Here is a 57671-nt window from a genome sequence, read left to right on the forward strand (position 1 = left end):
ACCAGTCACATACCTGTTATATTATTGACCGCAAAAGATTCGATTCAAGATAAAGAAGAAGGATATGAAAGTGGCGCCGACTCCTATCTCACCAAGCCATTTAGTGCAAGATTATTGCAAAGCAGAATATTAAATTTATTAGAGTCTCGAAGAAAATTGGCAGAACTGATAAACGCACAAACAAAAGGAGGATTACCGAATTATGGAACATCTGAAAAATCAGCAATTAATATCAGCAAGTTGGACGAAGAATTCCTTAATAGACTGACAGAGATTATCGAAAACAATATCGATATGGAAACACTTGATATTGCTTTCCTCAAAGAAAAAATGCATATGAGCCATTCTACTCTCTACAGAAAAATAAAAGGACTTACTGGCATTACAGCCAATGAATTTATCAGAAAAATAAGGCTTAAAAATAGTCTTAGGCTTCTCTCTTCAAACTCTTATAATGTATCTGAAGCAGCATATATGTCCGGTTTTAATGATGTTGTATATTTTAGAAGATGCTTTAAAGAAGAATACGGGGTTACCCCTTCCGAATACAAGAAAAAATTAATCTAATGAAACATTAATCTGACAGATTTATCCCTCCATTTTGATTGATTTTTCCCTCTTTCAATATATAATCCTTATGTATTTTTGTTTTTCATGCAATGAAATACGAAATAGATTATATACCAGTATGCAAAATAAAAACTATGAAGAACATTAAACTTTTGATAATTAGCCTTTCCTTTCTACTTACTTCATATGGAATATCTGCCCAAGTATCTTTCGGTAATCCCGAGAATATTAATGAAGGCTGGAAGTTTAAGCTAAATGATGTAAAGGATAGCCAATTAGCCTCATTAAATGATGAGAAATGGCAATTGGTAGATTTGCCTCACGATTGGAGTATTAAGCAACAATTAAGTCCAACTCTTGCCAGTGCTACCGGCTATTTGCCCGGAGGAGTAGGCTGGTATCGTAAAACAATAAAGATTCCATTAGAGAAACAGGTCGAAAAGGTATATCTTTATTTTGAAGGTATATATAATCGTAGCGAAGTTTTTATAAACGGGGAATCTTTGGGAAAACGTCCGAATGGATATATCTCATTTATGTATGATGCCACACCATATATTAAATATGGAGAGGATAATGTTATTGCTGTGCGTGCAGACCATAGTCAGGATGCTGATTCTCGATGGTATACAGGTTCGGGTATTTATCGCAATGTGTGGATGGTTTATGCCAATCCCATACATATAGCCCAATGGGGTGTATATGCATATCCTGAAAAAATAAAAAATGATTATCACCTGAATATAGAAGTAACTATAGATAACGGAGATAATAAAGATGTTACTCTGACTATTATTAACGAATTGTATTCCCCTGATGGAAATATAATTGCGAAAAACTCGCAAAAATTATTCGCAGGACAAAGTTCGAACAGTAAACTAGCCACCAGACTCAAAGTGAATAACCCTCAACTGTGGTCTTTAAACAATCCGAATCTCTATCAACTAAAAACTATCGTATTAAGAAACGGTAAGGAAATTGACAAAACAATAACTCCTACCGGTTTCCGCACCTATACTTTCGATGCAAATAAAGGCTTTGCCCTTAATGGCGAATGGATGAAAGTTAAAGGAGTCTGTGTTCATCACGATGCAGGCGTATTAGGTGCTGCTGTACCCCGTGAAGTATGGAAAAGAAGGTTACTAACCCTTAAAGAAATTGGTGCAAATGCAATCCGTACCAGTCATAATCCACAGGCTCCTGATCTATATCACCTTTGCGACGAATTGGGACTGCTAGTTCTTAATGAAATGTATGATGAATGGGTATTCCCAAAACGTAAATGGCTGGAAGGCTGGAATGTGGGAACACCCGGATATCAAGGCTCTTATGACATCTTCAAAGAATGGGGTGAAAAAGATTTGGCCGATCTGGTTCGCCGCGACCGTAATCACCTTTCTGTATTTGCATGGAGTATAGGCAATGAAGTGGACTATCCTAACGATCCCTACTCTCATCCGGTACTCGGAGGAGAAAAAGCCGGATTTACGCAGGCATCCTATGGTGGGTATAATCCCGATGCGCCGGATGCTATGCAACTCGGAGATATTGCAAAACGATTAGTTAAAACGGTAAAAGAGCACGACAAGTCACGCCCTGCTACTGCAGGACTGGCCGGTGTAGCCATGTCTAACGAAACAGAATATCCGGAAGCATTAGATATTGCCGGATATAATTATACGGAAAGTATGTATGATTCGGATCACAAAAGATATCCGAACCGTGTCATATATGGTAGCGAAAACAGGCACGATATAGAAGCATGGAAAGCTGTGAGAGATAAAGAGTTTATTTTCGGTCAATTTCTCTGGACAGGCATAGATTATTTAGGTGAATCGGGCAGATGGCCTTCAAGAGGGTTTTATTCCGGGTTACTGGATTTTGGAGGATTTATTAAGCCAAGAGGATATTTTCGTCAATCATTGTGGTCGGATAAGCCAATGGCATATATAGGCACATATCCGATTAATAAGGGTGATCAATGGTTATCTCAGGATGCATGGCCTATCTGGAATTATCAGGACGGACAACTTATCAAGGTCGTATGTTATACGAATGCAGCTAAAGCTAAATTATTACTGGACGGATTAGAAGTCGGGCCTATTAAAAACTACGATGACAAAACCGGAATTGTTTACTGGGATATTCCTTACAAAGCAGGAAAGCTTGAAGTAATAGGAATGGATGAAAATAATAACGAAACAAGCCGCAATGAGATTCAATCTTCAAAACAACCTTATGCACTAAAAATTATTCAGGCCGATAAAGAAATTTGTAAAAACAAAGGACTTGCACAAATAATTATCCAGGTTGTAGACGAAGATGGTATTCCGGTTATGATATCTGATAATGAGGTAACGTGTCATATTGAAGGCCCTGCAAAATTACTAGGTTTAGAAGCAAGTAATAATTCTGATATGACCGACTATACCGATAACAAACATCGTGTTTTTCATGGTCGTATTCTTGCTTACATCCAAGCTACGGGAGATAACGGAAGTGCAAAAATAAAATTCTCTTCCCCATGGTTACAGCCTGCACTAGTTTCTGTTTATATTAAATAATGCTATAAATAATGCTAATTATATATTAGTCGCTGGACTATTGTTTTTTTCATTATTCAATAATTTTTTTTTGAGAGATTCGTCTAATGTTTTTATTGTTTTAGGCTTCGGTCGTCTCTTCAGCATTTTGCTTTAGCTTTTCTCTCGGAAGATGCAAGCTGAATGAAATAAATACAGATAATAATATGTATAATGTCGTCCAAAAACTTCATAGATAAGTTTTTCAGGTAAAAATTCTAAATACGTATTGCCTAAATATTCTTATATTATAATTACTTTGAAAAAATAAATAAGAACCTTGCGGAATTAAAAATGACAGAAAAAGAAGTAAAGTTTTGTTATCTTCGCCTAATTAAAGGAAACAAATAGCTGTATTGAAAGAAAAATGGAAAAACCATTAGTAAACAAGAACTATTTATTACAGAAATTTGAAGGTAAAGGTGGCTGGACGTATGCCGAAATACCGGAAATCCCTATGGGAAAAACATCTTTTGGGATGCTTAAGGTAAAAGGTAAAATAGATAGTTATGAGTTTTCCAATGTTCGTTTGATGCCTCTTGGTAATGGTTATTTGATGTTGACTGTGAAGTCTGAAATAAGGAATAAAATAAAAAAACAGGCCGGAGATACAGTACATATCGTTCTTTATGAAGATAATACACCTACTCAAATTCCCGAAGAATTAATTCTGTGCATGAAATATGAAGATGGTATCTTCGAGAAATTTGAAAAATGCAGTGATGGTGAAAAAAAGGCTTTTATAGATTGGATATACTCAGCAAAAACAGAGCAGACAAAAGCTGACCGAATTGCTAAAACAATAATAATGATACAGAATGATGAAAAGTTTTATAAAGCGTGGTAAATAATTACGCTTTTGCTTTTCATTAACAGGAATCAAATAAGATTTACAGTTTTTTTCATTCTTTTTTTCTCAACCGGATTACTTAATAATCGCTTTAAATGTTCAATTTAGATTTTTCAAGTATATTTGCCATTTACTTGAATTATTATAATGGGCAAGGAAGTTGCTTTTGAGGACATATATGTTAAATATTATGCAAAAATGAAACGTTTTGCATTAGAATATGTTGTCTTCGAAGAAGATGCAGAAAACATTGTTCAAGATATTTTTACCGAATTGTGGGGACGCTGGGACACTTACACTACACACGCTAATCTTTTGGCTTTTCTATTTTTAATATTGAAAAATAAGTGCATAGATTTTTTAAGGCATAAACAGATTCAACAAAAGATATCGGATAAATTTAAAGAAGAATATCTTTTAACTCTACAAGCAAACTATTACGCATTGGAACATTTCGATAAAAACATGTTTTCCGAAGATGATTTATCTGAAATAATAAATAAGGCGTTGTTATCCCTGCCCGAACGATGTAGAGAAATATTCATAAAAAATAAGATTGAAGGACAAAAGCAAAAAGATATTGCTGAAGAATTAGGAATATCCGTACACACCATTGAAAATCAGATATCTATAGCATATAAGAAGCTAAGAAAAGAACTTAAAAATCTGATGCCTCTCTTCCTGTTTTTAATATCATAAAATAAAATTTTCATTTTTAGTTTAGTGGATTTCAAGAATCTATTCGTTTCCTATATATAAAATGAATTCAATATATCTAAAATATATATGGATAAACGAATTGAAAAGTACTTCAGTAATGAACTCAACATTGACGAACGCATTGAATTGATGCAGGAACTACGCATGAATGAGTCGTTACGTAAAGATTTTACGGAATATAAAAATACCCTTAGTCTTTTATCATTTATGGATTACCCTGACGATATAGCTAACGGACAAAATAGTTATGATGAATTCATTATTGACAAACAACAAAAGAAAAGAAAAAGACTTTGGTTAAACACATTAAAATATTCTGCCGCAATAGCTCTAATAATTTTATGCACATTATTTGCCAATAACTTAATTAAAGATTTTTCCGATAATCCGATAGTAGCTTATAATACAATAACTGTTCCTGCAGGTCAGCGGGTTTCAATCATATTAAGCGATGGAACCGAAGTCTGGCTGAATGCAAAATCGACTTTAACATATCCGTCTTCTTTCGAATCTAAAAACAGAGAGGTAACTCTTATGGGCGAAGCTTTTTTCAATGTCACTAAAAATGAAAAGCAGCCATTTATAGTATCGACTCCAGCATTAGATGTAAGAGTACTGGGAACGACATTTAATGTAAACACTTACAAAAATCAAGAGTCTACCTATGTTGCATTATTAGAGGGAAGTGTCGAAATCGAATTCTCTGACAGGTCTGAAAAAGTAACGTTACAGCCAAAAGAAAAAATAAGTTACGGCAACGGCATTATAAACATTGAAAAAATAACATCAGAAAATGATTATTTATGGCATAAAGGTATTTACAATTTCGAGAAAGCGCCTCTGGAAGAAATTGTAAAAAAACTGGAACTATATTACGACGTCAAAATAGAAATAAAGAATCAAAAACTTCTTGCTAAACAATATACGGGAAAATTCAGACAGGAAGACGGCCCTGCCGAGATATTAAGAATAATACAAAAAATACACAAATTTAAAATCAAAGATAAAAAAGAGACTAACCTGTTTATAATCGAATAACTAACCTTAAAAATGAATTTGCCTATGAAATGAAAAATGCCTAAAAAAATGGCAGATGCCCCACATCTGCCATTCAGAAGTTAAACAAAATCTAATTCAAAAAATTTAAGTATTTATTTAACCATTACAAAGTTATGAAAATAAAACCTTTGTTATTCACCTTGCTATGTCAAAAACATAAAAGATCTTTAAAAATTATGAAGATTTTATGCCTAATGTTACTAGTATGCTTCCAACTTGCGGCCGCTGATTCGAAAGCACAGGAAGCCATGCTGAATCTAAAGAAGAATAACCTTACATTAAAAGACCTTATACTGGAAATAGAAAATCAGACCGGTTATCTGGTTGTTTATAGTAATCAGGAAATTGACGTAAAGGAAAAAACCAAAACCAGTATAAAAAAAGGAAAAGTTAAAGACATTCTACATGAAGCATTGTCCAAAACAAATATTTATTATCTGTTTGATAATGATTACATAGTTCTAAAAACAAAACCGCTTCCTTTTAATCCCGAAACTCATGCAGAAAATATTCCTGTCCCTGAACAAGATAATAAAGAAAAGTTCAGCGGAACTATAACCGACACTAATGGTGAACCCCTGATCGGAGTGAATATTGCTCAGAAAGGAACGACGACTGGTACAATGAGTGATCCGAATGGTAAATTCTCACTGAATGTTTCGAAAGGTGCCACTGTTGTTATTTCATATGTAGGTTTCATATCTCAGGAATTTGTGGTAGAGAAAGATATGGATTTATCAATAGTGCTGGTAGAAGATATTAAAGACCTGGACGAAGTTATAGTAGTGGGTTATGGTACTCAAAGGAAAGGACTGGTAACCGGTTCGATATCTTTAACAAAGGGAGAAGATATTGTAAAGAGTCCGGCTCAGAATCTCGGACAATCATTGCAAGGCCGCATTTCGGGTGTTATAATGAATGTCAGAAGCGGAGAGCCGGGGGCAGATGGAGCATCAATAACTATCAGGGGGAAAAGTACAACAGGAAATACCGATCCTTTAATCCTGATAGATGGAATTGCTAACAGATCAGGAAACTGGGATAGAATTAACCCCAATGATATAGAGAGTGTTACAGTGCTAAAAGATGCCTCAGCTGCTATCTACGGTTCCCGTTCGGCAAACGGTGTTATTCTGATAACTACAAAACGCGGTAAAACAGGTAAGCCGACAATAGACTATTCATACAATATAGGTATCCAGAAACCGACACGACTTCCGGAAATGGCTGATGCAGCGACCTTTGCCAAGGTTGTTAACGAAATAGATATATACAACGGCGGAAAAGAAGCATATACTCCCGAGCAGATAGAACTATTCCGGAATGGCTCCGATCCTCTCCATTATCCGAATACTGACTGGGTAAAGGAAACATTAAGAAAGAGTTCGACGCAACAAAGCCACAACTTATCGATAAGAGGCGGTAGCGAAAATATTAAATATTTCATTGGTGGCGGATATTCAGATCAGGATGCTATATATAAAAACAGCAGCACCTATAATCGTACCTACAATGTCAGGTCAAACATAGATGCTAAAATCAATAAGCACCTGACCGTTTCGGTAGACCTTGCCGGAAGAATTGAAGAACAACACTATCCGGGCTATAATACAGGAAGCTTTTTCTGGATCATGCTACGTGCTTTCCCTACTACGTTGGCGCGCTATCCGAACGGATTGCCTGCGTCAGGGATGACGGACGGAAATCCTGTTACAGTGCAAACTGACGAAACCGGCTATAGAGATTATAAGAAATCTGTATTCAACAGCACATTTTCTGCTAAACTGGATTTATCATGGCTGACTCCGGGATTAACAGCCGATGCATATATGGCATATGATAAGGAAGGACTTGAGAAAAAAGAATGGTATACTCCTTTCTATTATTATGTGTGGGATGAAGCAACAGACACTTACAATAAAACAAAAAACAGTACCAGAAGCGCAGCATCTCTCAGGCAGGATTATATCCCGAGATCTACACTTACCTTGAATGCAAAAATAATGTATAACAGGACTTTCAATGCTGTACACGGAATCGATGTTATGCTCGGCTATGAACAAAGCGAACATAAAGGAAATGACTTCTGGGCTTCCCGCTCCAATTATCTGGCAACAGCTATCGACCAGATGTATGCAGGAAGTAGTAACAAACAGCATTTCGATAATGGGGGAAGTGCTTTTGAACAAGCCCGCCGGAGCTATTTTGGAAGAGTAGCATATGACTATGCCGGTAAATACATGGCTCAGTTCAATTTCAGAGAAGATGGCTCATATATCTTCCCTGCCGGGAACCGTTGGGGTTTCTTCCCCGGAGTATCAGTGGGATGGAGAATATCTGAAGAAAACTTTATAAAAGATAATCTCAAATGGATGGACAACCTTAAGTTGAAAGCATCATACGGAAAACAAGGAAATGATAATGTGGGTGCTTTCCAGTACTTACTGAAATATACATCCGGAAACAATTACGTTTTTGGAGGTACCGACGTGCAGGGTGTTTATCAGGAAGGTTTTCCTAATAAGAATATTACATGGGAAGTCGCCGATACTTACAACGCAGGTGTGGAAGGTAACTTCTGGAACGGATTACTCGGCTTCGAGTTTGAAGTATTCAAGACTAAAAGGTCAAACATTCTGAGAAGACGCAATGCATCTATTCCTGAGTATACCGGATTAATAAACCTGCCGGATGAAAATATAGGAAAAGTACAAAATAAAGGGGTGGAATTACAACTGAATCACAGAAGCAGAATAGGAAAAGTAAATTTCAATGCTTCAGGAAACTTCTTATATGCGCGCAATAAAGTAATCTACATGGATGAAACCCCTTGGGGTGAAGGATATGATTATCTGAAAGAAGAAGGTCAGCCTCTCGGTGCAGGGCTTTATTATCAGGCAATAGGCATTTTCAGAGATCAGGCGCAGATAGATGCCACTCCGCATGTAGAAGGCACAAAACCCGGTGACCTTATATTGAGAGATGTAGATAACAATGGTGAAATCAATGAATTTGACCGGGTGAGGTATGATCTGACCAGTTATCCGGAAATAATTTTCGGCCTGACATTGGGAGCCGATTGGAAAGATTTTGATATCAGCGTCCTGCTTCAGGGTCAAGCCAGAGCCAAACAAATGGTATATTCAACGGTTTCGAAGTCTGGTAATTTCCTGATGGATTCGGCTGAAGACAGATGGGCACCCGACAATCCTAATGGCTCAAAACCAAGAGCAGATGGGATTCATAATAACTATGGAAGCGATTTCTTCCTTAAAGATGCCTCCTTCCTGCGCCTGAAAAATATTGAAGTCGGATATACTTTGCCTAAAAAATGGTTTAAGAAATTGAGTGTATCCAACTGTAGGATATATTTAAGTGCATACAACCTATTTACCATTGATAAAATAAAAGTAATGGATCCGGAAAGTACCGATTCCAGAGCAATGTATTATCCGCAGCTTAAGATATTTAACACAGGTGTAAATATAACTTTCTAAAAAAAATGAATATGAAAAAAATAATATATATCAGTTTATCGTTATTATCTTTTTTGTTTTTTTCCTGTAGTGATTTTTTAGATAAGAAACCACTCGACAAAATGTCGGAAGAAGACGTATTCAATGACGAAGCATTACTGACAGCTTATGTAAATGCATGCTATAATGCCTATCCAACAGGATTTGAAGAAGCTATGATGTCTTCTGCCACAGATGAGACATATACCCGTCACGGCTATGCCAGTTCGGTTATTGTATCCAGAGGCGAGATGAACTCCGATAACATATCATCATTCGATAGTGGTCGGTTTGCAAACTTTAATTACTGGAGAAGAGCTTACGAAAATATACGTAACATCAATACTTATTTTGCAAAGATAGATGCGTCGAGCGTATCGGAGGATGTGAAATACCGACTAACCGGCGAAATGAAATTTATCCGTGCATTCATTTATTCCAATCTTATCTGGCGTTTTGGAGGGGTACCTATTGTTACACGTTCTTACACTATAGACGAAACTGATTTTAATCAGACAAGGAGTACATACGATGAGTGTGTAACCCTGATAATGGATGATCTGGATGATGCGATGAAACGTTTGCCTGAAAAATATAAAGCAGGTGATTCCAACTCGGGAAGAGCGTGTATTCATGCTTGCTTAGCGCTGAAAGCAAGAGTTCTGCTTTATGCGGCAAGCCCGATAAATAATAAAACGAATGATAAAGTAAAATGGGAAAAGGCCCGTGATGCATCATTAGCTGTAATTAATTTGCCCGACTATCAGTTAGCTACAAATTACAGGGAAATGTTTATCAAAGACAATAACGAAATTATATTCAGGAGGGAGTACACAAGAGCAAACGGACACAGAATGGATCTTTATAATTCGCCTAGCGGTTATGATGGCTGGGGTGGAAATTGTCCGCTACAAAATCTTGTCGATGATTATGAAATGAAAGCTACCGGAAAGAAACCTGCGGAAGCAGGCTCCGGTTTCGATCCCGCAAATCCTTACGATGGGCGTGACCCACGCTTTTATGCTTCTATTTTGTACAATGGTGCTATGTTCAGAGGACGTGCTGTAGAGCCATTTATCCCGCAGGGAAAAGACAGTAAGGAAGGTGCTTCTAATAACTGGAACTGTAGCATGACAGGATATTATCTGTATAAATTCCTGAATGAAGACAATTTATTGAGTGAAACAAATACACAGCCGTGGGTATTTTTCAGATTGTCGGAATTCTATTTGAATTATGCTGAAGCACAATATTATTTGGGAAACGAAGATGAATGCCGGAAAGCGATCAATAAGATCAGAGGTCGTCAAGGTGTGGAAATGCCGGAGGTTACTGAATCAGGCGCTAAGTTATTAGATAAGCTTAGAAACGAACGCAGGATAGAATTGGCTTTTGAAAATCATCGCTACTTCGATTTGCGTCGCTGGCTGATTGCCGAAACGTATGAAAATATAGATGCGAAAGGTGTAGAAATAATAAAGAATAGTGACGGATCGTTTACTTATAATCCAATTACTGTTCTGGAGAGAAATTTTTATCCGCAACATTATTTGCTACCGATACCTCGTACAGAGATTGTGAAAAGTAAAGGATCCTTGGTTCAAAACCCAGATTATAAATAACTTATTAGAATCTGGTCTACTGAAAATCCAGTAGGCCAGATTTATAAATATAATTACCATGAAATTTATTATATCAAAGCTTTTTTGTTATTTGATCACACCCCTATTGATAATTTATTCTCTTTCCGGCTGTTCCGAAAAAGACGCCCATAACCCTGATAATAGTGATTCTCCAAGAATAATTAATATCATTAATTTTATCCGCCAGACGGACTATCGTATGGAAAATTCAGATAATCTGATGTTTGATGCGGTACAAAAACAGATAAACTTATCGAACAAATACAATTTTCCTACTACATTCTTATTTCAGTACGATGCCCTTATCAATCCCAAATATCAGGAATTGATGAAGACCAAACTCAATCCCGAATCTGAGATAGGCGCATGGTGGGAGATAACCCAGCCTCATGTTGAAGCTGCAGGGATGAAATGGAGAGGGGAGCACTCATGGGTTTCTACTGCAAATATTGCTTTCACTCCCGGCTATACACAGCCCGAGAGAGAAAAACTGGTGGATGTATATATGGAAAAATTTAAAGAAATATATGGTAAATATCCTAAATCGGTCGGGTCTTGGTTTATCGATTCCCATACTTTACAATATATGTATGAAAAGTACGGGATAGTAGCCTCATGCAATTGCAAAGACCAGGTGGGTACAGACGGATATACCCTTTGGGGTGGTTACTGGAATCAGGCATACTACCCTAGTAAGAAAAACGCTTATATGCCTGCCCAGACTAAAAGTAGTCAGATACCCGTTCCTGTTTTTCGTATGCTCGGCAGTGACCCCATGTATCAGTATGATGCAGGAGTGGGTACAAATTATCAGGGAGTTATATCACTCGAACCTGTATATCATAATGCAGGTAAAAATAAAAAGTGGGTTGAATACTTTCTGGAATCTATTGTTAACGAACCATGTTTAGCTTTCAATTATGCACAGGCAGGACAGGAAAATTCATTTACATGGTCTGGTATGGGTGAAGGATTGGAAATGCAGTTCCCGATATTTGATTCGTTACGCACAGCTGGAAAAATTAAAGTAGAAACATTGGAGCAATCAGGTAAGTGGTTTAAAGAAAAATTCCCTGTAACTCCGGCGACGGCAATTACAACCCTTACCGATATACGTAACGAAGGTAATAAATCGGTATGGTACAACAGCCGTTATTATCGGGCTAATTTGTATTGGGAAAAGGAAGGGTTTTGTTTCAGAGATATTCATTTGTTTGATGAGAACTTTCAATCCGAATATTTACATACTCCGGGAACAGGAAATCAGTTCTTCTACTATACACTTCCTGTCATCGACCGGTTTTACTGGAGTACTCCTGAAAATAAGACAGGGCTACGATTTATTAATATCGATGATAATGGTAATAAGTCCGAGATTATTTTAGCTAATCCTCTTCTTACCGAACCATCGGCAAGTACCCTGAAAATAGAATCTGCAGATAAGAAAGGTCGTAAATATATAATAGAATTGAATGAAGGAAATATTACCATTTCGTCCGACAATTCTGATTCTAAATGGATGCTGGAATTGAAAGTACCTGAAGACAGATTAGATAGATTACCGTTTCTTTCTTTCGAAAAATCAAAAATCGATGCAGAATTTAGAGGATATAAGTATGAAATCAAGTGTCAAGAAGGAACAATAGAAAAAGGAAGTAATTCAGATTATGTGTTCCGATTTATACCGTCTTCAAATAACAAGTTAATCATTGACTGTTCTGCAAAATAATTAAGGACATAATATTGCCATAATGAAAAAAATAAATCTAACAGCAATTCTCTTGCTCATTATTTTTCTATATTTTACATCTCATGTTAAAGCACAGGAAAAATCCGATCAGCTTATGGGCAATCGTTTCCTGACCTTTAATACGATTATACGTGTCAACCAGATCGAAGTAAGCCGCGACAGGAATGAAGGAATGGACGAACGCGGTGCTCATACTCCTGAACGCGTCATTGCATTCCGCGAGGCTATTTCCTCAGAATATCCCGAAGCTCGAATCACCTGGGCGTTCAGCTGGCTGGCCCTGCACGACCAAACCGACAACTATAAGAAAATACGTGAACTGGTAGTCGGCTATCATCATAAGTACGGGGATGATATCACTTTCATCCCGGGGGCTTACTTCGCAAATGCATATAATTCACGTGAGCAGGTAAACAAGGATCTGCACGACGGGCTGGCAAAAGTCAGCGAGATCGTAGGTAACGGATTCCGCCCTAAAAGTGTGCTGGCTGGATTCCTTGCTGCCGAAAATCAGCAGTATCTGGCTGAAAAGGAAGGTATTCATGTTTGTCAGGGAAACATATGGAGCCAATTCTCTATCGATAATCAGGACGGCGACGGGGCTGTTTCCTACCCTTTCTATCCCTCAAAAGAGCATTTCTGTAAACCGGCGCAGGGGAAAGACGATTTTATCGACTGTGTAAACCTCGACGGATGGTCGATGGATTTCCTTGCTGCCCGCAGGGATGGTTTTGCCGGAGGTTTCAACAGCCGGATGGGGGTAGGACCTATAGAAACGATTTATGCATACGGAAAGCTTATCGGACTCACAGAAATGCTGCATACAACAGCCTTACATTATGACAGGGGTTTTGAACTGAATGGCTTTGCATGGGTTACAAACTGCTGGGAATTATCACTACCGATCGATGTTTCAGGATTGAAAGACTGGCTGAACGAGATCAAGCGGAACTGGTCGGATGTAAAGTTTATCACTCAAGGTGAATTCGGATTACTTTGGAGGGAACATTACAAGGATAATTCCTTCAATTACCGTTTCGAACAGAAAGGTTCGGGCATCGGAGGTTCGGATATCAACCTGCAGATACGCTGGTTTATGAATAAGGATTTCCGGCTGGCGTTGGTCAAAGACTGGCAGAAGAACAGGAGAAATGCCGAATATGTAATTGATTTTACCAATTACAACCTGAAAGCGGAAGAGCCCAAGGATATGACACGCAAATGGAGCCTGCTGGGCGAAATCAACCAGAAACAGTCACGCCCGCAGGACAGGCCCAAACCTATCAATCAAATATCCGCAGAAGGAATTTCGTTGATTAAAAAACATTACCCATATCTATTCTGATAGTAACCGATGTAATAATGCAGAATAAAATGAAACGAATTATCATACAAATATTAATACTAACAATTGCATTGTCTGCTTTTGCTTCGGATAAAGTACCCAAAAAGACAATTTCGTTGGCAGGAGAATGGAAGTTCGCTTTAGACGAAAAAGACATAGGCAATTCTGAAAAGTGGTATAAGAAAAGTTTTACAGAAAGAGTAACTCTACCCGGCTCGCTTCAAGAACAAGGCAAAGGGTTTGATGTAACGATGAATACACCATGGACCGGAGATACGGGGCATTCTGCAACGGACCCCAAATTTGCTAAGTATCGTGTCTCGGGTAATATTAAGGTGCCTTACTGGCTAAATCCTGATAAACATTACGTAGGTGTAGCATGGTATCAGAAATCGATTGAAATTCCGGCAGGATGGGAAAACAGACCTGTGGAAATTCAGTTTGAACGTACGCACTGGGAGACTACCCTTTACCTTGATGGCGAAAAAGTAGGGGATAAAAATGCTTTGCAGACACCTCACCGCTATGTACTCAATAGTTTGAAAAAAGGCATTCATATTATAACGTTAAGGGTTGATAACAGAGTCAACATAGATGTAGGTAAAAATGCACATAGTGTCTCGGACCATACACAGTCCAACTGGAACGGATTGATAGGAAAGATGTCGATCACAGCTAAGACTTCTATGTATATAGATGACATCCAGCTATATCCGGATATTGAAAGTAAAAGTGTGAAAATTGAAGCTACAGTAAAAGGGAGTGCAAAGAAACCGACTCTCAGATTTTATGCGACTTTTAACGGGCGCAAAGTAGGCAAAGAAATTAAACTCGCAATTAATCCGCAGACAAATAAGGCAGAGGGAGTAATGCTGTTTGGCGAAGATATTAAACTATGGTCGGAATTCACACCGAATGTCTATCAAATGCATTCGACACTCGAAACATCTGATGGCGCAGATAGTAGAAGTATCGATTTCGGGTTTCGCAATTTCAAAACGAAAGGTATGATGTTTGAGATCAACGGGCTTACTACCTTTCTTCGCGGTACTCTCGAATGTTGCATCTTTCCTTACACCGGCTATCCGGCTATGGATAAAAGGTATTGGGAAAAGATATATTCTACATGTAAAGATTATGGTCTTAATCATGTCCGCTTTCATTCATGGTGTCCGCCCAAAGCAGCATTTCAGGTTGCTGACAGTATGGGAATATACCTGATGGTAGAGTGTGGAGGATGGGCCAATATAGGAGATGGTAATCCTCAGGACGAGTGGTTCAAAGAAGAAGGTGACCGTATACTTAAAGAATATGGCAATCACCCGTCATTCTGTATGCTTGCTTATGGTAATGAACCGAATGGAAAAAATCAGGTGAAATATTTGTCTGAGCTGGTCGATTACTGGCAAAAGAAAGACAACCGCAGATTATACACAGGCGGGGCCGGTTGGCCATATGTAGAAAATGCTGACTTCAATGCATGGTACGATACCCGTATAAGTGGAGGACTTGATAATGCACTCAATACCGGACTACCGAGAACAGACTTCGACCACCGCGCGCCTCTTATGAAAGTAAAGACCCCTATGATAGGTCATGAAATCGGACAATATTGCGTATATCCTAATTTCAAGGAGATAGCTAAATATACCGGAGTATTGAAAGCCAAAAACTTTGAAATATTTCGCGAAACTCTACAGGAAAGCGGATTGGCTGACATGTCAGAAAAATTTCTGTACGCTTCCGGAAAACTTCAAGCCATCTGTTATAAAGCAGATATAGAAGCAGCATTGCGCACTCCCGGACAGGCAGGTTTTCAACTGCTCGATCTTCATGATTTTCCCGGGCAGGGATCGGCTCTTGTCGGGGTACTCGATGCCTTTTGGGACAGCAAAGGATATATCTACGGTGAAGAATACCGTACTTTCTGTAACCAGGTTGTACCGATAGTACGATTTCCCAAACTGATATTGACTAATGAAGAGACGCTCGATGCAAAGCTTCAGGTTGCATATTACGCCGAGAAGCCTATGACGAATGCCGGATTGAGCTGGAAAATAGAGACCCGTGAAGGCAAGGAAATTAAAAATGGTCGTTTTACAGCCGATCTTCCCCAAGGAGGATTGTGCGATGTGGGAGTGATTAAAGCCTCATTCCCGCAAATAGACAAGCCGACACAATTAAAGGTTACTGTTCAGGTTGATAACACTCCATATCATAATTCGTGGAATATATGGGTTTATCCGGCGAAGCAAAGCAGTATTTCTAAAATGCCTCATATCGCACATACAATGGATAATGTTACTCTTGAGAAACTTCAGAATGGAGAGAATGTACTTCTGCTTGCAAAGGGTAATATAGCTTTCCCGAAAGAGTGTGAAATTAAAGTAGCCTTCTCCCCTATTTTCTGGAATACAGCATGGAGTGGCAATCAGCCCCCGCATACGTTAGGTATATATTGCGAAGCGAATCATCCGGCTCTGAAATCATTTCCTAACGATGGATATTCAGACTATCAGTGGAGAGATTTAACGATAGGCAGCGATGCAATAGTTATGAAGGATTTTCCAAAAGAGTTCCGGCCGATCATATATTTGATTGACGACTGGTTCCAGAATAGAAAACTAGGTTTACTGTTCGAAACGAAAGTAGGAAAGGGAAAACTTCTTGTTTGTAGCTCCGATTTGGAAAGCGACCTCAATACCCGTCTCTCTGCAAAGCAGTTCAAGCAGAGCATTCTGGAGTATATGGCATCGGATTCTTTTCAACCGAAAGATGAAATTGATTTGAATGTGGTTAAGGGATTATTTAAGTGATTTAAGAATTGTTTGGTGATTTTGATTTTCATTCTAATGCAGGTGAGGCAGTCTTTTATTTAAGGCTGCCTCTGGCTAATAAGATTATTGATAAATTCTTCATAGTTCATATTTCTTTATTTTTTTGAATAGACGAGTATCGTGTACGAGTATGGTTTCACTACATATACCGAGCTTTGCGAATAGGTCAATTCTTCTTCAATAGGAGTAATTTTTTCCGGTTCTTCCGGAGTATTCACATCCGTAAGGCTACCGGAAAGAGTAATAGCTTTAGCTATCGCAATATTTTCGAATCCTTTTAATTTTAGATTTACAGGTAAAGGCTTGTCTCCGGTATTTGCCAAATGGAGTACGACCTGATTTCCGTCTTCGCTGCGAGTAGCAGTAACATCGAGATTGCCATCATTATTTCCAACAAAACTGCTTACAAGCAATGGCTGATGATAGCGGGAAGCCATCTGCTGTGCATAATAGGGCGGCATACCCCATACCTGAGATGGAGTAAAAAATATCTGACCCTGGTTCCATCCGTTATCATTTTGCTTATACGGCTCGAGTGCATTGGCAGGGCACGAAGTAAGGACAAAATCGCCCATACGGCGCACAGCATTCTGTGTAATAATATGCCCCAAAGTCCTGCGTATATTATGAGAATTCCCGTTTTCTTCAAAAATGGCACATTTCATATTGGTGTCGGGATTCCAGCTCAAAAACATTTCTTTCATTTTCTTTAACTCCCTTTCTACTCTACTGGCCGACCCGAAATCATCTACCCAAGGATGATAGTCCCAATATGCAGCTTTGCCATCTAAAGCCCGAAACACCATTTCCATATTTTCCTTCGATTCAGGTCGCCACCATGCGGAATTAATAAAAATCAGATCGGGGTCTTTTTTAGTCATAGCGTCATATAGCAGGTTAAAGCGTTCGATGTAATGCCGATACCCTTCTCTATCATCAGCAAAGAGCAATTCTTCATTCCCGATTTGTATATACTTTAATCCATATGGTTTCGGGTGACCATCCTGAGCACGTTTCCTACCCCATTGAGAAGTAACCGGACCATTGAAATATTCAATCATATCTGCCATATCTTCAGGAGTCTCTTCTATATTTACGGCAAATGAAGGAATGAAGCCCGCAGCCTCAGCATACTGCATGAACTCTACAATACCAAAACCATTCGTTGTGAACTGGTACCAGTTACCTCTGTATTGTGGACGTTTATCCGGATCACCGAGCATTTTCTTAAACCTGTATTCCGGAGAATTAATCATAGAACCGCCATAGCGCAGAAATGTCAATCCCTGATTGATAAAGGCTTGCCCGATATCATTCCTTAATGGCAACCCTTTGAACTGATCCTTACCGGTGCCTGTGAGGACTGCCTGATCTATCCATACTTTGCCCGCACCCTCAATATAAATTGCAAAGCGGACATTAGGGTCTGTTTGTGCAGAAGTCAGTTTAAAATCATGTTTCTGCCATTCTTTGCCTATACCCTTTATTTGCATCCGGGCATATTCGTGTGTACCGTTTTCATTCTGTAGTGCGACGAATACAGATTTTGCAGAACCCTTGAGATATATCCGTCCCTGAAACCGTTGTCCTTTCCGGACAGAAATACCCCAATGGTTCAATCCCTTATTAGAAACTCCAACCTTTCCTTTGCCCTTATTTTCTATAGTTTGAGATAACAATCCGTTATACGCATCACTATCAAGGGCAAATGAATATTCAGCATCCGGCGAATAAAGCGGCCGCCACATAGCGCTCACATTATATTCGCTTGTATACGAAAAATTAGGTTCGTTGGTTTTTAACCCGTCATTTATCTTCAGATTGCGGAAGCCAACATCCGTATGCGTTGCCCGTAGACCTACCTTCCCTTTCAGGAGAGGTTGACGGGTATCTTCGTATGCAAATATCAATTGTTCATTCAGGTACACCATGAACTTAGCACCGTTGAAATTCACCCGTAATTTATTCCATTCTGTAGGTTGAATATTAACGGCGGCACTTCCCAATTGCTTCCAGTCTTTCATATGTTTACCAAAGGTAAATCCCCGACCGGATGTAGATAATGAGAACTCATATCCATTAAAATTATCGAAGCCTTCACCAACTTCATCGGCATGCAGGATAAATCCTGCACTGGTACCATGTATGTTATCGAAACGGATTTCCATCTCAACCCAGCCTTTGCTGAGTTCAGCCTTGTCATATATGAGTTTTCCCAACGGGGTAGAATAGACATAAGCTGTTTCTCCGGTTACTTTCCACTGGGCATCATACATTGTAAAATCATCAAATTTGAGTACGGGAGCCCCTTCTTCGAAACTTTCTCCATACAGACGCTGATCATAGAACCCTCCGTAGACCTCATGGTTAACATCCTCCATACCCGACCCGTAAAGCAAGGGATTAATGGTATTTTCTACCTTCATGGCATCCACATCAATAATAATACTTTCTTCTTTATTCTGCGCATGCATATTCACTAAGAATCCGACAGAGATAAATGTAACCAGAAATAATTTTTTCATTTTATAAATCATAATATTTTGTCCGTGTTTGTTATTCAGATACTTTCCTGTATTCTTGTTCTACATCCGAAAATACCACCAGCTATGTTACTAGGTAAAGCTTTCAGGAATATTGTTGTCCTGATACCCGACCCGTCGTGTATAGCAAATTCTTCAATGCTAAAAATAACTCCTTTTTTCATGGTGTAGATATTAGCAATCGCAAATATACATTATCCTCAACCAACTAGTACGATCTGGTATGAATATTTTTTATGCTTTATAACACACACTGGTACGAACCTGTTGGACCCAATTATTTGGAGGCGGAAATATTTATAAATATTTTTGCATTAAAAAGAGTACATGAAAATCAAAGAGTCTAAATATAAATTGGTTGTCAATCATGTTGTAAACAAAATAAAGGACGGAGAATTAAAAAAGGGAGACTGGATACCGTCTCTCAATGAATTCCGAAAAATATACAATCTTTCCCGCGATACTGTATTTGCCGGTATAAGTGAATTGAAGTCAAGGGGAATTATTGACTCTGCCCCGGGCGTAGGGTACTATGTAACAAGCACAAAAATACCTTCCAAGAATAACATATTCTTACTGTTTAACGAATTTAATGAGTTTAAAGAAGATATTTATAACTCTTTTATTGCAGCCTTGGGAAAAAATGATTCGGTAGACCTGTATTTTCACAATTATAACAGAAAAGTATTTGAGACGTTGATAAACGATGCAAACGGAAAATATACGACGTATGTTATTATGTCGGGAAAATTTCAGGGTATCGAGCCATTATTACAATCTATAAACGGAAAGGTTCTCCTGTTAGATCACTTTCATCCCGAACTGAAGAATAAATACTCTTCAGTCGCCCAAAATTTTGAAAAAGATACATATGAAGCTCTCAACTTCGGATTATCATATATCATGAAATATAAAAGGATATTTATGGTACAGAGTGAAGAAAAAGAGCCATACGAACGTTACGACGGACTACGTCGATTTTCCGAAAAGCATGGCTTCGAACACAGATATCTTAATTCTGTAAAAAACAGGAAGATAAAGGAAGGCGACTTATTTATTGTGGTTAATGACAGAGATTTGATTGATGTAATAAAACTGGCAGATAAAGAAGGCTATACACCCGGAAAAGAATATGGTATAATTTCATATAACGATACGCCTTTAAAAGAAATATTAGTAGGTGGAATCACTACCTTGACCACTGACTTTAAGGAAATGGGGAAAACGATGGCTTTACTCATTAATAAAAAAGCGATTGAGACAATCGAGAATCCGTGGAAATTGAATATCCGCAAATCATTGTAACTTGTTAATTACGACTGCATATCAGAGCAGTATCTGTTATAAATAGTTTTTTATATCTATAAAATATTTCATGAACATAGTGCGATAAGGTACAATTATTTTTATTGAAAATAATTGTACCTTACTTTTATATACTGTTTTTATTATTACATTTGCAAATGTCTGGAAAAAAGACTAAACTCATTCCAGATATTAACACAAAATAAACAAACACACCTTAGCTATACATTATGAGCGAATATGCGACAAAAGGTGCTATCTTAATGTGCACTGGAGGGTCTGCTCCAAGCAAATTACAAGTAACAAGTAACAGTCTATTATCTGTACAGGGAAATTTGGTAGCAACTATATCAGATAAAATCTCTAATATGAATATTATGCCATTCGGGGCATGTAGCTTAAAACCATTTAGTCCGCCATGTGTTCCGGCACCTATTATGTGGACCGGTTTTTTACCTTCTGTTGAAATACCCGGAGGAAATCCGCTATTAAAGACTTCGACGATTCAGTGTGCCTGTGGCGGTATGATCCGTTTTCAAAATTCAGGACAAATGGAACCGGCAAAAGTAGTCCTTAATCCAATGACTCCACAGATCGATGCATTGAAAAGAGCAGCACAAGATGCTACCCCGTTTTGCGAAGAATGCGAAAAACTAAAAAAGCAGAAAAAACCTAAAATATTAAATATATATTGGATAGATGAGTCAGGGGAACCCCAATCCATCGATCAGTTAATACCCAAACAAGAAGTGACTCTTTGTATCGATGTAGAAGATGGTGTCGTTGGTAAAACAGTAGACTTGATAATTGAAGCCAGTGATGGCAAAAAATTTAAGGGTGGAAAAACAAAATTAGAATATAAGAGTATTCTTATTGAAGATGATAATACTGCTTATATAGACAATTTTTCAATCGAATATGAAAATAATTGAAGGTTATGGGATTACTCGATTTATTTTTTAATACTACGAACAAAAAGCCTACCTCACAGAGTAGAACTGGAGAAGGCATTCTTAAAATGACTGGAACGATTCAAGGTCAGGACGAAAAGAAAACTGTAGAGAAAAAAGTTCCTCAACCCAAAATTAAGGCTGTAAACTGGGCAACACAAACCGGAAAGAAAACAAATAAAGGAGAGTATGGCAAAGAGTTATATTTACACGTTGATACAGAATTTGCTCAAAATTCGTTTTTATCTGCTTTTATTGTTATCCATAGTGATGATTGGCCAGAAGACTATCTTTCGTTACGGCGGGTGACAAAATATGATTTATTCGGAAGAGGGGAAACAAATGAGTTTGGCATCAGTATACCTAATCCTAATGCTCCGGAGAAAACTATATTTAATCTTACACCTAATGCCGATTGGTTAAGTGATGCTGCTATTGACGAGAGTGAAATTACAGCAATTGTATACATATTTTGTTATATGAATATTTTGCCAATCGAAGATAACTCTCCTAGATTAAGAGAAATAAATGATGCTATTAAAAGGGATGATAATGCTTTTCGTAATTATAGTTCTGTAAGGGAAAACAAACCGATGATTGTCGACCAGAAAGAAACGGAAAAAATAAAAATCAGAAAAACGGTTAACGTCCCTTGGGTAAGCAGAGCTTTTGAGGAGATGCAACTTGGCGTAAGAGAGGGTACTAATAACGACGCAACAAGCCCTGTAAAATATTTAAATTATGAAGGTGTGCCTAAAACTATGCGATCAATTTCAGAAGCCACAGCATGGTGCGGCGCATTCGTAAATTATGTACTTGAGGAAACTGGTTATACCGGACAAGAGGTGAATCCTCTTGCCGTAGAAAATTGGAACGGTACTTGGCGAACATGGGGTGACGGAGTGGAAATAGATGAGCCAAGTTATGGAGCTCTTGTTACATTCGGAGATACTCACATCGGACTTGTTGTAGGAATGAGTAAAGATGAAACAGAATTATTTGTATTAGGAGGCAATCAGGCAGATGAAGTAAATGTAAGCAAGTATGCAATAAAGACCAATTTCAAATATTTTTTACCTCAGAATTACACACCCTTCAGTTTCGAAAATGATCCTGAGTTCTTAAAAGAATCGTATGAGGGAACTATAACAAACGGATCCCGTACCACATAACAAATCAAACGAATAGATGATGACAATAAATAAAATAGTTTCCTTCTTAGCATTTACCTTGATCTTTTTATCTTGCGGAGATAAGTTGAAAAGTCAAAAGAATACGGACAACGATAATATAGTTACAGTACAGGCTGATATAATAACTGTACAATCATCCGATACTATATTGACGAATGATGAAGTTATCATCTATTTTGAAACATTCAGAGGTCTCTTGACAAAAGGAGAGATCGAAAAGCTTACTGACTTAGTTCATTTTCCCGTCGAAGGAGATTATTCGTGGGAACGAACGAACGAAGATGGAAAAGTTGTTCGAGATTTTAACCCCTATCGGGGAAAAGAAGATTTGATCGAGAACTATTCAAAATTATTTGGTGAAGATTTGGTAAATGTGCTAGAAAAGGTAGATTTTCAGAAAGCTTTGGAAGAAAATTATAGTGTAACAATAAAGAAAAAGCCGAATGTTGAAATCAGTTTTAATGTTGATTTTATAAATTGGCTGGAGCCTATAGAAAAGCAGAAACCGACAATGGTAAGCTTCGGGCTAAATTTTGATGAAATAGACTGTGATATTTGTGAACACGGAGTTATATATCGGTTTCAAAAAGTTGACGGAATAATAAAACTTACAGCAATCCAATTTGTTGGATAAAAAGAAAACATCAAACTTTACATAATGTGGACAATAACAGACAAGCAACTAGAAGATATCGACAAAAAAATAAAGGCGGAAAAACAAAAATCCGTATCAAAAGGGGATCCATCTCAAAAAAAGAATGATATCAACAGCAAATCAACACTGTCAGATAAGAATGAAAATCATTTGGACTCTTACTCTCCATCTGAATGTCAATCAATAAATTCTTCACAATCCGGTACGAATGCCATTGACATCAATAGTGTTATACAACCTTGCCGTTTATATGAGGTAATATCAGTAAGTGATATGAATGCCGATAGAAATTATAAACCGTTTGAAGTTATACTCATAAATAGAACTTCAGAAAACGATGCTGAAATTGTAAATGAAATTGATGTGACAGATAAAGCCTGTACTGTCGATGTATGTAAAGAAGTAGAATTTCATGCTCGTTATGAGAAAGATGTGAACATCGAGGACAAAGATATCGACTGGAAAATTGAGGTCAATAACAGTGAGTTCGATTTTAATTCTATTAAGGAAATAATAGGAACTCCTAAAAAACTGAAAGGGAGTATTATAAACTTTATTGTCCCCAAAGAATGGGGGCAAAAAACAGTCTTCCTTATAGCTACAAACAAACAATATCCTGATAAAAAGGTACGAACAAAAATATATGTCAAAGATCATATTGTAGCGGCATTTTACAGAGTCGACACTGATAATGCCAAGGAAATTTATGTTTATGATATTTTGGATGGCGGAGGCACAAATAACCTTATTCCTATATGGCCGGTTTATCACTTTCAGGGATTATATAAAGATAAGCACCGTTTTTATCTTTCAACAAGTACAGGAAATAATGTTCATTCATATGCATATATAATCGATGAAACGGAAGATTCAGCAGAAGGATGGAATTTGAAGCACTATGGAACAAAATATTTTAGAAATAATAAATTGAAAGATTACAGTCATCCCGGAGGCCTTCAAAGCTCCAATGGTTTATTAATGGTGGGGTTTGAAAAGTACAGGACATTAGATCTCGGTACGATGGAAAGATCAATCATTGCTTTTTTCGAAACAGAAGGATATAATGAAATCAATGAAATCCGTATAATCAAAGACGAAGAATACAAAGGAAAAGAACTCCAATTTCCTCAGAATAAAGATAAAATAAAAAATGAGCTGGCTTCAGCCTCGGGCATTATTTATATTGATAATAAGTATATAGATGAAAAGCAATATGTAATAAATAAGTGGATTGCCGCTTTGAGGGGAAATGCCGGGGCAATTGATTTTTATGTAATAAAGAAAGGTTTTAAGAAATATGAAATAAATCAGATATCGAATAAATATGAAGCCGTCGGCAGCTTTCAGAATGTCCATCTGTTTCTGAACGAGAAGAATGACATATATATGATTGGCATGCAAAGTGCAAAAGGTAAATTCGATGATGGCACACAAACTAATTTTTGCTGGCTGTATAGATTAGATATTCAGTGGGAAGAAACAGATAATGATATACAGCCAAAAGATATTCAAATAATTCCCGTTTGGATAGACAAAGAAAACGGCGAATTGAAAGAAGGTGACAATTATAAAGAGATAAATAAACAGGAACTGAATAAAATCAAATTTACTACTCAGAAGCCCGCTTCCTTCGAATGGTCTTCCTGCGTCTATTTAGAAAATAAATATAGTGGCAAAGAAGGCTTTACGGGAGAATTTAAAGTATATGTGACCGGTTCTGTAGTAGAATGTGACTATGCGATTAATGAAACAGCCGCCAGAGAGGCTTACGATGATTATGTAACATCATATCAGGAAGATCAGTTTCATAGAGAAAATAATGGAGATGCCGCATCACATAATGGACATAGAGATACTTATGAAGACCAGATCTCATATGGTATACATAATGGAGATACCTCGTATGGCGGTCGTATGCTCTTGTATGAGGAGTTCAAGCAAAAAGAAGAATTCCGTTATCCTATCAATCCACGTATTTACTTCAATATATTTTCAGAAAAATCATGAATATATTTAAAAGAAAAATTATAACGAAAAATGTAGGGGAAACGATTCAATTGAAAGTTGATCTCTATACTTTCACCACAGTACCTGAAAATGTTGTGAATAATGTGAAGTGGAAAATGAAGAGTTATACAAAAAAAGATATTATTGAGAAAAAACATCGTTTATACGAAATTGCAGATAACGGAGTCGATATCGGGTCTAACTATGCGATAAGCACAGAATATAAAGTTCAGAAAACCGACGAAAACAAATACTTGAAATTCTATGCCAATATTCATATTTTTGATGTTATGGATCAATCTCAAGTTTACTTTATAGAATCACCTTACAATGGCGATATTAGTATAAAATCAGTAAAATCGGAATCGGTAAAAGTTGAACCAGGCAATTCGGTGCGCCTTACTGTGGAATTCAATACCGACAGCAAAAATCTAACGGGGGTCAAACAGGCTGTGAAATGGATGATTCGTATCGATGATAAAGATGAACGACTGGTAATAGACGATGTAGTCATTACAGGAGATGATATATCTTTCAGTATTCCGGACGAATGGCAGTGGAAAAATGTAATACTGATGCCATATTTAAAAGATTATACCCCCGCTATAAGCCATATGTTCGAAGTCGAGAATCTAACAGGGGTAGCAACAGAGTATATTTTTGAAAAGAAAGGCGAAAGATTTGTCTATGTGCATAAAAGACTTCAAAAACACGGAAATAACTTCGGTAGAGTAAAAGACACAAATATAACGTTCCGGTTTGCCGATCCGGTAAATGATCCGAAAACAATAGAGATGGAGACCCGTAACGAATATGAAACTCCCATCCGTTATTTATATTTCCCGACAGATGATCAGATATTAAATGATTTAGAACGCGCTGGAGTTAACAAACTAAAAAATCAATTAACATGGCCTGCTTATTTAAAAGACCATAGTAACGCTTCTCAGAATGAAGGTGAATTAGATTTTACAGTCACGTCGCAGATTCACGGATTTGGACTGCAGTCTGATTATCTTTATCTGAGAAAAGATCCTAAAGGTAATTATGTAGGACATAATAGAAATAACTTTGGTAATTACTTATGGGGAGCTGCCTGTAAAGCTCTGGGTGTACCTTTGGAAATTGCATTGCTTGGCGCTCATGCCAATAATGTCATCAATGATCCGTCTAACAGAGGTAAAGATTGGTTAGATAGAGAATTAGACAGTAGTGATGATCAATTCTCTATCTTTCTGGGTTGGAAATGGAGAGAAGCAAAAGGAATAAAGATAAAAGCAGAAAAGACTAAAGAATTTATCAAAAAAGCCAGTGATTTTATAAAATTTTAATCCCGAATGAAAAATACATTTTATATTATTTTCTTTTTTCTTCTTTTAATCATAAATAGTTGTTCCTCCAAACAAGGAGAAACAAAATCAAATCAACCTTTGGACATCCTTTCTATAAGGATAGACAGTCTTGACAATATTTATGATTCATTTTGGAGAAACGAAGCTCTTATATATAAATATTGGAATAAGGACAAAAAAGAAAAAGAAGAGTATGAGCCCCTGTTGTTGAGAGCTTTTAATGATAAGAAAGATACTGTCTTTTTCAAAGTAGATAATAAAAGATGGTTGCCATTAGATAGTCTTTATCTTTATCGGAAACTGAGCGAAGAAAGCACAACAAAGGGAAAAATCGAATACTGCTTTAATTTAATGTCTGAATACTCAATACATAGTATATGGAATGATAGTTTAGAAAATGCATTACATATTTCATACAACAAAAATCTATACATAAATATAAAAGACACATCACACTATCAATATAGAGAAAGATTACTGCATATTCAGTATAACTGGTGGAAAATGGAGAAAGAAAATGCGGAATAATATAAAAAACTCCTCCTGTATCCTTATGTTATAAAAACATGTTTTATAATATAAATAAAAAATAGTATTATTAAATTTATTATATCATACAGTCTATAAATGCGTTATATCTACACCAATAAATTTCATTCATAATATTTAACACTTCATTCTTAAAGATTATTTGTCAAATTAGTTTTTTATACGTTAATTTGCAGCCAAGGTACTTTTTAAGTACATAAGACAAATGAAACACACAAAAGACAAATAGAGCACAAGAGTAATATAAGGAATCAAAAGGCGAGTATAAAATAGAACACAAAGACAAATAAAGCACAAAAGACAAATTAAATGAAAATTACAAACATTTTCTCTCAAGAAGAGATATTATTGGATTTTACAGACATACACAAATGCAGGACTACTTTATCTAAAAGAGATTCATCTTTTTATAATCCTACATGCAAGAAACCATTATGCGAGCATAATGCAACATTCATGCAATTATGCGGCCGTATGGTCAAATTTTCCGAATATAAAATTAAACTTTACACAACATTACTTACTGAAGCATGTAAAAGAACATGCAAGAACATCAAATTTAACACATTCTGCACAAAAATTTCAATACCTCTTTCACACAAGGAGGAATTTTACTTGTTGTCTTCGATATATTTGTCTTCCCCTCCTTTTCTTATCCGCCACTTGTGAAAGAAACCCGGTAAGGTTAAGAGGTATTGATTTTTTTTTGTGTACAACCATACTGAATAAATAATAACCTAATAATAGACTACATGAAACAAGTAAGCTTTAGACAAATAACTTATCATAGATGTCCCTCTGCTCCATATAAAGCGTAATGAGATAGAGATAGAAATAGAGATATAAAATATAGAAGACATATATTTCTATAGGACACAACAGAGTAAAGGAAAGACAATAATAAGAGGACATAGCTGCGAATACGAAATAACTTTCTATATTTCTCAATCCAGCTGATGATAAACAAACAGAATAAGACAAAAGATATCTGAATTGTGTTCTCCTAAAGAGTTTACGGACACATTTAACTATCTGCATTCGAATAGCAATACTAAACAGACAAAAACTATGCAATTAATAGACGAAATTGATAATAGTATTGAAAGCTATTTATATAAGAAGACTTCTACATCACATAAAATATATATTGTTACCACAATAGCCATATTAGTCGTATTCATAGCTTTACCTTTTATCTATATAGATGTTTCGACACAAAGCACAGGCGTGATCCGCCCGAAAGGAGAAAGGACGGAAATCAAAGCTTCAGTATCCGAATTTATCGACTCTGTATATGTAAGAGAAGGACAATCAGTAAAAGAGGGAGATATTCTTTTAAGGCTAAGATCTTCGAATGTCGGCTATCAGATCAATTATCAGGGAAGAAGAAAAGAAGAATATGCAAACCATATAGCAGACCTTGAAGTATTGGTAACCAGAAGGGTTCCCGGCCATTTTAAGTCTTCACTATACCAACAGGAATATATGTCGTTCCGAAAAAAGGTAACCGAAGCTGAAACTTCCCTCGAAAAAGCAATGATAGACCACAACAGAAATCAGGCATTACACGAAAAAGGTGTAATCTCTACGGAAGAATTTGAAGGCTATATCCATGCACAACGGCAGGCTGAAAATACACTGGCTACGATCAGGGAAACACAATACAGTGAATGGCAGACAGCACTGAAAAATTATAAAGAACAGTTGATAGAGTCGGAAGCTAACCTACTACAGGAAGAGAAAAATCTGGATATGTATTACATAAAAAGTCCTATTAACGGAACACTGGATCTTTTCTCGGGAATATATACCGGAGGCTCTGTCCGTACAGGAGAGACTTTGGCTATTATCAGTCCTGATGCAGACCTCTATGCAGAAATACAGGTATCTACACGTGACATTGGCTATATTACCGTAGGCATGCCAATTACCGTGCAAGTAGAATCTTTCAATTACAACGAATGGGGAGTAATAGACGGAACTGTTACCGATATATCATCCGACTTTTTTCAGGATACAGAAAATAATACTACATATTATAAAGTAAGATGTAGTATGGAGAAAAATTATTTAGAACTGAAAAACGGACGAAAAGGATACCTGAAAAAGGGAATGAGTATAAGGGCCAATTTTATTCTGAACAAAAGGTCGCTGTTTGAATTGATTTACATGAAAGCCGATGAAATATTCAATCCTAAACAATACCAGTAAAAAGGCAATATTATGAAGACAAATACTAAGATACTTTGCAAATAGCAGATGAAAAAGAACACAAAAATAAAGCAACACGACATTACCGACTGCGGGGCTGCCTGTCTGGCTTCTATATCGGCTCATTACGGATTATTTTTCCCTATTGCACGTATCAGACAATATGCATCTACCGACAGGAAAGGCACCAATGCCTTAGGGCTGGCAGAGGCTGCAGAAAAGCTTAATTTCTCGGCTAAGGGTGTTAAAGCCTCAATAACTGCAGTAAAACAAAAATTAATACCATTACCGGCAATAGCACATCTCCACATAAAAGATAAAGGTTGGTATCATTATGTGGTAATCTATAAAATTACCGATAAGACCATAACCGTGATGGATCCTGCAGATGGCGAATTCCATGCATTGAGCTATGAAAAATTTGAAGAATCATGGACAGGAGTCATAATCATACTGGAACCAAAAGCTCAATTTGTAGGAGGAAATGTAGACCAAAGCCTGAGCAGAAAATTCTTATCACTACTGCTACCTCACAAATCGGTGATGACTCAGGCCGTTTTTGGTTCAGTCATATACAGTATTCTTGGGTTATCTATGGCTATTTATGTAGGCAAAATAACGGATTACGTATTAGTAGACCAGAATCTTAATCTGCTACATCTCATGGGTGTTATCATGGTTGTCATTCTCATTTTAAGGACTTTCATAGATATCATGAAAAGTGTTCTGGCTCTCAAAACCGGACAGAAAATAGATGCCGCCCTGATACTGGGATACTATAAACATCTGATACGTTTGCCTCAGAACTTTTTCGACACAATGCGCGTCGGAGAAATCATATCGAGGGTAAACGATGCCGTCAAGATCAGATATTTTATTAACAATGTTGCTCTTGATCTCGTTGTTAATGTTCTCATACTATTTTTCACTCTGTTCATCATGCTTTTCTATTCATGGAAAATGACATTGGTAACACTTATTTCAGTCCCTTTATTCTCGATTATTTATTATTTCTTTAATAAACTCAATAAAAAGTTTCACCGGAGAATAATGGAGAATATGGCAGACCTTGAATCTCAACTTGTAGAATCCCTCAATTCAATAAATACCATAAAGAGATTTGGAGTCGAAGAATTTGCGAATGCAAAAACAGAAAGTCGTTTCGTTAGACTTCTCAAAAGCACATATACCAGCGTAAATGGCAGTATCGTTGCAGACAGTTCCATTGAATTCGTTTCAACAGGTACTACGATCCTTATTCTCTGGATAGGTAGCACATATGTTATAGATCAGGAAATCACTGCCGGATTATTAATGACATTTTATGCCCTCATCGGTTATGTACTGTCCCCGATTAGTTCTTTAATTTCAGCCAATGAAGATATTCAGGGTGCTGTTATCGCAGCTGACCGTTTGTTCCAGATTATGGATCTGGAAAGAGAAGCCGATAATACACACAAAGTGCAGATAGTACCGGAAATGATCGGTGATATAAAATTCGAGAATGTCCATTTCAGGTACGGAACCAGAAAAGATCTATTTGAAGACCTTAACTTCATCATACACAAGGGTAGAACCACGGCTATAGTCGGCAAAAGCGGTTCAGGCAAAACAACTATAGCCTCGCTTATGCAAAAAATTTATCCTATAGCCGGCGGTTATATCAAAATAGGTGATATGAATATAGAACAGGTTTCGGATCACAGCCTGCGCAGAATAGTAGGTACCGTACCTCAGAAAGTAGAATTATTCGCCGGCAATATTATAGAAAATATTGCATTGGGAGAACTGGAACCCGACATGAATAAAATCATACAATTATGTAGCGACCTGGCATTGGAAAAGCTCATCGACGGACTTCCCCAAAAGTACGAAACACAAATCGGCGAACAGGGAGCATCGCTCTCCGGAGGGGAAAGGCAGAGAATGGCTATAGCCAGAGCCTTGTATAAAGATCCCGAAATCTTAATTATGGATGAAGCTACATCTTCGCTCGATTCTTTTTCTGAGAAATATGTTAAACAGGTATTGGAACGTCTAGCTAAAGAAGGAAAAACTATTATTTTGATTGCCCACCGTCTGACTACCACGAAAGATGCAGATCATATCATCGTACTCGAAGAAGGAAAAGTAAGAGAAACAGGAAATCACACAAAACTTATGGACACTAAGGGAAGCCTCTATCGGAAATTATGGGAAGAACAATTCAGTATCCTTTGATAAAATAAAGCAGCTATGTCTATACAAAAATATATCGACAGAATGAATTACCTGTACAAGCTGATAGAAAACGAATCTACAGGATCACCGGAGGAATTAGCCGCAAAGCTGAACCTATGTAAAAGACACGTATTCAATATGTTGAATGACCTAAAGGATCTGGGTGCCGAAATTAAATATAACAGGATAAAAAGGACTTATTATTTCTCAAATTGCTTTATGATGAGTATAAATATCGAGGTAGAAATACTCGATGAAATAAAGTTGATATAATCTTTAGCCTTTTTCCCAGAGTGCAATTTTATTTCACTCCCGAACCGTACATTTGTAATGAGATTAGATGAAGACAATATCATTATGTATTGTCACTTTACAAAATTATTATCATTTATTAAAATCTTAATTTTATGAAAACAAATTATGCTACAGAAGTGCGGGAATTGTCCATGCAGGAAATGAGAGAAGTTAACGGAGGTTGCTGCTTCCTTAAGTTTATTATCAAGCTTCTTAAATGCTGCAAACCAAAACCTTGCAAACCATGTAAACCTTGCAAACCTGGAGGCAACAATCCTAGCAAACCTGAAGATTAAGAAAAAAATGACCAGCTTATACTCAGGTATGAGCTGGTTTATTTAATCTGAACAGAGCCCCATTGTAACACAAACATAAGCTTACGACTTTACTAAACAAATTAAAAAATTAAGAATCGTCATAAAAGTATGATAATTGTTAATTTTTTCTTCGCTTTTTGCTTTATCTATTTGATATATTAACACATCATGAAACTCAAATTATCAGTTGTTTCTTTACTTGTTATTATAAGCATCTACTTAACACCTGCATACTCACAGATAACTATCGGAAGCAGCAATGAGCCCATAAAAGCTGCAATTCTTGATATAAAACAAAAACAACCCACTAGCGACAACGAAACCGCTACCAAAGGAGGTTTACTGATGCCCCGTGTCATTCTGGTAAATCTGAATTCACTGGCTCCACTGTTGGAAACTGCTTTAGCGAATGATAACGAGCAGAAATTGCTTCATACGGGTCTCGTTGTATACAATATCAATGGTGCACATCCAAAAGGGATGTACTACTGGACCGGAATCGAATGGAAATTGATTCTCGGAAGAGATGTCACAGGGATGGAACCGTGGAATAAAGTCGGAACCACTACCAGTTCAGAACTAAACACCGATGACTCTTATTTGAATGCCAAGGCTGTAATCAACGGAACTACCACACATAAAATTAATGGAGGAGAAGATGCAATTCTCACTGTCACCGGAGGTGATGCCAGTATAAACGGAATAACTGTTGGTAAAGGTAAAGGAAACATTGGAGACAATACTGCAGTAGGACAATATTCTTTACGGAACGCAACAGCCGGAGGAAGCAACACTGCGATCGGCAATAATTCACTTGCGCAAAAAACAACAGGTGGTACTAATACTGCTATAGGATATGGAGGATTATCTGCAGTGAACGCAGCATCTGATAATACAGCTGTGGGATTTAATGCCGGAAGCAATATCACAACAGGACAAAACAACCTTACTATAGGCTACCAGGCACTAGCACCTGTAGCGACATCATCTAGTCAAATAAATATAGGTAATGCATTATTCGGCATACAGGGTAGTACCATTGCAGATGGAAAAGTCGGTGTAGGTATCGCAACTCCAACCGCTACATTGCATGTAGACGGAAGTATGTCTCTCACAGATGCACCACTCGTTACAGGAAAAGTTCTGGTAGTAGACTCTGATGGAAAAGTAGGTATCAGGGAAACGACTCCTATACAATATATATATGTACAAAGTACTCAGCAAAAAACGTTCAACAGCACAGAACTTAATACCCTTAACAGTACATCAGATTTAGTTGTGCCATGGTTAGCATCAGATATGTTTTCCAACAATAACATCGTAGAATTCGTATCGGCAAGCAATTCGTTCAAAATAAAAAGATCTTTTGCAGCAGAAATATCGGGTTATGTGAATTACAGAACAGGAGCAGCCTATCCTTCGGCATTTTCTACCAGTGATCCTGCGACAAGTAGCTTCGACAGAGATCATGGTTCATCTCTTCTGAATCTCAAAATACAAATATCTACGGATGACGGTAATACATGGAAAGACTTATCTAATACCCGCGGTATATGGACTTATGGCGCTCTCGGCGATCAGACGCAGACAGTAGAAACTCCAGTTGTTATCAAAGACTTATATGCAGGTAACTTAATCAGGATGGTAATACAAAGACCTACTTCTTCCCAAGCTCCGCGTATGGGTATAACTCATGGCAGTACTGCGTCGATAGTATGTCCTCCTGGTATGAAATATTCGAGAGGAATCAGAATCGTCGGATTATAAATATCTCTTTGCAAAAAACAAACTGTACATAATACAAACGGTTATGAAGTTCAAAATATATATCAAACCCGCATTTATTATATTGTTTATATTATGCTCTATCCATAGCTTTTCACAGGTTACGATAGGTAATGATGAGGCTCCGGTAAAAGGTGCCCTGTTAGATATAAAAAACATAGTACCAACAGTAGGAAATACTGATCCCTCAAAAATTGAAACATCCCAAACAGGAGGTATGGTTCTGCCCAGAGTAAACCTTGAAGCATTAAATACATTATCCCCCTTTGTGACAACTCCTAATGATCCTGATGTAAAGAAGATACATACCGGTTTGGTTGTTTACAATGTTAAAGTAAATAGTTCTGCCTCGTTGGTACAAGGAATATATTGTTGGGATGGAAATAAGTGGAATTTACTTATTGCAGGTAAGGTAGCTAATAGTCCTTGGTATAAAGTCGGCACCACTAGTCCGTCCTTATATAATACAGACAATTCTTATCTTACAGCTAAAGTTGTTGTAGGTGGCACTACCGTAGACAAAATAAACGGAGGTGATGATGCAGCCCTTACCGTTAAAGGTGGGGACGCCAGCATCAACGAAATTACTATAGGCCATGGTAAGGCCAAAATAGTCTATAACACAGCTGTCGGTAAAGATGCATTAAGTAAAAATACCACGGGATCAAATAATATGGCGACCGGGCTATCTGCACTACTTGAAAACACCATAGGAAGTAATAACATAGCACTAGGTGCCTCGGCATTGTCAACATCGTCGACAACTTCAGGTAATATAGCAATAGGAGCAGATGCCGGAAGTTTGTTAACAATTGGCAATAATAACATACTACTCGGTGAAGGCATACAAAAATCCGGTGTAGAAGCAACTAAGATAAATATTGCGAATACCATATCAGGCTTACCCGGAGCAACTGTTGAGGACGGAAGAATGGGGATCGGCACAAATGACCCTAAGGCGACCTTGCATATAGCAGGAGATATGAAATATACGAATGCGCCTCCTATCAGTGGAGGTAGTGTTATGATGATAGATGATAATGGTTATATTGGTAAAACCCTCTTAGCTCCACGGCTTTTTACTTCGATAGAGGTAGTAAGTTCCAAACCTCAAGATATAGGAACAGCAATAAATAACGGTAATCCTATTCCCGTAAAATGGGATGATGTCGATTTTACCAGAAAAGATATAGCAGAATTAGGTTCAGGCAGTGATAATGAAATAGTATTCACTAAAACCGGAGTAGGAAGTATGTATGAAATTTCAGGGTATGTTTCATATAATACTAAGACATCAGCGCCGTCGACTTACCCAACTAATATAAGCACTGCGCAAAGTACTTGGCTGGCTGTCGTTAATGTAATGATACAAAAGTATAACGGTAGCACTTGGGAAACTCTTACTGCCGCACAAGCGACATGGACCGGATCGGCTATGGGGTTGCCAAAAATGATCAATATACCCCCTACCCCTGTATTTCTAAAACAAAACGATAAAATTCGTATGGTAATACAAAAACCGTCACAGGGAGTAAATCATGGAGGAGCGTTGATCGAAACTCTCATAGCAGGTTCAGGATTTACCAAAGGGTTTAAACTAATTAACTTGTAGTGAAAAAAAATAAAATCATGATATCAAGATTTTCCTTACAATGCATTTTGGCAATATTGTTATTTTTTTCAACAACAGTTGCTTATTCGCAAGTTACCGTAGGTAGCGCGCATGCCCCTGCCGAGGGAGCTTTGCTCGATCTGAAAGAGCAATTGCCGGATACAGATAATGTAACAGCTAAAAACGGAGGCTTATTGTTGCCACGTGTAAAATTATATAATACAACAAGTATGTATAATTTTATGACTGATACTCTAAGTGCTGATTATGTTAATCAAAAGAAACTACATACCGGGCTTATTGTTTACAATATAAATGCCGACCCTACCAAAAATCTGGAAATAGGAATTTACCAATGGAACGGTACAAAATGGCTCCCGATAAAAGAGGATAATGGAGGCGGTGCCAGTCCGTGGAACGAAGTAGGTACTACCAGTCCTGCTACTGATAATCTGAAAGATGCTTACCTGAGGGCAAAAGTAGTAGTAAACGGGCCCACAATTGCCAGTATATATAGCCCAGCAGACGCTATGCTTACAGTTATGGATAAGGATGCTTCTATACATGATATGACAGTAGGTAGAGGAAAAGGATATCTGGCTGGTAATACGGCCATCGGAAAAGAGGCTTTAAATGCAAATACTACAGGAAATAATAATACGGCAATCGGATTCAACGCCCTTAAAGCTAATACTACCGGAACCGGCAACACGGCTATAGGGTATTTGGCTTCCTCTGCTAATACTACCGGAAATTATAATACTATTATAGGAAACGAGTCTGGAAATGCAGCCACAGGAAGTAACAATCTGGTAATCGGTAATAACATTCAGGTGACGGGAAATAACAAGATAAATATCGGCAACACAATATTCGGAACTACAGGGACAGGAACAACTTCGGCGACTGTTGGAAAAATCAGTATCGGAATGAATGGAACTACAACATCAAATCTTCATGTACATGGAGATATGATCCTACGCGATGTACAAGTAGTACCTGATGGTGAAGCTCTACTTATCGATTCGAACGGGAAAATGGGAGTGGGAGCATTATTACCGACACCGACTCCTCACTGCTTTTATCAAAGTACTATATCCAAATCGTTTAACTCTGCTGAAGCTTCCAATTTTAACGGGCCGGATGGTTATATAATTCCCTGGACAGCTACAGATAGGTTGTCTAACAATATGACCACTTATCAAACAACAGATAATTCATTCTTATTCGCTAATGAGCATACATGCAAGATATCCGGTTATATCGGACTTCAATTTCTCAATACGGGCAACAATTATCCGGCTACGAGCTATAACGCTTTGATTTCGACATCTTCCGGGCTTGCTGCTGCAGTTTTGGAGATACAGATGGCGCTTAATGGCAGCAGCACATGGACTACTATCGCCAGCGGCCATCAAGTATGGTATGGAGCTGCCCTTATTTCTACTGTAAAAGTTATTCAAATACCTCCTACAGTAGTTAAAATACCACAAGACAGTCGCATAAGAATGGTTGTAAAAAAAGCAAGCGGATTAGGAATAAGTATTGTATCTACCGGAGGTAATCAAATTACTAAACCCGGGGGAGCAGATTACGCCAAAGGCTTGACAATCGTCGCTTTAAGATAAAAATATTCAGCTTTAATGTTTGTGTTCTCTATTTGCTATTTGCAAAAAAGGAAAAGCTTGTTATAGTTTATAACAAGCTTTTTTATCTTTAGTGACTTATATGATTACAGTTGAGAGTAAGAAACAGAAAAGGTATCTCCGTCAGTCATATCACCCGTTTGAAGACCTTTTTTCAGCCATCGCGTACGCTGGGCAGAAGTTCCATGATTGAAGCTATCGGGCACCGTATAACCCTGTGCTTCCATCTGCAAGCGGTCATCTCCAATCTGGGTAGCGGCATTCAGCCCTTCTTCTATATCGCCATCCTCTAAAGAATTGAAATCTTTATTATCATGATATGCCCATACGCCTGCATAAAAATCGGCCTGTAATTCCAGTCTAACGCTAAGTTGGTTACTCTCTGCCTGACTTACCCGCTGCTGTTGCTGATGCACTTTATCCAATGTACCGAGCAGATATTGCACATGATGTCCTACTTCGTGTGCAATAACGTAGGCATATGCAAAATCGCCTCCGGCATTCAACTGGCTTTTCATCTGATTAAAAAATGAGAGGTCTATATACAGCGTCTGGTCTTCGGGACAATAGAACGGGCCTGTAGAAGCCGATGCATTCCCGCATCCCGATTGAGTGACTTTACTGAACAGGACCATTCGCGGAGGAGTATACCTCATCCCGTTCTGGTTAAATAATTCTCTCCACACATCTTCTGTTCCGGCCAGAATCGTTTTGGCAAATGCAGCAGCTTCTTCCTCTTCGGCTGTAGGCGTATAATTTTGTCCTTCCGACATATTTTCAACTGCCTGCTGAGTAACAAAATTCATAGGATTTCCTCCCATGAGCCATATTATCAATCCGACAATAATAGTACCTCCTATTCCCAGCGAAACTTTACCTGCAGAACTGCCTCTGCGGTCGTCGACATTATCGCTGCTCCTTCTTCCGTCAAGTCTCATTTTTTTGATCTTATATTATGTATAACTACAATAGATAACATTCATGCTATTTTTTTGTTCTTCATTAAAAAAAAGAAAAATTGTAGCCAGCCGAAAATATTACTAAATTTGGTCTGCTATAATCAAATTTATAAATAACGAGGAGGAATTGTAATATTCAAGATCATTAAAATAGAGAAATACATATACCTGTTAATATTGCTATTGACGGCGAATAGCTATTTTATCTACTCTCAGGAGAATATAAGAACCGGGCTATATTTCCATTCATTCGAAGTAGATAAGGATAAGCGGACAGGGCTTAATCTCACTCCCGGTAAAAGTCTTCATTTACCTGAAGGATTTACAATGGAGTTTGAAATGAAGTTGAGAGAAGAGGCGCAAAACTACGGTTATATATTCCGGATTATAGGCAACAAGTCTCATAATATAGACCTCATCGGCTATCAGTTCAATCCCGAGAGTTTATTTACACTGGTATTGCAAAAAGAAACACTCATTAACTATAATGCAAATGAACTGACCGGATCATTAGGCAGTAGCTGGATAAAATGTTCTATCCATTTAGATGTTTCATCTAATAAAATAAACCTGTCGATCAATAATATAAAGAAATCCATTGCATATAATCTGCAAGATATGAGCGATTTCGACATTTATTTCGGCCGTATCGAAAATACAAATTTCCATACAACAGATGTTCATCCTATTACTCTCAGGGATATTAAAATATACGATCCCGCACAGAAATTAATTCGTCACTGGGAGTTGGGCAAACATCAAAACTCTTTAGTTTACGACATTTGCAAAAAAGATAAAGCTATTGCCATAAATCCGTCTTGGATGATAGACAAGCATGTAAAATGGAATAAAGAAAAAACATTCAATCTATCCGGACAATATTACCAATATGCATTTGATAAGGTAAGACAACGAATATTTATTGTCAGGGATAATCAGGTTATAATATATCATGCCCTGACCGGAAAATCCGATACAATACATGCAAAAAACGGTAGCAGGTTCAATATGAGACCGAACCAAATGGTTTATGACGAAATAAAAGATGAACTGCTCATATATGATTACGGTAAAAATTATCTATCCCGTTTCAGCATGAAAGAGCAGGATTGGGTGACAGATATTCATTCCTCTTATGGAACGAATTTCTGGCATCATGGCAGGCATTATTCATCGGCAGACAGCACGCTCATTATATTCGGAGGATACGGTTATCATAAATACAATAGCCTTCTGCAAAAATATAATGCAAAAGACCGGCAATGGGAAACAACGGATCTATCTAAAGATATTCCACCACGCTATCTGGGTAGTATGGGATTTATCGACGATCATAGGTTCCTTTATTTCGGCGGATATGGTAGTGAAACGGGTATACAGCAGGAAAGCCCACAAAACTATTACGACCTCTATGAAATAGACATTTTAGATAATTCCGTAAAGAAAATCTGGGAAATACCTGCCGTTAACGAGCATTTTACAAACGGTAACTCTATGATAGTAGACAGCGTAAAAAAAGTTTTCTATATATTATCATATCCAAATAATAAGTATGCAGGGAACATAACACTGAACGAATATAGTATGGAATCTTCAGAACATCGACAGTTGGGAGATTCTATTCCCTATCTGTTTAACGATATCGATTCCTATTGCGATCTTTATTTAAGTGAAGACAAAAACAATCTATATACACTGGTTTCTGTGAAAAAGGAAGATGATTCGGAAATAACACTTTATTCTATGGCTTATCCGCCACTGAGTAAAAATGAAATAACACAAAGTAATACAGTAGGTGAAACATTTAAATGGTATTATATATTGCTTGGAGTTTTCATTGTAGCTATAGTATCATTAATTCTTTTGAAATTAAGGAAAAAGAGTTCTAAAAAGCCTGCCGGACCCAATAACATACAAAACACAATTATTCCGGATGCAGACTATAACAATATAAACAGGGCATCGTCTATTCATTTGCTCGGGGATTTTAAAGTTACCGGCAAGGAAAATAAAGATGAAAGTGATAACTTCTCACCTACTATGAGACAGGTTTTTATACTGATATTACTGGCTACGCTCAGTGATGGCAGTATTTCGTCCGACGAACTGAAAAAGCAGTTGTGGAAAGATAAGGATGAAGTCAATGCCCGCAACAACAGAAATGTATATATCAATAAAATAAGAACCATACTCAAAAACATAGGTAATGCCGAGATTGTAAACCGAAAAGGTTACTGGAGCCTGAACATCGGAAAAGACATATACTGTGATTATATAAGGATATCTGCTTTAATAGAAAATGCAGCTAATAATAACATTCAGCAGTCTTTATTACACGAACTGATCGGAATATCATCGCAGGGAACACTATTGCCTCATATGGAAGCAGATTGGCTGGACGCTTATAAAGCAGATTTTTCGAACCGAATTATCGAAACATTTGTCACTCTGAGCCAAAGGCCAGCCTATCAGTCAGATTTTGCCCTGCTCCTGAAGATGAGTGATATTATCCTGATGCATGATAATACGGACGAATACGGTATAAAGCTGAAATGCTATTCGTTACTGAATCTGAAACGGAATCTACAGGCCAGACAGGCTTTCGAAAAATTCGCCGACGACTACGAAAAACTGTTAGCTGCTAAGCCTGAATTTACCTTCGAAGATATTCTGAAATTTAAGCCGATATAAGACCTAGATTATACCTTTTATGGCTTTATCAGCAGATAACCTTTTATTTCATCGTACGGAATATCCAATTCGCGTGTGCCGTCGGCATAAGGTGCTATTTCATAAACATTATAGAATAAGTTTAAAGCATCCTTTGTCACGAATATATTCTGCGGAAGAGCAAATTTATTATCTAGAAACATCATTCCTGTAGAGTTAATTTGCTTGTCGGCCGGAATTTCATATTTCTGTCTGAATTTATTTTCAGCGATCTTAGCGAGCGCAACAGTATCGGAAACGATATCACCAACTGATAGTTCTTTACCGCTTTGAGGATTGAAAAGTAACGAAGTTGTATAAGGGTTACCATGTGCACCACCTGTCATCGTATATGATACGAGTTTTATGTTTGCAATGTCGGATGTTAAGTATTCAACCGACCCTTTTATGCTGCCGTCCCAATTGAGCGGATAATCCGGATTATCTTTGATGAAGCTTTGATAATTGGTAATAAAGCCTTTGAACAGACTATTATAATCTGTCGACGCATCGCCTTCCTGTCCCACTATCGACCTGACAACACGGAAAACGGCATCGTTTATATTTTTTGCCGCTTCATTTTCCCCTCCGGCTACGGGAATTGTAGCTACGAACTCAGTTGCATCCTTGCCCGGAAGCGTTAATTGTTCTTTATATTCTACGGTAGAGAATACTAATGCCGACTTGTCTTTTGCTTCCCCTTTTTGTTTGTTGGATAGGTTACAAGCCGTAGCCAGTAGTATTATTGAAAAAAAATAGATAAGTTTTTTCATTGTAATGCTCTTTATAATTATTTACATATAAACCCCAATGCAGCGGTTTTTGTTTCCTTATATCCGTATATTCTTTAGGTTTTATATACCATCCGGAAAAATTTCATATATTGTGCCCTCAAAACAAATAAGCATATGAACAACAAGATTCTTTACATAGGCATAATACTATTAATCATATCATTACAGGCATGTAATCAATCTAGTAGCGAATCTTTATCGAAAAAAGATGCTGTACTGTCTGTCATCCACGAAAGAAAGAGCGTCAGAAATTTTGTCAAAGACAGGCCGGTATCGAAAGAAGATATCGAGATGCTTCTGCGTGCAGGAATGGCCGCGCCGTCGGGGAAGAATGTCCAAGCTTGGGAGTTTGTAGTAATAGATGACCGTAGTACGCTGGATAAGATGGCTGCAGAACTTCCCACAGCCAAGATGCTGGCGGAAGCACCGATGGCAATTGTTGTTTGTGGCGATACCGTTCGTCAGTCATACTGGTATCTCGATTGCGCAGCTGCTACTGAAAATATACTGCTGGCTGTCGAGGCTTCAGGTCTTGGCGCTGTGTGGACAGCCGCTTACCCATATCGCGACAGGATGAATACGGTTATTAAGTATACAGAACTGCCTCCGCAAATATTACCATTGGTAGTGATTCCCGTAGGTCATCCAATGGGAAAACATAGCCCGAAGGATAAATATGATGAGAAGAAAGTACATATGAATAAATGGTAAGCAAAGCGAGATTTACTTTATTCCGAGGGAACTAAGGTTTAAAGAGAATCTGACACCGAATTTCTTAAACTTCACATTATTCAGAGATACATATGTGCCGATACCTATACGTCGGGTAATGGATACAGAATATCCTAGTTCGGCATATGAATCTACATCGGGCGTGAATAAAGTTTTTATATGTATATTCTCGGTAAAAGGTTTGCCCTGTAGAAAAGGAATGTATTTCAACAAGACATATTTGCCCGAATAATTAAGAAAAATATTCACCCAGTATCTGTTTGTCTGCAATTCATAGTTACCGAGTAACAGGAACGAATCGAACAGTGAATTGAGATTGATCAGCAGGTCGGATGCCCCGAAATGCTGATAATCCGCAAAATGCATATTCTTATCTTTCCTGAGAAATACACCGCCTTCAATTTTATAGTCTATACGGTTGAAGTAGTCCAAATCGATATTATGGATAAAACCTCCTTTCAGCTTCCTGTATTTCGAATTATTGACCTGCCAAGAAGAAAAGCCTTCCTGATATTCTACATTGAATATCATAGGTACTTTCTTTTCAAGCATCTCTACGCCATCGGAAGGTGAATAACGGGTAAACGGAGTATAAGACAACGAAAGTGAATAATATGTTCTGTCGAAACGGTCGTCAGGGAAGATATTATCTTTAATATGATGACGGTTCAAAAGATTAAAATCGGTATGGTTCCTCAACCCGTGGCGCTTTTCTATTCCCAGTGAAGCTGTAGTTTTAATCTTATCCGTGACATATATACTATTACTTACATTTGCATAATCCTTTTGAAACAGAAAGTTATAATTCTCCCCCATAAACAGCGAAGCAAAATAGTTCTGATACCGCGTTACCGTAAGGCTGTTGAAGTCTGCCGACCGCGATCCGGCGGAAAAAGTAAGCTGACCCTGTCTCTTGGGCGAATAATTATACAGTACATCTCCGCCATACAAAGCACGGTGCCGGGCTGTAAGATAATACACATAGGGTGATATTTCTATCGACTTATTATCTTCCAGTTTACCCTTTATATTAAACTTCTGTCCTACCCAGAAACCATCTACATAGTTATAATCCCAAAACACATATTTTACCCCGCTGAAGCGGACAGACCAGTCTGTTGCATTGTTTCCATACAGATAATCTCCGAATAATATCCGGCCGATCCAGTAGTTCGCAGGATTATATTTTTCCTTATTAAACGGTATAGAATCAATATACAGACTATCATTCGTCAGAGAATGTAAAGGTACAGTCCTTATAGAATCCCAGTATAATGCATCTTTCTTTTTTGCATCGCTTGAGACAACAAGCCGTTGAGGTGTAATTTCGGCCATCTCCGGGACAATTTCTCTTGCCTTACCTGACAAATCGTTATATTTTACCGATGTATAATAACTTACCGTACCCGAAACACCCAACTGATCGAAATTAATATCTGTGCTGTAAGATACAGGCAGGTAAGCATCATCTTTAAGTGGCTGGTATGATACGGTAGTGGTACGGTTGACTCCATGCGCTCCATCAGTGATAATAGCCTTATCCACATACCATTCCCCGTCTGCTATAAGAAGATATCCGCTTATCAGTTCGGGATCTCTGAGCCGGGGCTCTACTTCAATCTTGTGTAATATCTTACCGTTCCTTTTGTAATATCCTCTGTATCTATATCTGTAATACGAAAACGCACTGGAATTCAGAGGTGAAATAAATATATTGAACCGTGACGAATATATTGAGCCACCCAGAATATCTATTAATCCCCTGTAATTAATTTCATCGGGAATGTTACCGGAGTAGGCTTTTATCGTAAAATGGTAATCGTCGGGATAAGAATAGTCCATTTCGCTGTATATCTCCTGCCTGAATGTTTTATTCCGGATATCCGAGAGTTTGTATTTCTCTACTTTGAATGTTACCCAGTCGATAATATCGGAAATCTTGTTCATACTGAAATTTCCTTTCGTATAAAGAAAGCTTTGATAACCGGTAATTGTTTCCGCATAACGCGGGGCTGTACGAATAACTTCGCGCATAATACCTCTTGCCATTGCATTGCGCTGATGGGAGTTCTGCGTATGGTCTATATGGAGTGAATCAGTTTGCAGGCTTATAGATTCGGTAATCAATGAATCTTTATATAGTATTACTTTACTTTCATACAACTTGTAGTCTAACTGGTCGAACAGAAGTGTATAACGTCCTTCGGGTAAAGTGGTCTGAAACAATCCTTCCTTATTTGTTACTAGTCCCTGAGATGCTTCCCCGATAAATACCGATACGCCTTCAAGCGGAACGCCTGAAGTATCTCTCACCACACCTTTCAGATTTTGCGTATGTGCATAGTTAACGCAAAATACTAAGAGTATTATATATAAAATTGCCCTTCCCAACGCTTTTACAAATAGAATTTTTAAAAATAGTACTTTCCGTTGAGTGTGCAAGGATTTCTTTGCTATAAATGAGTTTAGAGCATATTTATTAAAGAGATTTTAATAATTAGTCTTGCTAAGAGGCTAGCGTGGAATTAATTCAATCAACAAATACTACCGGATTTGCATTTCGTAAATAATCCTCAACCTGCTGCACATTGGTATCTTTCAATATTACTTTTTTATCTCTGTCTAAAAGATAAATAGCAGGTATAGCCTTAAGGTCATATAAACGTTTATTGGTAACATCCTGATTCTTGTCGTAGCAGTTTATCCATTCAGAAGGAAATGCAGGCAGGTATCTTTTCCATTCCGTCAGGTCTTTATCAGGGTAAAATGCAAATACTGTCAGTCCGTTTTTCAGCATCGTCTTTATAACAGGAGAGTTCATAAGAGCATAACTCGCTTCTTCACAAGCTTCACACCCCGGATTGTAAAAATAAAGGAGTGTGTAGCTGCTATTGATATTATAAAGCATATCCGAGCGGCCGGACGGAAGTGTATAACTTATATTCGCAGCTTTATCTCCTACTCTGTTCTTCATCAGCATTTCCAGATCAAATTTTGCCTTTTCCTTCACTACATCAGAAGCCCGACTGTCATTTACTATATATTCCACTACCGGAATATAATATTCTTCGTTGCGCATCGGCGAGTTAGGATCATAAAGATATTTATCATACATATCTGTAAAATAACGGAACATCCGGCCTGTTTCTTCTTTTTCGGCCGATGTCAGTATATTCTTTATCGATGACTCGACATTTTCGAATGAAGTATGCGGAAAAATATCTATGTAATTCGTAAAAGCCTGCTCGGTCACTTCCGGCATATGGCAGTATACGGTATCCGAAAAATCAAAATTATCCCAGTAATGCGCAGCGAGATATGCTGCACGGTCGGCAGGAGCAGTTAATTGATAAGGAATGGCTATCATATTAAATTCCCTCTTCTTATCTGTTTGCAGACTATCTTCTGATATATTATCCTTCTTATCTGAATTTCCGTTGCATGAACAAAATATCAAAACGAAAAATGAAATGGCAGTTAACTGGCAATGTATGTAGTATTGTTTATTCGATTTAATCATGTCACTTGTTTTACAGGTTTCTATAATTAACGAATTAACATATTAATTGTTCTCTTAGCAGCACGTTTGTTGAAAATATAGGTTTAAAAAAACAAAGATACCTGTCAATTTCAACAGATATCTTTGTTTACTTTACTTTTAAAAATCTTCTATTCTTCCCACTTGGCGATCACCGATTTACGATCGAAAGAATAGGCATAAAATACACCTAACGCTCCGCCTTTTATATTGGAAGTAGGGTTGTTAAGAGAGTTACTTATCTCGCTCAAATTAAAAAAGAACGTATAAGAAGGTTTGTCTAGGCACTGGAATTCGATAGTCAATTCATCATCCTGCTTGATAATATCATCATCATCCTTATCAGAAAATACAGGTAATGGCAGATGCATTGTATTACCGTCCGTAAACTCGGTTGAAACAGTAATCTCGTCTATGTCTGAACGCTGTTCCCCATTGATGAATAAAAGGCAACGATAATTTTCATGTTCTTTTCCTACAGGGTCTTTGAAGTGAATCATCGGGATAGCATAATCCATTGCCAGAATCTTGTATGTGGTCACCGAATCGAGCTTCACCTGCGAGGGCATTCTCGACGTAGCCGTATATTCTATTCCTTCATATAATACCGACATATTGTATGTGCGTCCTTCTACTCCTTTCAAGGTTTCCGCTACATACCAGCCTGTAGCATCCTGTTCCAATATTTCGGAATTTCCGGCATCGTCGGATATTTTCACTATCGCTCCTTTAAGGAACGGATATCCGCTGTTGTCATCAAAATCTATCGTATGACTGATACGTACTTTAGCTAATGTATTCTGCGGTACCATCCCTTCTATCTGTATACGCGGCGGCACGGAACGCAAGTCGACGTCTATTTCTTTTTCGCATGAATAAGCTGTGAAAAGAAAGAGCATTATTGCAGCGGGTAATCTTAGTACTTTATATATATTGTTCATAATCTTAATTTTAGCAGTTAAAATTTAAAATTCCATGTAATAGACGGCACAAATGTGAATAATGAATACTGATAGGCAGAAGTCTTACTTGCATCATCATTATTCGTACGGAAACGTATCATATAGGCATTCTCCCTACCGTAAGCATTGTAAAGACTGAAAGCCAGTTCGGACTCAAACTTAGAAGTCTTTTTCAGCAGGCAGGTAGCACCGAGGTCGAGACGGTGATAATCCGGCATACGGTAGCCGTTTCTTTCTGCATAGTACATGACATCCTTGCCGTTTATCTGGTATTTCCCGCTCGGATAAGTAATGGCATTTCCAGTATAGTATACCCATGCCGCCGAAAGCGTCCATTTACGGTTTAGCTCATAGACGCTAACAATGGAAAGGTCATGCGTCCTGTCCTGATAGGCATTATACCACTTGTCTTCGTTAACCCCGTCGATTTTCTTTTCCGATTTGGACAGAGTGTATCCGATCCAGCCGGTGAGGCGTCCCAGTCTCTTTTTCAGCATCAGTTCTACACCGTAGGCACGGCCTTTGCCGTATCGCAATTCTGTTTCTACAACATCGTATCCCTGAATATTAGCATTGTCCTTGTAGTCGATCTGGTTACGCATATCCTTGTAGTATGTTTCTACACTGAACTCATATGTGTTATTGGAGAAGTTGCGGAAATAACCGATCGAATACTGGTCTGCTATCTGCGGTTTTACATTATTCGAACTGGAAGTCCATCTGTCGAAAGGGGTTCCCTGCGCTGCATACGTCAACAGGTGCATATTCTGTACTGTACGCGCATACGCAGCTTTTACAGAAGAAGTATTATTGAGTTTATATGCCAATGATGCACGCGGCTCCAAATTTACATATGTTTTCACCACTTTACCCGACTTATACCACACACTGTCTATAACATTGTTATCGGCATCGAGATTGTAATATTCGCCCTTACCCAAGGCCATAAATGCGGACAATCGTAGTCCGTATATGACTTCTAGCCTGTCGGTCAGTTTCATTTCGTTCGATGCATAGATAGCATTTTCTGACGAATAACGGTGATGTAAATCTACACTACTCTTTTCTTCCGAATTCAGTTCGTAGTTACCCGGGCCTACATCGTGGAAGGTAGAACTCAATCCGAATCTCCACAAACTGTTTTTATTAGGTTCGAATATAAATTCCTGCTTAAGCCCGTAATCCTTTATCTTGGCTTTCCCGTGCATATCCATTCCTATATTCATACCGAAATAGTATTTATACTGATTATAGAAAACAGATGTAGACGAATTCCATTTACTGTTCATTATGCGTGACCATTTCAGTGTACCGAACATATTCCCCCAGTTGATCTCGGCATCATCTTTCAGTACCATTTTATCCGTACCGTGATATCCCGAAAAGGATAGCTGGTCTTTATCCGAAAGACTGAAATTCAGCTTGGCATTCAGATCGTAGAAATAAAGGTAGCTGTTCTTCATTTCTTCTATTCCTGCCAACCGTCCGATTGCATCCGCATATGTACGCCTTGCCCCTACGATAAAGGACGATTTTCCTTTCTGAATAGGCCCTTCAACATTCAGTTTGGAAGAGATCAAGCCGATACCTCCCGAAACATGATAGCCCTGATTATCCCCGTTTCGTTGCTGTACATCGAGGATAGACGACAAGCGTTCTCCGAATTGCGACGGCATAGCCCCTTTGTAAAGTGTTATATCACGCAGTACATCGGAGTTGAAAGTGGAAAAGAAACCCATAAGATGTGATGCATTATACAATGGTACATTATCGAGCAGAATCATATTTTGGTCGGCGCTACCGCCACGCACATAAAAACCCGAACTTCCTTCCCCTGCTCCCTGTACACCTGGAGTCAGCTGAATTGTCTTGATGATATCTCGCTCACCCAATAAAACAGGCAGTTTGTTTATCTTCTCTATTTCGAGCCGTTCGACTCCCGTCTGCGGAGATGAAACATTGGCATCGGCCCGACCGCCGGATATCACGACTTCCTGCAATCCTATGGATGTCTGTTGAAGTTCGATTTCAAGGCGCATATCTTTAGTGAGGGATATACTTATTTCCCGTTTTTCATAGCCTATATAGTCTACCTGTAAAATGTAGTTTCCTTTTGGCAATGATAAATTGTATTCACCTTTTTCATCCGAGGCAATACCCTTTCCTCCATGGTCTTTTACTATGATAGGAACGCCTATCAATGTTTCCTTAGTGCGAGCATCATATACTATGCCTTTTATCTTGTATGTTTGTGCATACGAAAAAGATGAAAAAAGAATAAAGAATGTCAGTGCAAAGAAAAATCTAGCATTTCTTTGTACGAAACGATAATGTAATGTCATAATTACTAGTTTAAATTTAGTGTCAAAAATCAACTTCAGGAGTCAAAGCTATATCTATAGCTGTATGCAGGCAATCGCAAATCGACCAAACGATAGTATTACCCGACGAATGAATGATTATAATCTTTTAGTTATGGCATGGGAGTGCAACCGCCGCCAATCGATTTCCTTTGTTACCTTTTCTCCTGTTGGGCCGTTAAATAATAAGTCATCGTGTAGCAATGTATCCAAAACATCGCGATCGCAATCTTTCATCGCTCGTAATAGTATGTTCTCACAAGCTATTACTTTGTCTTCAGGTGTCATTTAATAAAAATTAGTGTCAGTTTGTTTAATACTCTAATAAATCTCTCCTACTTAGTACGACATTTTGATAGTTTTATCACATTGGAAACTTCAATTTAACAATATTTAAAAGAAATGAAAATTAATAAATTACTTGTAATTTCATATTATTGATTATCATCATCTATATGTTTATGAGTGGGTTTTATAAAAATAACACATTAAAAAATGTTGTATTACGTAGTAAAAAGCTATATTTTAACACAATTAGATTAATTAAATTTAACAGTATCTATAACATATCCTGGTTCTAATAATGGATGAAAAATTTATCTATGTAATAGCTATTATTAGCTTGTCGATCTTTGAAATAATTCTTTAGTTTAACAAGGAATTTTTAATAATTTGGCTAATACCTGTAAATTAAGTTACTTTTGTTACCTTTTAACTAAATACAGTCAATTAATGTAAATTTCACAATTAGATACAAGTAAACGGTAAACAAGTAGACGAGTCTTTCAACTCGTATCTCGTATCTTGTTTACTTGTCAACTGAAATTTCCGTTACTTTTGTTACCTTTTAACAATTATGCGCTGAGCTTTAATCATCTTAATTTAAGGATTAAAACGCTAATTGCAAAGATTAGCTAAAATATTTGGAAATGTGATTTTTAAGGTCTATGTTTATCGTGTATATCACTTCATAAAGAAAGGACTGCGTATGAAAAGACAAAAGTATTGATTGTTTGAGGAATCTGATTCTTATAGTTTCTAACAGCTAAATTTATCAATCATGCAAAAGTACAGCAAATACAAGGTTTTACACAGAATATCATATATTGTATTCTTTTCTTACCTTCTCATTCTGGCTATATTAAAATTTAATTTCGGGCAATATAACGACTATGCTGCATACTTCATTATCGTTCCGTTTCTGATATATTGCGCGATAGCTATATCGATCACTATTCTGGCGCGGAAATCGAGATCGAAAAAATATATAACCGGATGACAGAATAACGATCGGATAAAAAATATAAAGGTTACCGGAAAGGTAACCTTTATCATTATCAGTTATTGAATATTATCGTAATCTTCTGCCCCTTTTTCAGATCGGCTGTCAGCATATCATTTTTTAGCCGGTAGTTTTTTATCCCTTTTACATTTCTTTCTTTATCCGGCAATTTGATAGTAAATGTATTTGAAGCCACAGCCTTAAATTCGATATCGGTCATACTACCGTTTTTCCATGCAAAAGAGACTTCTCCTCCGCCCCTGACTTTAAGACCTCTGACCGAACCGTCCGCCCAGCCACGAGGTACTGAAGGCAATAGTTCTATATATCCGGCATGGCTCTGCACCAGCATTTCCGCTATACCTGCGCAGCCACCGAAATTGCCGTCGATCTGCATAGGCGGATGCGAGCTAAACAAATTAGGGTATGTACCGTGATCTCTTCCTGCAGGCTTAAGCAAATCGCCGATTAGCTTATAAGTTCTTTCCCCGTCTTTGAGCCGTGCCCAGAAATTGATTTTCCATGCCATAGACCAGCCGGTAGATTCATCACCTCGTCTCTCCAGTGTTGTTTTTGCTGCTTGCATTAGCTCCGGTGTTTTCTCATAGGTAAGTTCATATCCGGGGTGCAGAGCATATAGCTGGGACACATGACGGTGATGAATTTCGGCTTCGTCATAATCTTCGAGCCATTCCATTATTTGCCCGTGCTTTCCTATGGTGGTCGGTGCCAGTTTCGCTTTTTTAGCTTCGATACCTTGTATCCAGTCTTTATCTACATCCAACAGGCGTGCTGCTGCACTTACATTGGAAAACAACTCTCTGATAATCTGGTTATCCATTGCCGAGCCTGCACAGATACTGAGAACATCACCCGAAGAGGTTTTGTATGAATTCTCAGGTGAGGTGGTCGGCGCTGTAACGAGATAGCCGTTGTTAGGGTCTTCGACCAGCATATCTTCGAAAAAGCGGGCAGCACCTTTGATAGTGGGATAAACTGATTTCAGATACTCAATATCCTGAGTATAGGCATAATGCTCCCACAAATGTTGGCAAAGCCATGCGCCGGACGTATTAGTGGCTCCCCACGAAGGACTTTCGCCCGGAGAGGTAAAGTCCCAGACATTACCCAGTATATGAGTTACCCAACCGTCGCTATCGTAATAGACTCTGGCTGTCCTGCTCCCCGGCTCAACCAGTGAATTCACATACTCTATCAAAGGTTTATGCAGTTCTGAAAGGTTACAGACTTCGGCTGGCCAAAGGTTCATCTGCAGGTTGATATTCAAGTGATAGTCTCCATTCCATGGAGGGCTTAGTTGTGGAGCCCATAAACCTTGCAAATTGGGCGGAAGACCACCTACACGTGTCGAAGATATCAGAAGGTAACGTCCGTATTGCATATATAGGGCTGCAAGATCGTTGTCTGTACGGTCTTTAACGAAGGCTTCAAGACGTTTGTCGATAGGTAGACCGGAGTTACTATTTTTAGCTAAAGTCAAATCTACACGATTGAATAGCTTTTGGTATTCCCTTATATGATTGCTTTTTAGCTTATTATAATTTTCTCCAGCCTTATTTAAAATATCGGATACTAGACGTTCATGATCTTTATTCTTATAATTTGTTACTAAAGAAAGGTATAAAGTAACCTCATCGGCATCTTTTATTATGATGTCTTTATCGGTAGTCGAAAGAGAACCTCCACGCTTAAGCACCTTAATCATACCCAGATATTTCATACCCTGCTGGTTTTCTCCCGCAGGAAGCTGGCCGAAAATATAGAGAATATTTCCGCTGGCATACGCCTTATAGTTCTCATCCCGTTCAACAGACAAGCGCATGCTTAGCGCCTTGGGTTTATCAGCTGTATATTTAATAAGACCGAGGTCATCTGAGAAGGAAGTATGATATTCCCGTTGATAATTTACCTCTCCTTTAGTATATGAAACGGTTGATAAGGCATTGTTCATATCCAGTGTCCTCTTATATTTAGTGGGTACAGATGCATCGGGATATATAAAATCAACGTACAGATTCCCAAAGTTCTGGAACTTGCCATAATCAGCGCCCGCACTCCCTTTCCCTTTACAAGTGAAAGTCTTATACATAAGATCCTGAGCTTCCATGTTCTTCCTCTCGAATAAGAGCCGGCGTATTTCGCCAAGATATTTATAAGCTTCTGGATTATCGGCATCCTGTTTGTTACCCGACCATAAAGATATCTCGTTCAGCACAACCCTTTCCCTGTCTACGCCACCCCATGGCATCATACCGATGCGACCGTTTCCGAGAGGTATGGATTCTTCCCAAATCTGTGCCGGACGGTCGAAATAATATTGCCAGGTATTCATTTGTCCGGGATTCTGAGCCGATAAGGTCAGAGCGGTAAATAGAAAGTAAAAGAAAAGTATGCTCCCGTTTTTCATAATAGGAAATATTGTGTTTGACATGTATTAAGCCTTTTAACAAATGTAGTATTTTATTGCGTAAAGATTTTTATAATTCGCAAAATAAAAATATTACTTTGTGATATTGTAGATTGAATAAAAACAGAAGATAATCAACTGGAAATTAACCTAAAACGAGCTGTATAAATTTAAAATTATATAAATATTCTTATTTTATTATGAATAATTAATAATAATATCTACATTGCCCCGACTTAAATAATTAAGTATATTTTCTTAGTTGCAAAGTCCTGATTTGATCAGATTTTCTGACTCTAAACAACAAACTTTGATTTATATCTTTTGAAACCTCCGCAGAGAATACGGAGGTTTTATATTTATATATTATATAAAGACGGGGGCTTCGCATATCAGCAAAGCCCCCACTTATATTATTAATACGTTTGTATTATTTTGCAGCATTTATCGCAGACTGATAATCAGGTTCGTCTGTGATTTCCGGCACTAACTCTGTATAAGTAACTTTGCCGTTAGTGTCAATAACTACGACCGACCTCGCCAGTAATCCTTTCAACGGGCCGTCGAGCATCAATACTCCGTAGTCTTTTGCAAAAGCTGTGTTCCTGAACACAGATGCTGTCATAACATTGTCAATACCTTCTGTAGTACAAAAACGGCCTGCTGCAAATGGAAGGTCGGCAGATATAGCCAAGACTACTGTATCTGATAAAGATGCTGCTTCTTTGTTGAAACGGCGTACAGAAGCTGCACATGTACTTGTATCTAAGCTTGGGAATATATTAAGAACTACTGTCTTACCTTTCAAATCTTTCAGAGAAACTTCAGACAAATCGCTTTTTACCAATACAAAGTCCGGTGCTTCTGATCCTTTAGCAGGAAGCTGACCACTTGTATTCACTGTTATGTCTTTCTTAAATGTAACTGTTGCCATAATCTTTTCTTTTAATGTTATATATTTTATTACTTAAATTCAATAAGGAATTCTTCTTTAGGATGTCGGACTTTCTTAAGATTTACCAACCAGTCGTTTGCTTCATCCCGATAGCCAAGAGGCAGAATAGTAACGCTTTTAAGCTCCATATCGTTCAATCCAAGAAGTTTATCCAGTGCATCACTATCGAATCCTTCCATAGGTGTAGAATCTATCCGAAGCTCTGCCGCCATAGCTATGGCAAAAGCAAAAGCAATATATGCCTGGCGTGCTGCATGCTCAAAATTCGCTTCGGAAGGACGATTCAGATAAGCTTTCTTCAATCTGTCGGTATAATCTTTATAACGATCGGGAGTTTGTCCCCGACCTTCTGTTGTATGCTTATATATATTATCTATACGATGCGATGTATAATTATCCCATGCGGCAAAAACCAGTAGATGAGAAGCCTCGGCTACCTGCTGCTGATTGAAAGCTATTGGAACAATCTTCTCTTTTAGTTCTTGATTCGTTATCTGAATTATTCTGAAAGGCTGTAATCCCGACGATGTCGGTGCAAGCCACGCTGCTTCTATTATTTGGTCTACAAGTTTCTGATCTACTTTTTTAGTCGGATCGAATTTTTTTGTGGCATAGCGCCATTTTAGTGTATCTAGTAAATTCATTGTAATTATCTGTTGATTATTTATTATCGCACGTTATTAGTAATAGTTTATTCAATTTATCCCTTAATTCTTTAAGCTCAGCATCGTTTAATCCAAGTTTCTCTTTCATTACCGGAGGAATCGCTTCGGCTTTTTTCTCCAATGCTTTGCCCTTGTCTGCAATCATTATATCTACCACTCTTTCATCTTCTGCCGAGCGTTTTCTTACCACCAATCCACTCATCTCCATTCGTTTGAGCAGAGGGGTGAGCGTTCCACTATCGAGCCACAATAACTCCCCAAGTCGTTTTACAGTAGCTGAGCCTTGTTCCCACAAAACCATCAATACAAGATATTGCGGATAAGTTATTCCTAACTCGTCAAGATATGGGCGATACAATGCCGTAATTTGCCTTGATAAGGCATAGACAGGAAAACACAGTTGATTATTTAATTTTAGTTCGTTTATCATTTAGTTTTACAAAATTATATTGCACAAAATTAATATAATAAATTTGATTATACAAATATTAATGCAAAAAAAAAATAAACTAAGAATGTGCTGACAGACTAATAAAAAGGAAAAAGGGTATAATTAATTATAAAGTTTTAATATAATATTTCAGATTATTCCGTTAACTTTTTGTAACTTCAAAAATAATTGTTTATTTTGCCAAGGATTAGGACTTATATCCTCTTTAGGATGAAACGGGATGGCAGGTACTATGCAGTTGCACCTTTAAGCATTCGAGCGGTACTAAGTCTAAAGACTTAAATGTTCTATAAAGAAACGGGATGAAATAAGGTCTTTCTGATAAAACAAGGATAATAGAAACTTTACATTGCACTATAATATTTTATCTATGAACCTTTAGTAGGTTAATTCAAAAAAAAGAATATTGACAGCTACAAATAATAAGTAAAGAAACAATAGCTACGGAGTCTACAGCGATATATCTATATATCAACTGTTAATGGCTCAATATTATATATTGTCTCCACACTTCATCGATTTATTTGGGAAAATAGGCGGTGATAACCTATCAGCTAATTACGGTTTTTAGTCTGTGGACTCCGTACAATTGTATTATGCAATTAAGATATAAAGTATTATAAAAAAGTAAGCCCGGCAACAGCAGTTACCGGACAATCCTAATGATTTACTTAAATCGTCTTTATTTGTCTTCACTGATCATTATCCCCGTCTTGAAAAAGACGTTAAATGCATTATTCTGATTTGTTATATGTATTCAGACTCGCTTATTACAAAAGTAAGCAGCAAATATAATATAAGCAATAGTGAAAATGTTAAATCCGGAAGATCACTTCTTACAATCTTCTCTGATTAACAACTACTATCTTTCAATTAGTAATAAACTATAAATTTAACAAATATTTTTGCTTTTATTCGCATGGATATTATCTTTGTTTAATAAAACAGACATAGAAAAACATCTGTATAAGGAAATCAAAATAACCTGAAAGTTGTAAAACATAGAAATTAATTGAAGCTCATTCAATAGAAATCTGTTCTGATATTTCAAATATTATAAAATCTCATTACTATGAAAAAAATACTTTATGCATTAACCGCTGCATTATTACTAATTTCCTGCAAAGAGAAACCAGTCGAATTGAATGTTATGTCATTCAATATCCGCTATGATAATCCTGCTGACAGCCTTAACAACTGGCAATACCGAAAAGATGTTGCTGCACGGATAATTAAAGATTACAATTCGGATATTGTAGGTACGCAAGAAGTTTTGGTTAACCAGCTCAATGATTTAAAGGCCGGCTTACCAGAATATAATGCAATTGGAGTCGGACGTCAGGACGGCAAAGAAAAAGGCGAATACTGTGCTATACTTTATAAAAAAGATAAATTTAAAGAAATCAAATCCGGTTATTTCTGGTTAAGCGAAACACCCGAGGTTGCCGGCTCGAAAGGCTGGGATGGAGCTTGCGAGCGAATCGCTACATGGGCAGTACTAGAAGAATCCGATACTAAGAAACAGGTGTTTTTCATTAATACTCACTTAGACCATGTTGGAAAAGCTGCACGACAGGAAGGCGTCACACTTCTTCTCAACGAAACAGGTAAACTAAGCAATGGATTACCGGTTATTATGACCGGAGATTTTAATGCAACACCCGATTCCGATGTTATCAAGCATGTAAAAGACCCTGCTAATCCTAATTATATGGCACATACTAAAGATCTCGCTGTAACAAAAAGTGGAACAGACTGGACATATCACGGATATGGAAAAGTGCCACTGGATAAGCGTGAGTTTATAGATTACATCTTTGTGAAGCCGGACACAAAAGTTTTGAAACACACGGTGATACCTGAAAAATTGAATGACATATTCATTTCCGATCATTCATTAATAACAGCACAGATAGAAATTGAATAAATATATAGAATTAAATAAATGGCTTTTGATAAGAAATCAAAGGCCATTCTTTTTAGCATTCTTTCATTTTATCCTGACTCAGTAAATCACACTTATTACGAGTCAGTATCTCTAAAGATTTATTGATATCAGTTGGCCTTATAACTACATTTGCAGTATTACCTTGTGAAAAGGCATACATATATTCAATAAACACATTTTCTTTTGCAAGATATTCCAGTATTGCAGCCAAAGCACCGGGCACATTGGGGCAACACAGGCAAAGCACATCATTGACACTTAGTCCGTAATGAGCTTCTTTTAAGACGCGTACGGCCAAATCGACATCCGATACAATTAGTCGCAATATCCCGAAATCTGCACTTTCGGCCAGACTAAACGCCCTCATATTCACACCGT

42 protein-coding genes (2 of these 42 only partly in view) are annotated in these 57671 nt (G+C 37.6%); 28 read left to right on the forward strand and 14 right to left on the reverse strand.

From position 1 onward, the window contains the following. The 10 genes from K348_RS0103085 to K348_RS0103130 all read left to right on the forward strand — a co-directional run. A protein-coding gene (locus K348_RS0103085) for a two-component regulator propeller domain-containing protein (protein ID WP_029902802.1) crosses the window boundary here: on the forward strand, positions 1–567 show its 3' portion. It extends 3480 nt beyond the left edge of the window; only the last 567 of its 4047 coding nucleotides appear in the window; the start codon falls outside the window, past its left edge; it ends in the stop codon at positions 565–567. Positions 568–704: 137 nt separating this feature from the next. Further along, positions 705–3134, forward strand: a complete 2430-nt coding sequence (locus tag K348_RS0103090; RefSeq protein ID WP_029902804.1) for a sugar-binding domain-containing protein — start codon at positions 705–707, stop codon at positions 3132–3134. A 385-nt stretch (positions 3135–3519) separates the two neighbouring features. After that, positions 3520–3999 (forward strand): YdeI/OmpD-associated family protein, encoded by a 480-nt coding sequence (locus K348_RS0103095; RefSeq protein ID WP_029902806.1) that lies wholly within the window; start codon positions 3520–3522, stop codon positions 3997–3999. A gap of 150 nt (positions 4000–4149) precedes the next feature. Further along, positions 4150–4701 carry an RNA polymerase sigma-70 factor gene (locus tag K348_RS0103100; protein WP_029902808.1) on the forward strand — a complete coding sequence of 184 codons (552 nt, stop codon included), beginning with the start codon at positions 4150–4152 and terminating at the stop codon, positions 4699–4701. Between the two features lie 87 nt (positions 4702–4788). Beyond that, on the forward strand, positions 4789–5760 hold the full coding sequence (locus K348_RS0103105) for a FecR family protein (RefSeq protein WP_029902811.1): 972 nt from the start codon (positions 4789–4791) through the stop codon (positions 5758–5760). A gap of 215 nt (positions 5761–5975) precedes the next feature. Beyond that, the gene (locus tag K348_RS0103110) at positions 5976–9278 is read left to right on the forward strand and encodes a TonB-dependent receptor (RefSeq protein ID WP_051697563.1); all 3303 of its coding nucleotides are present in this window, start codon (positions 5976–5978) and stop codon (positions 9276–9278) included. An 11-nt stretch (positions 9279–9289) separates the two neighbouring features. Then, positions 9290–10918 carry a RagB/SusD family nutrient uptake outer membrane protein gene (locus tag K348_RS0103115; protein ID WP_029902815.1) on the forward strand — a complete coding sequence of 543 codons (1629 nt, stop codon included), beginning with the start codon at positions 9290–9292 and terminating at the stop codon, positions 10916–10918. A 58-nt stretch (positions 10919–10976) separates the two neighbouring features. After that, positions 10977–12668: a hypothetical protein gene (locus K348_RS0103120; RefSeq protein WP_029902818.1), complete on the forward strand. Its 1692-nt coding sequence runs from the start codon at positions 10977–10979 to the stop codon at positions 12666–12668. 22 nt (positions 12669–12690) lie between these two features. After that, on the forward strand, positions 12691–14034 hold the full coding sequence (locus K348_RS0103125; RefSeq protein WP_029902819.1) for a DUF3863 domain-containing protein: 1344 nt from the start codon (positions 12691–12693) through the stop codon (positions 14032–14034). A gap of 29 nt (positions 14035–14063) precedes the next feature. Next, positions 14064–16850, forward strand: a complete 2787-nt coding sequence (locus K348_RS0103130) for a sugar-binding domain-containing protein (RefSeq protein ID WP_029902821.1) — start codon at positions 14064–14066, stop codon at positions 16848–16850. A 116-nt stretch (positions 16851–16966) separates the two neighbouring features. Here K348_RS0103130 and K348_RS0103135 read toward each other — a convergent pair whose 3' ends face one another. Beyond that, positions 16967–19396 carry a family 16 glycoside hydrolase gene (locus K348_RS0103135; RefSeq protein ID WP_197027620.1) on the reverse strand — a complete coding sequence of 810 codons (2430 nt, stop codon included), beginning with the start codon at positions 19394–19396 and terminating at the stop codon, positions 16967–16969. Between the two features lie 35 nt (positions 19397–19431). Then, positions 19432–19578: a hypothetical protein gene (locus K348_RS19365; protein WP_231496733.1), complete on the reverse strand. Its 147-nt coding sequence runs from the start codon at positions 19576–19578 to the stop codon at positions 19432–19434. Between the two features lie 163 nt (positions 19579–19741). Here K348_RS19365 and K348_RS0103145 point away from each other — a divergent pair, with 163 nt between their 5' ends. From K348_RS0103145 to K348_RS0103205, 14 genes are all read left to right on the forward strand, one after another. Beyond that, positions 19742–20719, forward strand: coding sequence for a GntR family transcriptional regulator (locus K348_RS0103145; protein WP_029902825.1), 978 nt, complete (start codon positions 19742–19744; stop codon positions 20717–20719). 230 nt (positions 20720–20949) lie between these two features. Then, positions 20950–21651: a DUF4280 domain-containing protein gene (locus K348_RS18720; protein ID WP_051697567.1), complete on the forward strand. Its 702-nt coding sequence runs from the start codon at positions 20950–20952 to the stop codon at positions 21649–21651. Positions 21652–21737: 86 nt separating this feature from the next. After that, positions 21738–22841 (forward strand): hypothetical protein, encoded by a 1104-nt coding sequence (locus tag K348_RS0103155; RefSeq protein ID WP_156032739.1) that lies wholly within the window; start codon positions 21738–21740, stop codon positions 22839–22841. A gap of 16 nt (positions 22842–22857) precedes the next feature. After that, complete coding sequence (locus K348_RS0103160; protein ID WP_029902831.1) at positions 22858–23496, forward strand: hypothetical protein; 639 nt, start codon at positions 22858–22860, stop codon at positions 23494–23496. Between the two features lie 24 nt (positions 23497–23520). Beyond that, positions 23521–25524, forward strand: a complete 2004-nt coding sequence (locus K348_RS0103165; protein ID WP_029902834.1) for a hypothetical protein — start codon at positions 23521–23523, stop codon at positions 25522–25524. Further along, positions 25521–26855, forward strand: coding sequence for a polymorphic toxin type 44 domain-containing protein (locus K348_RS0103170; RefSeq protein WP_029902836.1), 1335 nt, complete (start codon positions 25521–25523; stop codon positions 26853–26855). Before K348_RS0103165 ends, K348_RS0103170 begins: the two co-directional genes overlap by 4 nt. A gap of 6 nt (positions 26856–26861) precedes the next feature. Next, entirely contained in the window at positions 26862–27404 is a 543-nt protein-coding gene (locus K348_RS0103175; RefSeq protein WP_029902838.1) for a hypothetical protein, read from the forward strand. Positions 27405–28493: 1089 nt separating this feature from the next. Then, the gene (locus tag K348_RS0103180) at positions 28494–29636 is read left to right on the forward strand and encodes an HlyD family secretion protein (RefSeq protein ID WP_029902840.1); all 1143 of its coding nucleotides are present in this window, start codon (positions 28494–28496) and stop codon (positions 29634–29636) included. Between the two features lie 48 nt (positions 29637–29684). Beyond that, a complete protein-coding gene (locus tag K348_RS0103185; RefSeq protein WP_029902843.1) occupies positions 29685–31856 on the forward strand; it encodes a peptidase domain-containing ABC transporter in 2172 nt (723 codons plus the stop codon). 15 nt (positions 31857–31871) lie between these two features. Beyond that, positions 31872–32129: a hypothetical protein gene (locus K348_RS0103190; RefSeq protein WP_036930048.1), complete on the forward strand. Its 258-nt coding sequence runs from the start codon at positions 31872–31874 to the stop codon at positions 32127–32129. A 134-nt stretch (positions 32130–32263) separates the two neighbouring features. Beyond that, positions 32264–32446 (forward strand): hypothetical protein, encoded by a 183-nt coding sequence (locus K348_RS19160; RefSeq protein ID WP_156032741.1) that lies wholly within the window; start codon positions 32264–32266, stop codon positions 32444–32446. Between the two features lie 189 nt (positions 32447–32635). Next, a complete protein-coding gene (locus tag K348_RS0103195; protein ID WP_029902847.1) occupies positions 32636–34234 on the forward strand; it encodes a hypothetical protein in 1599 nt (532 codons plus the stop codon). Between the two features lie 43 nt (positions 34235–34277). After that, a complete protein-coding gene (locus K348_RS0103200; protein ID WP_029902849.1) occupies positions 34278–35864 on the forward strand; it encodes a hypothetical protein in 1587 nt (528 codons plus the stop codon). A gap of 17 nt (positions 35865–35881) precedes the next feature. Then, complete coding sequence (locus K348_RS0103205) at positions 35882–37492, forward strand: hypothetical protein (protein WP_029902851.1); 1611 nt, start codon at positions 35882–35884, stop codon at positions 37490–37492. 104 nt (positions 37493–37596) lie between these two features. Here the strand turns inward: K348_RS0103205 and K348_RS0103210 are convergent, their stop codons facing one another. Further along, positions 37597–38448 carry a neutral zinc metallopeptidase gene (locus K348_RS0103210; RefSeq protein WP_029902853.1) on the reverse strand — a complete coding sequence of 284 codons (852 nt, stop codon included), beginning with the start codon at positions 38446–38448 and terminating at the stop codon, positions 37597–37599. A 204-nt stretch (positions 38449–38652) separates the two neighbouring features. On the opposite strand from K348_RS0103210, the gene K348_RS0103215 reads away from it, so the two are divergent. Beyond that, the gene (locus K348_RS0103215; protein WP_029902855.1) at positions 38653–41160 is read left to right on the forward strand and encodes a hypothetical protein; all 2508 of its coding nucleotides are present in this window, start codon (positions 38653–38655) and stop codon (positions 41158–41160) included. 17 nt (positions 41161–41177) lie between these two features. Here the strand turns inward: K348_RS0103215 and K348_RS0103220 are convergent, their stop codons facing one another. Beyond that, a complete protein-coding gene (locus K348_RS0103220; protein ID WP_036930052.1) occupies positions 41178–41951 on the reverse strand; it encodes an RsiV family protein in 774 nt (257 codons plus the stop codon). A gap of 135 nt (positions 41952–42086) precedes the next feature. Between K348_RS0103220 and K348_RS0103225 the strand changes: the two genes are divergently transcribed. Beyond that, positions 42087–42683, forward strand: coding sequence for a nitroreductase family protein (locus tag K348_RS0103225; RefSeq protein ID WP_029902859.1), 597 nt, complete (start codon positions 42087–42089; stop codon positions 42681–42683). Positions 42684–42695: 12 nt separating this feature from the next. On the opposite strand, the gene K348_RS0103230 is transcribed toward K348_RS0103225, so the two are convergent. The 5 genes from K348_RS0103230 to K348_RS18305 all read right to left on the reverse strand — a co-directional run bounded on the left by K348_RS0103230 (position 42696) and on the right by K348_RS18305 (position 49852). Next, positions 42696–45020 (reverse strand): DUF5686 family protein, encoded by a 2325-nt coding sequence (locus K348_RS0103230; protein WP_197027621.1) that lies wholly within the window; start codon positions 45018–45020, stop codon positions 42696–42698. Positions 45021–45234: 214 nt separating this feature from the next. Beyond that, positions 45235–46224: a DUF5106 domain-containing protein gene (locus tag K348_RS0103235; protein ID WP_051697569.1), complete on the reverse strand. Its 990-nt coding sequence runs from the start codon at positions 46222–46224 to the stop codon at positions 45235–45237. Positions 46225–46373: 149 nt separating this feature from the next. Then, positions 46374–47183, reverse strand: a complete 810-nt coding sequence (locus tag K348_RS0103240) for a DUF4249 family protein (protein ID WP_029902865.1) — start codon at positions 47181–47183, stop codon at positions 46374–46376. Between the two features lie 17 nt (positions 47184–47200). Continuing rightward, on the reverse strand, positions 47201–49546 hold the full coding sequence (locus tag K348_RS0103245) for a TonB-dependent receptor (protein ID WP_029902867.1): 2346 nt from the start codon (positions 49544–49546) through the stop codon (positions 47201–47203). Between the two features lie 117 nt (positions 49547–49663). Next, complete coding sequence (locus K348_RS18305) at positions 49664–49852, reverse strand: DUF4440 domain-containing protein (protein WP_036930056.1); 189 nt, start codon at positions 49850–49852, stop codon at positions 49664–49666. A gap of 772 nt (positions 49853–50624) precedes the next feature. Between K348_RS18305 and K348_RS0103255 the strand changes: the two genes are divergently transcribed. Further along, positions 50625–50843 (forward strand): hypothetical protein, encoded by a 219-nt coding sequence (locus tag K348_RS0103255; protein ID WP_051697571.1) that lies wholly within the window; start codon positions 50625–50627, stop codon positions 50841–50843. 58 nt (positions 50844–50901) lie between these two features. Here the strand turns inward: K348_RS0103255 and K348_RS0103260 are convergent, their stop codons facing one another. From K348_RS0103260 to K348_RS0103275, 4 genes are all read right to left on the reverse strand, one after another. Then, entirely contained in the window at positions 50902–53274 is a 2373-nt protein-coding gene (locus tag K348_RS0103260; protein WP_029902872.1) for a glycoside hydrolase N-terminal domain-containing protein, read from the reverse strand. A gap of 430 nt (positions 53275–53704) precedes the next feature. After that, the gene (gene tpx, locus K348_RS0103265) at positions 53705–54208 is read right to left on the reverse strand and encodes a thiol peroxidase (RefSeq protein WP_029902874.1); all 504 of its coding nucleotides are present in this window, start codon (positions 54206–54208) and stop codon (positions 53705–53707) included. 29 nt (positions 54209–54237) lie between these two features. After that, positions 54238–54873: an NAD(P)H-dependent oxidoreductase gene (locus K348_RS0103270; protein WP_029902876.1), complete on the reverse strand. Its 636-nt coding sequence runs from the start codon at positions 54871–54873 to the stop codon at positions 54238–54240. A gap of 16 nt (positions 54874–54889) precedes the next feature. Continuing rightward, a complete protein-coding gene (locus tag K348_RS0103275; protein ID WP_029902877.1) occupies positions 54890–55324 on the reverse strand; it encodes a MarR family winged helix-turn-helix transcriptional regulator in 435 nt (144 codons plus the stop codon). A 1093-nt stretch (positions 55325–56417) separates the two neighbouring features. Between K348_RS0103275 and K348_RS0103280 the strand changes: the two genes are divergently transcribed. Further along, positions 56418–57272, forward strand: a complete 855-nt coding sequence (locus tag K348_RS0103280) for an endonuclease/exonuclease/phosphatase family protein (protein ID WP_029902879.1) — start codon at positions 56418–56420, stop codon at positions 57270–57272. A 52-nt stretch (positions 57273–57324) separates the two neighbouring features. Here K348_RS0103280 and K348_RS0103285 read toward each other — a convergent pair whose 3' ends face one another. Beyond that, positions 57325–57671, reverse strand: partial view of an amino acid-binding protein gene (locus tag K348_RS0103285; protein WP_029902881.1) — the 3' portion only. Its footprint extends 79 nt past the window's final position; the window shows 347 of its 426 coding nt (coding positions 80–426); its start codon lies off the right edge, out of view; it ends in the stop codon at positions 57325–57327.

Origin of the sequence: Prevotella sp. 10(H) (assembly GCF_000711235.1) — a bacterium.
In the GTDB taxonomy this organism is placed as follows: Bacteria; Bacteroidota; Bacteroidia; order Bacteroidales; family Dysgonomonadaceae; genus Dysgonomonas.

Bases quoted from the DNA above. Each gene is read 5' to 3' on its own strand.
- K348_RS0103090 (WP_029902804.1), top strand. From the start codon at position 705: ATGAAGAACATTAAACTTTTGATAATTAGCCTTTCCTTTCTACTTACT.
- K348_RS0103095 (WP_029902806.1), top strand. From the start codon at position 3,520: ATGGAAAAACCATTAGTAAACAAGAACTATTTATTACAGAAATTTGAA.
- K348_RS0103100 (WP_029902808.1), top strand. From the start codon at position 4,150: ATGGGCAAGGAAGTTGCTTTTGAGGACATATATGTTAAATATTATGCA.
- K348_RS0103105 (WP_029902811.1), top strand. From the start codon at position 4,789: ATGGATAAACGAATTGAAAAGTACTTCAGTAATGAACTCAACATTGAC.
- K348_RS0103110 (WP_051697563.1), top strand. From the start codon at position 5,976: ATGTTACTAGTATGCTTCCAACTTGCGGCCGCTGATTCGAAAGCACAG.
- K348_RS0103115 (WP_029902815.1), top strand. From the start codon at position 9,290: ATGAAAAAAATAATATATATCAGTTTATCGTTATTATCTTTTTTGTTT.
- K348_RS0103120 (WP_029902818.1), top strand. From the start codon at position 10,977: ATGAAATTTATTATATCAAAGCTTTTTTGTTATTTGATCACACCCCTA.
- K348_RS0103125 (WP_029902819.1), top strand. From the start codon at position 12,691: ATGAAAAAAATAAATCTAACAGCAATTCTCTTGCTCATTATTTTTCTA.
- K348_RS0103130 (WP_029902821.1), top strand. From the start codon at position 14,064: ATGAAACGAATTATCATACAAATATTAATACTAACAATTGCATTGTCT.
- K348_RS0103135 (WP_197027620.1), bottom strand. From the start codon at position 19,396: ATGAAAAAATTATTTCTGGTTACATTTATCTCTGTCGGATTCTTAGTG.
- K348_RS19365 (WP_231496733.1), bottom strand. From the start codon at position 19,578: ATGAAAAAAGGAGTTATTTTTAGCATTGAAGAATTTGCTATACACGAC.
- K348_RS0103145 (WP_029902825.1), top strand. From the start codon at position 19,742: ATGAAAATCAAAGAGTCTAAATATAAATTGGTTGTCAATCATGTTGTA.
- K348_RS18720 (WP_051697567.1), top strand. From the start codon at position 20,950: ATGAGCGAATATGCGACAAAAGGTGCTATCTTAATGTGCACTGGAGGG.
- K348_RS0103155 (WP_156032739.1), top strand. From the start codon at position 21,738: ATGACTGGAACGATTCAAGGTCAGGACGAAAAGAAAACTGTAGAGAAA.
- K348_RS0103160 (WP_029902831.1), top strand. From the start codon at position 22,858: ATGATGACAATAAATAAAATAGTTTCCTTCTTAGCATTTACCTTGATC.
- K348_RS0103165 (WP_029902834.1), top strand. From the start codon at position 23,521: ATGTGGACAATAACAGACAAGCAACTAGAAGATATCGACAAAAAAATA.
- K348_RS0103170 (WP_029902836.1), top strand. From the start codon at position 25,521: ATGAATATATTTAAAAGAAAAATTATAACGAAAAATGTAGGGGAAACG.
- K348_RS0103175 (WP_029902838.1), top strand. From the start codon at position 26,862: ATGAAAAATACATTTTATATTATTTTCTTTTTTCTTCTTTTAATCATA.
- K348_RS0103180 (WP_029902840.1), top strand. From the start codon at position 28,494: ATGCAATTAATAGACGAAATTGATAATAGTATTGAAAGCTATTTATAT.
- K348_RS0103185 (WP_029902843.1), top strand. From the start codon at position 29,685: ATGAAAAAGAACACAAAAATAAAGCAACACGACATTACCGACTGCGGG.
- K348_RS0103190 (WP_036930048.1), top strand. From the start codon at position 31,872: ATGTCTATACAAAAATATATCGACAGAATGAATTACCTGTACAAGCTG.
- K348_RS19160 (WP_156032741.1), top strand. From the start codon at position 32,264: ATGAAAACAAATTATGCTACAGAAGTGCGGGAATTGTCCATGCAGGAA.
- K348_RS0103195 (WP_029902847.1), top strand. From the start codon at position 32,636: ATGAAACTCAAATTATCAGTTGTTTCTTTACTTGTTATTATAAGCATC.
- K348_RS0103200 (WP_029902849.1), top strand. From the start codon at position 34,278: ATGAAGTTCAAAATATATATCAAACCCGCATTTATTATATTGTTTATA.
- K348_RS0103205 (WP_029902851.1), top strand. From the start codon at position 35,882: ATGATATCAAGATTTTCCTTACAATGCATTTTGGCAATATTGTTATTT.
- K348_RS0103210 (WP_029902853.1), bottom strand. From the start codon at position 38,448: ATGAGACTTGACGGAAGAAGGAGCAGCGATAATGTCGACGACCGCAGA.
- K348_RS0103220 (WP_036930052.1), bottom strand. From the start codon at position 41,951: ATGAAAAAACTTATCTATTTTTTTTCAATAATACTACTGGCTACGGCT.
- K348_RS0103225 (WP_029902859.1), top strand. From the start codon at position 42,087: ATGAACAACAAGATTCTTTACATAGGCATAATACTATTAATCATATCA.
- K348_RS0103235 (WP_051697569.1), bottom strand. From the start codon at position 46,224: ATGATTAAATCGAATAAACAATACTACATACATTGCCAGTTAACTGCC.
- K348_RS0103240 (WP_029902865.1), bottom strand. From the start codon at position 47,183: ATGAACAATATATATAAAGTACTAAGATTACCCGCTGCAATAATGCTC.
- K348_RS0103245 (WP_029902867.1), bottom strand. From the start codon at position 49,546: ATGACATTACATTATCGTTTCGTACAAAGAAATGCTAGATTTTTCTTT.
- K348_RS18305 (WP_036930056.1), bottom strand. From the start codon at position 49,852: ATGACACCTGAAGACAAAGTAATAGCTTGTGAGAACATACTATTACGA.
- K348_RS0103255 (WP_051697571.1), top strand. From the start codon at position 50,625: ATGCAAAAGTACAGCAAATACAAGGTTTTACACAGAATATCATATATT.
- K348_RS0103260 (WP_029902872.1), bottom strand. From the start codon at position 53,274: ATGAAAAACGGGAGCATACTTTTCTTTTACTTTCTATTTACCGCTCTG.
- tpx (WP_029902874.1), bottom strand. From the start codon at position 54,208: ATGGCAACAGTTACATTTAAGAAAGACATAACAGTGAATACAAGTGGT.
- K348_RS0103270 (WP_029902876.1), bottom strand. From the start codon at position 54,873: ATGAATTTACTAGATACACTAAAATGGCGCTATGCCACAAAAAAATTC.
- K348_RS0103275 (WP_029902877.1), bottom strand. From the start codon at position 55,324: ATGATAAACGAACTAAAATTAAATAATCAACTGTGTTTTCCTGTCTAT.
- K348_RS0103280 (WP_029902879.1), top strand. From the start codon at position 56,418: ATGAAAAAAATACTTTATGCATTAACCGCTGCATTATTACTAATTTCC.